Consider the following 57671-nt stretch of genomic DNA (forward strand, 5'->3'; position numbering starts at 1 on the left):
TCGTGCACGGCCTGCCGGTGGACTGGGCCGCCGTGCTGCCGGTGGGCGAGCCGGTGGAGCTGCCCACTTACGCATTCCAGCACCAGCGCTACTGGATGGAGGCCGCTTCGGGCGGCGACGGCGCGGGAACGGTCGCGGAGACGCGGTTCTGGGCGGCGGTCGAGGGCGGCGATCTCGCGCACCTGACCGAGGTGCTGGAGCTGGAGGACGAGCGTCCGGTCGGCGAGGTGCTGGAGGCGCTGACCACGTGGCGGCACCGGGAACTGGGCCGGGCAGCGACCGAGAACTGGCGCTACCGCACCGTCTGGACCCCGGTGGTCGATCCGGCCCCGGTTTCCCTCGACGGCATGTGGACGGTGCTCACCGCAGACGCGGCCGACGATCTCACCGCGAGCTGTGTGCGGGCGCTCGAGGCCCGCGGCGCGGAGGTGCTGGTCGCCGAGCTGCCCGATGGGGTCGTCACGCGCGAAGAAGTCACCGAGTTCCTCGACGAGGCGCTGCCGGGGACGCAGCCCGCCGGGGTGCTGTCGCTGCTCGCGATCGATGAGACGCCGATGCCCGAACACCCCGTCCTGACACGAGGACTGGCGCGGACGCTCTCCGTGGCGCAGGTGTTGGTGGACCTGGAGGTCGAGGCGCAGCTGTGGGTGGCCACGCAGGGCGCGCTCGCCGCCGCGGCCGACGACACCGTGCCGAATCCGGTGCAGGTGCAGGCGTGGGGGCTCGGCCGCGTGGTCGGCCTGGAGCATCCCGAAGCCTGGGGCGGTCTGCTCGACCTGCCCGCAGAACTCGACGATGCGGCCGGCGACCGGCTCGCCGCGGTGCTCGCCGGCTGCGGCGAGGACCAGGTCGCGATCCGCGCCGGCGGCCTCCTCGGGCGGCGGCTGGCCAGGGCGGACCGGCCGAAGACGACGGACCGGACGTGGACCCCGCGCGGGACGGCGCTGGTCACCGGCGGCACCGGCGCGATCGGCGGGCACGTAGCCCGCTGGCTGACCCGCCGCGACGCCGAACGCGTTGTGCTGACCAGCCGTTCCGGACCGGCCGCCGGGCACATGCCCGCCCTCGCCGCGGAGTTGGCCGCGGCGGGCACCCGGGTGGACGTCGTCGCCTGCGACGCGGGCAGCCGGGCGGAGCTGGCCGGGCTGCTGGACTGGACCGCGCGGACCGGGCCCGCGGTGTCCTCGGTGCTGCACACCGCGGGCATCGGGCAGGCCACCACGGTCGCGGAGACCGATCTCGCCGAGACGGCCGCCGTGCTCGCGGCGAAGGTCGCGGGCGCGGTGCATCTCGACACGCTGACCCGGGATTCCGACCTCGACGCGTTCGTGCTGTTCTCCTCGATCTCCGCGACCTGGGGCAGCGGCCTGCAACCCGCATACGGCGCCGCGAACACCTTCCTGGACTCCCTCGCCGAACAGCGCCGGGCCGCGGGCCTGCCCGCCACCTCCGTGGCGTGGGGTTCGTGGGGCGGCGGCGGCATGACCGACTCCGACGGTGCCGCGCAAGGCATCCGACGCGGTCTGCTGGTGATGGACCAGCACCGCGCCATCGAAGCGCTCGGCCAGATCCTCGACGGCGACGAGGGCCGGCTGACCGTCGCCGACATCGACTGGGCGCGGTTCGCTCCGCCCTTCACACTGCGCCGCCCGAGCCCGCTGATCGAGGCCCTCCCGGAGGTCCGCGAGGCGCTTGACGGGCCGGAGGGCGCCGCCGCCGCGGACGACGCGACGCTGCGGCAGGAACTCGCCGTGCTGTCGAAGTCCGAGCGGAACCGGCTGCTGGTCGGGCTCGTCCAGGCGAAGGCCGCCGACGTGCTCGGCTACGCCTCGCCCGACGAGGTGGAGGCCGCCCGTGCGTTCAGCGACCTCGGTTTCGACTCGCTGACCTCGGTGGAACTGCGCAACCGGCTCAGCGCCGCCACCGGTCTCGCTCTCCCGGCGACGCTGCTGTTCGACGCGCCCACCCCGAACGCCGCCTCCGCGTTCCTGCTGGCGAAGGTGTCCGGCGCGGACGAGACCGCCGCGCCGGCGCCGGTCGCGGCGGCGGTCGCCGACGAACCGCTGGCGATCGTCGGGATGAGCTGCCGGTACCCGGGCGGCGTCACCGGCCCCGAGGACCTGTGGAACCTGGTTGCCGCCGGGACCGACGCCATTTCGGTACTGCCCGGCGACCGCAACTGGGTGGTCGAGGACATGCCGACCAGCGGCGACGGCTACTCCGGGAAACCGGTCCGGTCCGGCGGATTCGTGTACGACGCCACCGGTTTCGACGCCGGGTTCTTCGGGATCAGCCCGCGCGAGGCGGTCTCGATGGACCCGCAGCAGCGGTTGCTGCTGGAGGTGGCGTGGGAATCGCTGGAACGCGCCGGGATCGACCCGGCGTCGCTGCGGGGTTCCGCGACCGGCGTGTTCGCCGGTGCGTCCGCCTCCGGCTACGGCTGGAGCTCCGGGCTGCAGGGCGAACTGGACGGGCACCTGGTCACCGGCATCTCCACCAGCGTGGTGTCCGGCCGGGTCGCCTACGTGATGGGGCTGGAAGGCCCCGCGGTCACCGTGGACACCGCGTGCTCGTCGTCGTTGGTGGCGCTGCACCTGGCCTGCCAGGCGGTGCGCTCCGGGGAATGCTCCCTGGCGCTGGCCGGCGGTGTGATGGTGGCGGCGAGCCCGCTGCTGTTCAACCAGTTCAGCCGGCAGATGGGGCTCGCGCCGGACGGACGGTGCAAGCCGTTCGGCTCCGGCGCGGACGGCATGGGCCTCAGCGAGGGCGCGGGCATGCTGGTGGTGGAACGGCTGTCGGACGCGCGGCGGAACGGGCACCGGATTCTGGCGGTGGTGCGGGGTTCGGCGGTGAATCAGGATGGTGCGTCGAATGGTTTGACGGCGCCGAATGGTCCTTCGCAGCAGCGGGTGATCCGGGCGGCGTTGGCGAGTGCGCGTTTGTCCACTGAGGACGTTGACGTGGTGGAGGCGCACGGGACCGGTACGCCGCTGGGCGATCCTATCGAGGCGCAGGCGTTGCTGGCGACTTATGGTCAGGGTCGGCCGGAGGGGCGGCCGTTGTGGCTGGGTTCGGTGAAGTCGAACATCGGGCACTCGCAGGCCGCGGCCGGCGTGGCGGGCGTGATCAAGATGGTGCAGGCGTTGCAGAACCGGGAGCTGCCGCGCACCCTTCACGCCGACGAGCGTTCGCCGCATGTGGACTGGGCGTCCGGCGAGGTGCGGCTGCTGACCGAGAACAAGCCGTGGGCCGCGGAGGACCGGCCGCGCCGGGCGGGGGTGTCCTCGTTCGGGATGAGCGGGACCAACGCGCACCTTATTCTCGAGGAGGCGCCGGAGCCGGTCGCGGCGGAGATCGTCGACGAGCGGGTTCCCGTCGTCACGGGCGGGCTGACCGCGTGGCCGGTGTCGGGCCGTTCGGCGAGTGGCCTGGCAGCACAGGGGAATCGGCTCGCGGCGTGGGTCGATGCCCGCGCGGAGCTGGATCCGGTCGACGTGGGTTGGTCGCTGGCGGCGACGCGGTCGGCGTTCGAGCACCGGTCCGTGACGGTCGGCGGCGACCTGGCGTCGCTGCGGTCGGGTGTACCGGTGCACGGTGTCGCGCGGCCTGGCGTGCGTCCGGTGTTCGTGTTCGGCGGGCAGGGTGCGCAGTGGACCGGCATGGGTCGCGCGTTGCTGGACGAGAGCCCGGTGTTCGCGGCGCGGTTCGCCGAGTGCGAGCGTGCGTTGGCGTCCTGTGTGGACTGGTCCGCACGGGAAGTGCTGCTGGACCCGGCGAAACTCGCGTCGGCGGAAGTCGTGCAGCCGGTTCTGTGGGCGGTGATGGTTTCCCTGGCCGCGGTGTGGGAGGCAGCGGGCGTCGAGCCCGAGGCTGTGGTGGGGCATTCGCAGGGTGAGGTCGCGGCGGCGACGGTGGCGGGCATGTTGTCGCTGGACGACGCGGCGCGAGTGGTGACTGCGCGGTCCCGTGGCTTGTCCGGGCTGTCGGCGGAAGGGTCGATGGTGTCGGTGGTCGCGCCGGTCGGTTCGGTGGCCGAACTGATGGAGCGTTGGGAGGACCGGCTGTCGGTGGCGGCGGTGAACGGTCCCGCGGCGACGGTGGTGTCCGGTAACCCGGAGGCGTTGGCGGAGTTCGAGCGGGAGTTGGCGTCGCGGAAGATGTTGCGTTGGCGTGTTCCGGAGACGGATTTCGTGGCGCATTCGTCGGCGGTCGAGCCGTTGGAAGGTGTGCTGGCGGACGAACTCGGCGGGATCTCTCCGCGGGCCGGTCGGGTGCCGATGATGTCGACGGTGACCGGTGAGTGGGTGTCCGGCGAGGAGCTGGATGCCGGTTACTGGTACCGGAATCTGCGGCAGACGGTGCAGTTCGAGAACGCGACTCGGGCGCTGCTGGCGGACGGCTTCGATTCCTTTGTCGAGGTTTCCCCGCATCCGGTGCTGGTCGCGTCGGTCACCGAGACTGCTGAGGACGCCGTGGTTTCCGGGGCGGTCGCGCTCGGGACGGTGGAGCGGGACAACGCCGGTGCGGAGCGGTTGCTGACGGCGTTCGCGGAGGCGTTCGTGCACGGCCTTTCAGTGGACTGGGCCAAGATCCTGCCGGTCGGGAAGCCGGTGGAGCTGCCCACCTACGCATTCCAGCACCAGCACTACTGGCTGGAGCCCGCACCGGGCGGCGACGGCGCGGGCACGGTGGCCGAGGCCCGGTTCTGGGCCGCGGTCGAAGGCGGCGACCTCGCGCAGCTGACCGAGGTGCTGGAACTGGACGACCAGCGCCCGGTCGGCGAGGTGCTGGAAGCGCTGACATCGTGGCGGCACCGCGAACTGGGCCGGGCAGCGACCGAGAACTGGCGCTACCGCACCGTCTGGGCGCCGATCACCGACCCCGACCCCGTCACTCTCGACGGGACCTGGGCGATCGTCGCGCCGAGCGGCCGGCAGCTCGCCGGCGACTGCGAAGCCGCGCTGCGGGCTCGCGGCGCCGAGGTGCTGCTGCTCTCACCCGAAGACCCGATCCCCGGCAGCGAACTCAGCGGAATCCTCTCGCTGCTGGCACTCGACGAGACCCCGACCCCGGGCAATCCCGCGCTGAACAAGGGATTGGCCGCGACCATCGACCTGGTGCGGGCACTGGGCGACGCGCAGCCGGACACGCCACTGTGGACGGTCACCTCGGGTGCGGTCGCCACCGCGCCGGGCACGCCGCTGACGAACCCGGTGCAGGCGCAGGTCTGGGGCTTCGGCCGGGTCGCCGCGCTGGAACACCCCCACCGGTGGGGAGGTCTGCTCGACCTGCCCACCACCCTCGACGACCGCACGGCGGGCCTGCTGGCCGCGGTGCTGGCCGGCACTGGGGAAGACCAGGTCGCGATCCGCACCGCGGGGATCCACGGCCGTCGGCTCGAACGCGCCCCGCGCAGGGGGGACGCGGCGGCGCCGTGGATGTCGCTGGGCACCGCGTTGATCACCGGCGGCACCGGCGCGATCGGCGGCCGGGTGGCCGGCCTGCTGGCCGCCCGCGGCGCCGAACGGCTGGTGCTGGCCAGCCGCACCGGGCCCAGTGAGGGCGTCGTCGCGCTGGTCGCCGGGCTCGCCGCGCAGGGAGCCGACGTGGAGGTGGTGGCCTGCGACGCGGGCAACCGGCCCGACCTGGCCGGGCTGCTGGACCGGATCGCCGCGACCGGGCCCGCGCTCTCCAGCGTGGTGCACGCCGCGGGTATCGGGCAGTTCGGCGCCATCGCCGACACCGACCCCGCCGAGGCGGCCTCGGTGCTGGCAGCGAAGGTCGAGGGCGCGCGGCATCTGGACGAGCTGACCCGCGACGCCGACCTCGACGCGTTCGTGCTCTTCTCCTCGATCTCGGCGACCTGGGGCAGCGCCATGCAGTCGGTGTACGCGGCGGCCAACGCCTACCTGGACGCGCTCGCGGAGAACCGCGCGGCCCGCGGCGAACCCGCGACCTCGGTGGCGTGGGGCCCGTGGGGCGGTGGCGGTCTGACCAGTGAGGAAGGCATCGCGCAGCTGGCGCGCGGCGGGTTCTCCATCCTGGAACCCGGACAGGCGATCCAGGTGCTCGCGCAGCTCGTCGACGAGGGCGCGGCCCAGACGACAGTGGTCGACGTGGACTGGGCGACCTTCGCTCCGACGTTCACGCTGCGCAGGCGCAGCCCGCTGGTCGAAAACCTGCCGGAAGTGCGGCAGGCGCTGGACGACTCCGCGGACGGCCCGGCCGGGGACGGCGCGACGGACCTCGCCGAACGGCTGGCCGGACTGTCCCGCGCCGAACAGGTGCGGGTGCTGGTCTCGCTGGTCCAGGCGGAGGCGGCGGCCGTGCTCTCCTACGCCTCGGCCGACGACGTGGAAGCCATCCGCGCGTTCAGCGACCTCGGTTTCGACTCGCTGACCTCGGTGGAGCTGCGCAACCGGCTCGGCGAGGCGACCGGGCTGCGGCTGCCCGCGACCCTGCTGTTCGACTGCCCGACCCCGGCCGCGGTGGCCGACCACCTGTGGTCCGAGCAGTTCCAGGACGAGGCCCAGCCTGCCTCGCTGGTGGAGGAGGTCGACCGGCTCGGCTCGTTGCTGACCGAGGCGGCGCCGGACGAGAAGACCCACGAACTGATCGCCGAGCGTCTCCAAAGCCTGCTTTCCCGCTGGACCGACGCGGGAGCCCGCGACGGACGGGCGAACGCCGCGGAGAAGCTCGACTCCGCCTCCGACGAGGAAATCTTCGACTTCATCCACACCGAACTCGGCCGGTGATCCCGCGCTTTCGCGCATCCGCGCTGGTGTATTTACGACTGGAATGGTGAGAACCGATGGCAGACGAGGCGAAGCTCCGGGATTACCTGAAATGGGTGACGACGAATCTGCACGAGACGCGTCAGCGCCTTCGTGACGTCGAGGACCGCTACGGCGAGCCGATCGCGATCGTCGGCATCGGGTGCCGCTATCCCGGCGGGGTGACGTCGCCGAAGGAGTTCTGGCAGCTGCTCTCCACCGGGGCCGATGGCGTCGCCGGGTTCCCGGAGGACCGCGGCTGGGACGCCGAGGCGCTGTTCGGCCGCGAGCCGGACGGCACGGTGCCCAAACCCGAGGCCGGGTTCATCGACGACGCCAGCGGATTCGACGCCGGATTCTTCGGGGTCAGCCCGCGCGAGGCGGTCGCGATGGACCCGCAGCAGCGGGTGCTGCTGGAGGTCTGCTGGGAAGCGCTGGAGCGGGCGGGGCTCGACCCGACTTCGCTGCGCGGCTCGCAGACCGGCGTGTTCGCGGGCGCCGCGCTGTCCGGCTACGGCTTCGCCGCCGAAGAGGACTTGGACGTCCACCTGATGACCGGGACCTCGACCTCGGTCATCTCCGGCCGGGTGTCCTACTCGCTGGGACTGGAAGGCCCCGCGGTCACCGTCGACACCGCGTGCTCGTCCTCGCTGGTGGCACTGCACCTTGCCTGCCAGTCGATCCGCACCGGCGAATGCGACCTCGCCCTCGCCGGCGGGGTCACCGTCACCGCGATCCCGATCATGTTCACCCAGTTCGCGCGTCAGCTCGGCCTGGCCTCGGACGGACGCTGCAAGGCGTTCTCCGCCGACGCCGACGGCATGGGCGTCGCCGAGGGCGCGGGCATGCTCGTGCTGGAACGGCTGTCGGTCGCCCGACGCAACGGGCATCCGGTGCTGGCGGTGGTGCGGGGGTCCGCGGTCAACCAGGACGGCGCCTCCAACGGCCTCGCCGCGCCGAACGGCCCCTCGCAGCAGCGGGTGATCCGCGCGGCGCTCTCCAACGCTCGGCTGTCCCCACAGGACGTCGACATGGTGGAGGCGCATGGCACGGGGACGACGCTGGGTGACCCGATCGAGGCGCAGGCGGTGATCGCCACCTACGGCCAGGACCGGGCGGAAGGCCGTCCGATGTGGCTGGGCTCGGTGAAGTCGAACTTCGGGCACACCCAGGCCGCGGCCGGGGTCGCGGGCGTGATCAAGACAGTGCTCGCGCTGCAGCACGAGCGCATGCCGCAGACCTTGCACGCCGACGAGCCGTCGCCGCATATCGACTGGTCGGCCGGGGACGTCCGGCTGCTGTCGGAAGCGCGGCCGTGGCCGTCCGGTGAACGGACCCGCCGGGGCAGTGTGTCCTCGTTCGGGGTGAGCGGCACGAACGCGCACTTCATCATCGAAGAAGCTCCGGCCCTGGAAGAAACCGAGGCGGAGGACAGCACCGAAGACCAGCCGCGGGACACCGCCGAAGTCGCCGAAGTCCGGACCCCGGTGGTGTCGGGTGCGGTCGCCTGGTCGGTCTCCGGCCGGTCGGCGGACGGTCTGCACGCGCAGGCCGCACGGCTGCTCGACTGGACGAGCAGCCGCCCCGAACTGTCCACAGCGGACATTGCCTGGTCGCTCGCTGACACCCGCTCCGTCTTCGAGCACCGCGCCGTGGTGATCGGCGCCGAACGCGCGGAGCTGGTCGGCGGTCTGCGCGAGCTGACCGCCGGGGAGACGGTCTCCTCGGTCGTGACCGGCGTCGCGCACGGACAGGCCCGCACGGTGTTCGTGTTCCCCGGCCAGGGTTCGCAGTGGCTGGGCATGGGTCGTGAGCTGGCGCGGGTCAGTCCCGTTTTCGCGGCACGCCTCGCCGAATGCGAACGCGCGCTGGAGCCCTTTGCGGACTGGAAACTGTCCGAAGTGCTCCAGGACGAACTGGAGTCGGCGGACCTGGTGCAGCCCGCGCTCTGGGCGGTGATGGTGTCGCTGGCCGCGGTGTGGGAAGCGGCCGGGGTCAACCCCGAAGCCGTCGTCGGCCACTCGCAGGGCGAGATCGCGGCTGCCACGGTGGCGGGCATTCTGTCCCTTGAGGACGGTGCGAAGGTGGTGGCGCTGCGTTCGCGGGCGCTGCGGGCGATCACCGGCATCGGCGGCATGCTGTCGGTCACCGAACCGGTCGAACGCGTCGAAGAGCGGCTGCGGGCGTGGGACGGGCGGCTGTCGATCGCCGTGATCAACGGTCCTTCGACGGTGGTGGTCTCCGGCGAGATCGAAGCGCTGGGCGAACTGCGTGCGCGGCTTCAGGCGGACGGGATCCGCGAGCGCCTGGTGAAGGTGGACTACGCCTCGCACTGTGCGCAGGTCGAACAGCTCGAAGACGAGATCAAGTCCCTGCTCGCCGAGGTGCGCCCGCAGACCGGACGGGTGCCGCTCGTCTCGGCCGTCACCGGCGAACCGCTCGACGGCACCGCGCTCGACGCCGGGTACTGGTACGACAGCTTGCGCGCCACGGTCCGCTTCGAAAAGGCGGTCCGCACTCTCGCGGGCATGGGCCACCAACTGTTCGTCGAGGTCGCGCCGCACCCGGTGCTGCTGGCCTCCATGACCGACACCCTCGACGCGGCCGCCGCCGAAGCGGGTCCGGGCACCCAGCCCGCCGCCGTGTGCGGCACGTTGCGCCGTGACGATGGCGGTGCGACCCGGCTGCTGACCTCGCTGGCCGAGGCTTTCGTCGCCGGGGCCACTGTGGACTGGACGGCCGTGCTCCCCGCCGGAGAGCGGGTGGAACTGCCCACTTACGCGTTCCGCCATGAGCGTTACTGGCCGAAGGGCACCCTCGGGTTGCCCGGCACCAAGACCGCCGGTGGCGGTGACCCGGCGTCGCTGGGCCTCGGCACCGCCGGGCACCCGCTGCTGGGCGCTGTGGTGGAACTGGCCGACGGCGGCATGCTCGCCTGCACGGGCCGGCTTTCGCTGCGTTCGCACCCGTGGCTGGCCGACCACGCCGTGGGCGGCGTCGTTCTGCTGCCTGGCACCGGATTCGCCGAACTGGTCGCGCAGGCCGGCCGGCAGGTCGGCTGCGCGCTGGTCGAAGAACTGACCTTGCAGGCGCCGCTGGTGCTGCCCGCGGACAACACCGGTGTGCAGGTGCAGGTGGTGGTGTCCGCGGCCGACAGCACCGGCCGCCGAGACGTGAACGTCTTCTCCCGGCTCGACCGCCCGGACGAGGACCACGAGTGGGAGAAGAACGCGGCCGCGGTGATCGCCGCCGCCTCCGATAGCCCCGTCCAGATCGCGGATCTCGCGGTGTGGCCGCCGCGGGACGCCACCGCGGTCGACATCTCCGATCTGTACACGGTGCATCTCGCCGACGTGTACGGCCCGGCCTTCCAAGGGCTGCAGGCGGTTTGGCTGCGCGGTGAGGACATCTTCGCCGAGGTCGCGCTGCCTGAGCAGGTGGGCGCGGACGCGGAAGCGTACGGGCTGCACCCGGTGCTGCTGGACTCGGCGTTGCTGGCCGGAGTCGTCGCGGACGCGGCGAAGCCGGAGGCGGACGGCGACAGCGATCAGGGCCAGATCCGGATGCCGTTCGCCTGGACGGGAGTGCAGCTGCACTCCCGGGGCGCCGCGAGGCTGCGGGTCCGGTTGCGCCGGGACGCGCAGGGCAACCTGAGCATGTCCGGTGTGGACGCCGACGGCCGCGCGGTGGTCTCCGTGGGTTCGCTGGTGACCCGGCCGGTCTCGCCGGAGCAGTTGCAGGCCGGGGACGAATGGCTGAAGGAAGCGTTCTTCACCGTCGAGTGGACGCCGTTGGCGGAGAAGAACATCCCCGGCGGCGACTGGGCGCTCGTCGGCGCTGACCTGTTCGGGCTTGCCGAGGAACTCGGCGTGGCCGGGATTCCGGTGCGGACCTACGAAGACGTCGCGCAGCTCGTCGCCGCCGAGACCGTTCCGGCGCTCGTGCTGTCCTGCGTGCAGGGCGACACCGACGACGTGACGGCCGCGACCCGGCAGGTCACCGCCCACGCCCTCGAAGTGACGCAGGCCGTGCTCGCCGAGCGGAGGCTCGAACCGGCGCGCCTGGTCGTGCTCACCCGGGGCGCGGTCGCCGTGCGGGCCGGGGAAGACCTGTCGGACGTGGCCTCCGGCGCGGTCTGGGGTCTGCTGCGGTCCGCGCAGCTGGAGAACCCGGAGCGGATCGTGCTGGCCGACCTCGACGGCGCCGGGGAGGTCGCCGCGCTGGCCGCCGCGCTGGGCAGCGGGGAACCGGAACTGGCCGTCCGCGACGGGCAGGCCCACGGTCGGCGGCTGACCCGCCCGGCCGGTCAGCTGGCGGTGCTCGACCCGACCGACATCGCACCCGCGCCGGATTCGCGCACCGCGCTGATCACCGGCGGCACCGGAACGCTGGGCGGGGTCGTGGCCCGGCACCTGGTGACCACCCGCCGGGCAGACGGCGTGCTCCTGCTCAGCCGTTCCGGCGCGGGCGCGGGCGGAGCGGCCGCCACCGCGGCCGACCTGGCCGAGCGCGGCGCTTCCGTGCGGATCGTCGCGTGCGACGTGGCGGACCGCGACGCGCTGGCCGCGGTGGTGGACGCCGTCCCGGCGGACTGTCCGCTCGGCTCGGTGTTCCACGCCGCGGGCGTCATCGACGACAGCATGGTCGAATCGCTGACCCCGGAGCGCCTCGCCTCGGTCATGCGCCCCAAGGTCGACGCCGGGTGGCATCTGCACGAGCTGACCCGCGACCTCGACCTGACCGACTTCGTGCTCTTCTCCTCGGTCGCCGCCGCCTTCGGTGGCGCCGGGCAGGCGAACTACGCCGCGGGCAACGCTTTCCTCGACGCGCTGGCCGCGCACCGCCGCGCGGCCGGACTCGCGGGCACCTCGCTCGCCTGGGGGCCGTGGATGCCCGAGGTGGGCATCGGCCGCGACCTCGACGAGGTCATGCTGCGCCGGATGACCGGTTCCGGTCTGATGGCGCTGGACGAGCAGGAAGGCCTCGTCCTGCTCGACCTCGCGCTCGGCCGCGCCGACGCGAACCTTGTCACCGCGCGGCTGGACAAGACGGCGCTGCGCGCGCAGGCCGCCGCGACCGGCATCCCGGCGCTGTGGAAGGTACTGGCCGACGATTTCCTCCCGCGCCGTGCGGTCGCCGCCGCGGACACCGGGGGTGCCGGCGCTTCCGACGGGCTGCGCCGCGAACTCGCCGGGCTGGCCGGGGCGGAACGCGACCGGGTGCTGGTGGACCTGGTCCGCACGCACGCGGCCGCGGTGCTCGGGCACTCCTCCGGCGACGCGATCGAGCCGGGCAAGCCGTTCACCGACCTCGGGTTCGACTCGTTGATCGCGGTCGAGTTCCGGAACCGGCTGAACCCGGCGACCGGGCTGCGGCTGCCCGCCACGCTGGTCTTCGACTACCCGAACCCGGTGGCACTGGCCGGTTTCCTGTGGGAGCAGCTCGCCGACGACCTGGAGGACCTCGACGGCGTCGAAGCGCCCGCCGCCGCACCGGCGCCGCAGGCGGTGGTGGACGGTGAGCCGATCGCGATCGTCGGAATGGCCTGCCGGTTCCCCGGCGGCGCGACCAGCCCCGAGTCGCTGTGGGAGATGCTCTCCACCGGCGGCGAAGGGCTCTCCACCTTCCCGACCGACCGAGGGTGGGACCTGGAGGCGCTCTACGACCCGGATTCCGAACGCACGGGGACTTCCTACACACAGGTCGGCGGTTTCCTCCGGGAGGCCAGTGCGTTCGACCCCGGGTTCTTCGGGATCAGCCCGCGCGAGGCGCTGGCGATGGACCCGCAGCAGCGGTTGCTGCTGGAGACCTCGTGGGAGGCGTTCGAACGCGCCGGGATCGACCCAGCGACGCTGCGCGGCTCCCAGACCGGCGCGTTCGTCGGCGGCTACGGCTCTTCCTACCTGGCACTCACCATGGAGGACGAGGAGGAGCTGGAGAACCTCGGCTCGCACCTGATGACCGGCAACGCGGCCAGCGTGCTGTCCGGCCGGGTTTCCTATGCGCTCGGCTTGGAAGGCCCGGCCGTCACCGTCGACACCGCGTGCTCGTCTTCGCTGGTCGCGCTGCATCTGGCGACTCAGGCGCTGCGCGGCGGCGAATGCTCGCTGGCGCTGGCCGGCGGGGCCACGGTCATGGCCAGCCCGGACGGATTCCTGGCCTTCTCCCACGCTCGCGGTCTCGCGGCCGACGGCCGGTCGAAGGCGTTCGCGGACGCCGCGGACGGCATGGGCATGGCCGAGGGTGCGGGCATGCTCGTGCTGGAGCGGCTGTCGGATGCCCGGCGCAACGGGCATCCGGTGCTGGCGGTGGTGCGGGGTTCGGCGGTGAACCAGGACGGTGCGTCGAACGGGTTGACGGCGCCGAATGGTCCTTCGCAGCAGCGGGTCATCCGGGCGGCGCTGGCGAATGCAGGGTTGTCGGCGTCCGATGTGGACGTGGTGGAAGCACATGGCACGGGGACGACGCTGGGCGACCCGATCGAGGCGCAGGCGTTGCTCTCGACCTACGGCCGTAACCGGGAAACGCCGCTGTGGCTGGGCTCGGTCAAGTCCAACATCGGGCACACCCAGGCCGCGGCCGGGGTGGCGGGGATGATCAAGATGGTGCTCGCGTTGCGGCACGAAGAGCTCCCGCGGACGCTCCACGTGGACGCGCCTTCGTCGCATGTGGACTGGGAGGCCGGAGATGTCCGGCTGCTGACCGAAAAGCGGCCGTGGACGCCCGGTGACCGGGTCCGCCGCGCCGGGGTTTCGGCGTTCGGCGTCAGCGGCACCAACGTGCACGTGATCATGGAAGAAGCCCCCGCTTTCGAGGACACCGAGGACATCGAGGCTCCGGAGCCGGTGCTGTCCGGCGCGGGCGCGTGGGTGCTGTCCGGCCGGTCCGGCGCCGCGCTGGCGGCGCAGGCGGGCCGGTTGCGGGAATGGGCGCTGGCGAACCCGGACGCGGACCCGGTCGACGTGGGCTGGTCGCTGGTCACCACCCGGTCGGTGTTCGAACACCGCGCGGTGGTCGTCGGCGAGCCGTCCGGCGGTCTTGAAAGCCTGGCCGCCGGGGTGACCTCTTCCGAGCTGGTCTCGGGGGTGTCGGAGTCCGGCACCCGAGTGGCGTTCGTGTTCGCGGGCCAGGGTTCGCAGTGGGTCGGCATGGGGCGGGAACTCGCGCGGTCGAGTGCGGTGTTCGCGGCGCGGCTGGCGGAGTGCGAGGCGGCTTTGGAGTCCTTTGTGGACTGGAAGCTGTCCGATGTGCTCGAAGGCGAGCTGGAGTCGGCGGATGTCGTCCAGCCTGCGTTGTGGGCGGTGATGGTGTCTCTCGCCGCGATGTGGGAGGCGGCCGGCGTCCGTCCGGATGCCGTGATCGGGCACTCGCAGGGCGAGATCGCGGCGGCGACTGTCGCGGGCATGTTGTCCCTTGAGGACGGTGCGAAGGTCGTCGCGCTGCGGTCGAAGTCTTTGAAGGCCCTGGCAGGTCTCGGCGGCATGTTGTCGGTGAGCGCGGCTGCCGCCGAAGTGGAAGAGCGGCTGGGCCGGTGGGGCGAGCGGCTGTCGCTCGCCGCGGTGAACGGTCCGTCCGCGGTGGTGGTTTCCGGCGCGCCGGAGGCGTTGGCGGAGCTGAAGTCCGAACTGGACGCCGAAGGCGTGCGGGCGCGGATGGTCGCGGTGGATTACGCGTCGCACTGTGCGCAGGTGGAGAGCCTGGAAGACGAGATCCGCGCGGTGCTGGCGGGGATCGAGCCGCGGCGTGGCCGGGTGCCGATGGTGTCGGCGATGACCGGGGAGAACCTCACCGGTGAAGAACTCGACGCCGGCTACTGGTACGAAAGCCTGCGCGCGCCGGTGTACTACGAGCGGGCCGTGCGTATCCTCGCCGACCGCGGCTACCAGCTGTTCATCGAGGTGACGCCGCATCCGGTGCTTCTCGGCGCGACGAACGACATCGTCGAGGACGCTGCGGCCGCCGCGGGTCCCGGCGCGGTGGTGGCCGCGGTGTGCGGCACCCTGCGGCGCGACGACGACAGCGCCGCCCGAGTGGTCCGGTCGATGGCCGAGGCCTTCGTGCGCGGTGCCTCGGTGGACTGGACCTTGCTGCTGCCTGCCGGGCGGCGCATCGAACTGCCCACTTACGCGTTCCAGCACCAGCGGTACTGGCCCTCCGGTGCGCTTCCCTTGCCGACAGCCAAATCCTCTGGCGACGGCCGGCTCGTCAGCTCCGCGGCGGATGCCGAATTCTGGTCGGCCGTGGAGAAGGGCGACCTGGCTTCGCTCGGCGAAACGCTGTCGCGGGAAGGGGCGCGTCCGTTCAACGAGGTGCTGCCCGCGCTGGCGTCGTGGCACCGCGGGGAACAGGACCGTTCGACCGCCGCGAACTGGCGGTACCGGGTCGGCTGGGCCGCGGTCGCGGAACCCGGGACCGGGTCGCTGACCGGTGCCTGGCTGCTGGTGGTCCCCGAGGGCGTCGAGCCGGTGTGCGCGGCCGCGTTGTCCGCGCGTGGTGCCGAGGTCGTCGTGGCCGAGGTCCCGGCCGGTGTCGTGGACCGGGCCGAAATCCTGGCGGGAGTCGACTTCGGCGAGCTGTCCGGGGTGGTGTCGCTGCTGGCGCTGGACGAGTCGCCGGTGGCTGGGCATTCCTCGGTGCCGGTGGGCTTGGCGGCGACGCTCGGCCTGGTGCAAGCGCTCGGCGACGCCGGGCAGAACGTGCCGCTGTGGGTGCTCACCCGCGGCGCCGTGGCGGCCGGGCTGGGCGAGACTCTCACGAGTCCGGTGCAGGCGCAGGTCTGGGGCCTGGGCCGAGTGGTCGGCCTGGAGCACCCGGAGCGCTGGGGCGGGCTGATCGACCTGCCGGAGACCTTCGACGAGCGTGCGGGTGCGCGGCTGGTTTCGGTGCTCGCCGGGGCGGAGGAGCCCGAGGTGGCCCTGCGCCCGGCCGGGATTCTCGGCCGCCGTCTGTCGCGGGTGCCTCGCCCGCGTGCGGGCCGGACCTGGTCGCCGCGAGGCACGGCACTGGTCACCGGCGGCACCGGCGCGATCGCCGGGCATGTGTCGCGTTGGCTGGCTGAGCAGGGTGCGCCGCGCGTGGTGCTGACCGGACGTTCCGGGCCCGCTGCGGCCGGCATCGCCGAGACGGTGGCGTGGCTGGCGGAGCAGGGCACCGCGGTGGACGTGGTTTCCTGCGATGTCACCGATCGGTCGGCGCTGGCCGGGCTGATCGCCTGGTGCGGTCCGGAGTTGTCTTCGGTGCTGCACACCGCCGCGGTGCTGGATGACGGCGTGGTGGACCGGCTGACGGTGCCGCGCCTGGAGACGGTGCTGGCGGCGAAGGCGGCGTCGGCGGGTTACCTGGACGAGCTGACCGCGGATCTCGACCTGGACGCGTTTGTGCTGTTCTCGTCGGCGGCTTCGACGTTGGGCGGCCCGGGTCAGGGCAACTACGCGGCGGCGAACGCGTACCTGGACGCGCTGGCGGAGCATCGCCGGGCGCGCGGGCTGGCCGGTCTGTCGGTCGCCTGGGGGCTGTGGGCCGGGATCGGGCTGGCCGACTCGAACGAGGCCATCCGGTCGCGGATGCGCCGCATCCCGATGCCCGCGATGGAGCCGAAGCTCGCCGTGCGCGCGCTGGCCGATTCGCTGGCGGGCACCGACCCTGTGGTCACCGTGATGGACGTGGACTGGGAGCAGCTCGGGTCCGCCGCGGGCACCGCCGAAGTGCACCAGATGCCGCTGGTGCGGGACATGCCGGAGATCCGCAGGCTGGCCGCCGCCACCGCGGCGAACCGGACCGCGGCCCCGGCGGCGGGCGAGCTGTCGCAGCGGCTCGCCGGGCTCAGCCACGCCGAACAGGAACGCGTGCTGACCGATGTGGTCCGCGCGCAGGCCGCGGTGGTCCTCGGGCACGCGTCGGCCGAGATGGTGCAGGCCCGGCAGGCGTTCCGGGACCTCGGCTTCGACTCGCTGACCTCGGTGGAATTGCGCAACCAGCTCAACGCGGCCACCAAGCTGCGGCTGCCCGCCACGCTGGTGTTCGACTACCCGACGCCGCTCGCGCTGGCCGGTTTCCTGCGCGGCGAGCTGATGGGCGACCAGGAACAGGTCGCGGCGCCGGCGGCCCCCAAGGCGGCGGTGCCGGTGGACGAGCCGCTGGCGATCGTGGGGATGGCGTGCCGGTTCCCGGGTGGCGCGGCGAGCCCGGACGAGTTCTGGGAGATGCTGCGTTCGGGCACGGACGCGGTGGGTGCGTTCCCGACCGATCGCGGTTGGGATCTGGAAGGGTTCTACGACCCGGACCGGGAGAGCGAAGGCACCACCTACACCCGTTCCGGTGCTTTCCTGCGGGACGCCACCGGTTTCGACGCCGGGTTCTTCGGGATCAGCCCGCGCGAGGCGTTGGCGATGGACCCGCAGCAGCGGCTGCTGCTGGAAACCACCTGGCAGGCGCTGGAAGGCGCCGGGATCGACCCGACCACGCTCAAGGGCAGCGCCACCGGCGTGTTCGCGGGCGGTTTCGGCTCCGGCTATGCCATCGGCATGGCGCTGACCGGCCAGGACGGCGCCGGGGTCGAAGGGCACCTGATGACGGGCAACTCGACGAGTGTGCTGTCGGGTCGACTGTCCTATGTGCTGGGTCTGGAGGGTCCGGCGGTCACCATTGACACGGCGTGTTCGTCGTCCTTGGTGGCGCTGCACCTCGCGGTTCAAGCGGTGCGCTCGGGCGAGTGTTCGCTGGCGCTGGCCGGTGGTGTCACGGTGATGGCGACTCCGTTCTCCTTCGTCGAGTTCTCCCGCCAGCAGGGCTTGTCCGTGGACGGGCGGTGCCGGGCTTTCGCGGACGACGCCGATGGCACCGGCTGGGCCGAGGGCGTGGGCATGCTGGTCGTCGAACGGCTCTCCGATGCTCGGCGCAAGGGCCACGAAGTCCTCGCCGTGGTGCGGGGAAGCGCGATCAACCAGGACGGTGCGTCCAACGGTCTGTCCGCGCCGAACGGTCCTTCGCAGCAGCGGGTCATTCGGGCGGCGTTGGCGAATGCAGGGTTGTCGGCGTCCGATGTGGACGTGGTGGAAGCACATGGCACGGGGACGACGCTGGGCGACCCGATCGAGGCGCAGGCGTTGCTCGCGACCTACGGCCAGGAACGGGCTGGGGACCGTCCGCTGTGGCTGGGTTCGGTGAAGTCGAACATCGGGCACACGCAGGCGGCGGCGGGTGTCGCTGGTGTGATCAAGATGGTGCTGGCGTTGCGGAACAAGGAACTTCCGCGGACGCTGCACGCCGAGGTGCCGTCGTCGCATGTGGACTGGACGGCCGGTCGGGTCGAATTGCTGACGGAGAACGTGGCCTGGGAATCCGCGGGACGGGTTCGCCGGGCGGGCGTGTCGGCGTTCGGGATCAGCGGTACGAACGCGCATGTGATCGTGGAGGAAGCGCCTGCCGTCGAAGAGGTTCCGGTGGTGGAGCCGGCTCCGGTGGTGTCGGGTGCGCGGCCTTGGGTGTTGTCGGGTCGCAGCGCGAACGGGTTGCTCGCGCAGGCGGGTCGGCTTCGCGAGTGGGTCGTCGGGCGTGGGCTGGATCCGGTGGATGTCGGGTGGTCGTTGGTGACTACGCGGTCGGTGTTCGAGCACCGGGCCGTGGTGGTCGGGAGTGACGTGCTGAGCGGTTTGTCGGATTTGGCGGCCGGGGTGTCGTCGGGTTCGGTGGTGTCCGGGGTTGCGGATCCGGGTGTTCGGGTGGGTTTGGTGTTCGCGGGTCAGGGTTCGCAGTGGGCGGGCATGGGCCGGGGACTCTATGAGTCGAGTCCGGTGTTCGCCCAGGCCTTCGACCGGGTTTCGGGTTTGTTGGAGCTGGAGCTGGGTGTTTCGGTTCGGGACGTGGTGCTGGTTCCGGAGACACCGGGCAGTGACCAGACTTTGTATGCGCAGGCTGGGTTGTTCGCCTTTGAGGTGGCGCTGTTCGAGGTGCTGCGCGCCGCGGGTGTTCGGGCGGATGCGGTGGTCGGGCATTCGGTCGGCGAGATTGCGGCGGCGTATGCGGCGGGGGTTCTCTCTCTGTCTGATGCGTGTCGGTTGGTGGCGGCGCGTGCTCGGTTGATGCAGGCGTTGCCGGTGGGTGGTGCGATGGCGGCGATCAACGCATCGGAGGCCGAGGTGCTGGAGTCGCTGGAGCCGGGGGTGTCGATCGCGGCGGTGAACGAAGCGGAGTCCGTGGTGGTCTCTGGCGAGGCCGATGCGGTCGAGCGCATCGTGGCGCTCTGGAAGGAGCAGGGCCGTCGTGCTCGGCGGCTGCGGGTGAGCCATGCGTTCCATTCCGCCGCCATGGATCCGGTGCTGGAAGAGCTGCGCGAAGTGGCCGCGGGGTTGGCGTACGAGCATCCGGAACTGTTGTGGGCGGGTGCGTTGACCGGCGAACTGGTCGCTGACTGCGAGGCCGAGTATTGGCCCGCGCAGACGCGGGGTGCGGTGCGGTATGGGGATGCGGTGGCTGCGCTGGTGGAACAGGGGATTTCGGTGTTCCTGGAGGTCGGCCCGGACGGTTCGCTGTCCGCGCTCAGCCCGGCCGACGCGGCGTTCGTGCCGTTGCAGCGCAAGGATGGCACCGGCCTGGTCGCCGGGCTGGCGCAGGCGTTCGTGCACGGCGTGGGCGTGGACTGGAGCGCGGTGGTTCCGGCGGGGAACCGAGTGCCGCTGCCCACGTATGCCTTCCAGCATCAGCGTTACTGGCCGGACGGCATCCTGGCGATGCCGAAGGCCGGTGCGGACGACAGCCCCACCTCCGCCGCCGACGCCGAATTCTGGGCGGCGGTGGAGAACGGCGACCTCACCGAACTCGCCGAACGACTGTCCATCGAGGACCACACGAAGCTCGGCGAGGTGCTGCCCGCGCTGGCTTCCTGGCGGCGGCGCGAGCAGAACCGTTCGGCCACCGCGGACTGGCGCTACCGGATCAACTGGACGCCGGTCGAGGGACTCGACCCGCGGCCGCTGACCGGCACCTGGCTGCTCGTCACCCCGGCGGACCACGACGTCACCGGCTACGCCGAGGCGTTGTGCTCGCGCGGCGCGGAGACCCGGGTGGTCCGGCTCCCGGCCGGCACGACGGACCGCCTCGAGATCGCGGCCGAGCTCGACGACGTCGATCCCGCCGAAGTGCGCGGCGTGCTGTCGCTGCTGGCCTTGGACGAGACCTCCACGCCGGGACATCCCGTGGTGGCCGGGGGATTGGCGGCCACGCTCGGCCTGGTGCAGGCACTCGGCGACGTGATCATCGACGCCCCGCTGTGGCTGGCTACGCGCGGTGCGGTGGCGGCCGGCGCCGGGGAGACGCTGGCGAGCCCGGTGCAGGCGCAGGTCTGGGGCCTCGGCCGCGTCGCCGGTCTCGAACACCCCGACCGCTGGGGCGGGCTGATCGACCTGCCGGAGACCTTCGACGAGCGTGCGGGTGCGCGGCTGGTTTCGGTGCTCGCCGGGGCCGGGGAGCCCGAGGTCGCCATCCGGCCGGAGGGCGTGCTCGGCCGTCGGCTGGGCCGCGCCGCGCGGGGCCGGGACGCCGAGGGCTGGTCGCCCCGGGGCGCGGTGCTGATCACCGGCGGGACCGGCGCGATCGCGGGCCACGTGTCGCACTGGCTGGCCGAGCGCGGTGCGCCGCGCGTGGTGCTGACCAGCCGTTCCGGCGCCGGTGCGCGTGACGTCGCGGGGACGGCGGCACTGCTCGCCGAGCGGGGAACCTCCGTCGACGTGGTGGCGTGCGATGTTGCCGATCGGTCGGCGTTGGCCGGTTTGGTCGAGTGGTGTGGTCCGGAGTTGTCCTCCGTGTTGCACACCGCGGGTGTGCTGGACGACGGCGTGGTGGACCGGCTTTCGGTGCGGCGTTTGGAGTCGGTGCTGGCGGCGAAGGCGGCGTCTGCCGCGCACTTGGACGAGCTGACCGCGGATCTCGATCTGGACGCGTTTGTGCTGTTCTCGTCGGCGGCTTCGACGTTGGGTGGTCCGGGGCAGGGCAACTACGCGGCGGCGAATGCGTATTTGGACGCGTTGGCGGAGCATCGCCGGGCGCGCGGACTGGCCGGGTTGACGGTGGCCTGGGGTGTCTGGGCGGGCGGCGGTTTCGCCGAATCGAGCGAGGTCGTGCGGGAACGGGTCAAGCGCGGCCTGATGCCCGCGATGGACCCACAGCTCGCCGCGCGGGCGCTCGGCGAAGCCCTCGACGGGCCGGACGCCGCGGTCACCGTGATGGACGTCGACTGGGCACAGCTGGAGTCCTCCGCCGAGCTGCGGAACGCGCCGTTGGTGCAGGAGCTGCCGGAGGTGCGGCGGCTCGGCTCCGCCAAGGCCGCCGCGGACACTGCGCGCGGCGAGGGCGACCTCGCCCGCACGCTGGCCGGGCTGAACCCGACGGAACAGGAGCGGGTGCTCACCGAACTGGTGCGCACCGAGGTGGCGATCGTGCTCGGCCACGCCTCGGCGGACGCGATCGAGGACCGGAAGGCGTTCAAGGACCTCGGGTTCGACTCGCTGACCTCGGTCGAGCTGCGCAACCGGCTGGGTGCGGTGACCGGCGAGCGGCTGCCCGCGACGGTGGTGTTCGACTACCCGACGCCGGTAGCGCTGGCCGCGTTCCTCCGCGAGGAACTGACCGGCGACCTGACCGCCCCCGTGGCCGCGGCTCCCGTGGCGGCGCTGCCGGTGGACGAGCCGTTGGCGATCGTGGGGATGGCGTGCCGGTTCCCGGGGGGTGCGGCGAGTCCTGATGAGTTCTGGGAGATGTTGCGTTCGGGTACGGATGCGGTGGGTGCGTTCCCGACTGACCGCGGTTGGGATCTGGAAGGGTTCTACGACCCCGACCGGGGCAGCGCCGGCACCTCCTACACGCAGTCGGGCGCGTTCCTGCGCGACGCCACGGAGTTCGACGCGGCCTTCTTCGGGATCAGCCCTCGCGAGGCGCTGGCGATGGACCCGCAGCAGCGACTGCTCCTGCAGACCTCGTGGGAAGCGTTGGAGCGCTCCGGAATCAACCCCGCCGCGCTCAAGGGCACCGCTACCGGCGTGTTCGCCGGTGGCTTCGCTTCCGGCTACGGGTTCGGCGTCACCCTGTCCGGCCAAGCCGGTTCCGGTGCCGAAGGGCACCTGATGACGGGCAACTCGACGAGTGTGCTGTCGGGTCGACTGTCCTATGTGCTGGGTCTGGAGGGTCCGGCGGTCACCATTGACACGGCGTGTTCGTCGTCGTTGGTGGCGCTGCATCTCGCGGTTCAGGCGGTGCGGTCGGGCGAGTGTTCGCTGGCGCTGGCCGGCGGGGTCACCGTGATGGCCAACCCCGGCACGTTCGTCGACTTCTCGCGCCAGCAGGGGCTTTCCACCGACGGGCGATGCCGGGCATTCTCTGACGACGCGGACGGCACCGGCTGGGGCGAAGGCGTGGGCATGCTGGTCGTCGAACGGCTCTCCGACGCCGAGCGCAACGGGCACCGGATTCTGGCGGTGGTGCGGGGTTCGGCGGTGAATCAGGATGGTGCGTCGAATGGTTTGACGGCGCCGAATGGTCCTTCGCAGCAGCGGGTGATTCGGGCGGCTTTGGCGAATGCCGGGTTGTCGGCGTCCGATGTGGACGTGGTGGAAGCGCACGGTACGGGGACGAAGCTCGGGGACCCGATCGAGGCTCAGGCGTTGCTGGCGACCTACGGGCGTGATCGGGACCGTCCATTGTGGCTGGGTTCGGTGAAGTCGAACATCGGGCACACGCAGGCCGCGGCCGGGGTGGCCGGCGTGATCAAGATGGTGCTGGCGTTGCAGCACCAGGAGATTCCACGCACGCTGCACGCCGAGCATCCGTCGTCGCATGTGGACTGGTCGGCCGGTCGGGTCGAGCTGCTGACCGAGAACACGCCGTGGCCGGCCGTCGGAAGTCCGCGCCGCGCCGGCGTCTCCGCGTTCGGGATGAGCGGCACCAACGCGCACATCATCGTCGAGGAGGCTCCTGCGCCGGAGCCCGCGGCCGCGGTGTCGGCCGACGATCCCACGGCCTGGGTGTTGTCGGGTCGCAGCGCGGACGGGTTGCTCGCGCAGGCGGGTCGGCTTCGCGAGTGGGTGGTCGGCCGTGGGCTGGATCCGGTGGATGTCGGGTGGTCGTTGGCGACTACGCGGTCGGTGTTCGAGCACCGGGCCGTGGTGCTGGGCGAGGATTTGGCGGGCGGGCTGGACAGCCTGATCGGGGGAGTGTCGTCGGGTTCGGTGGTGTCCGGGGTCGCGGATCCGGGTGCTCGGGTGGGTTTGGTGTTCGCGGGCCAGGGTTCGCAGTGGGCCGGCATGGGTTGGGACCTCTACGAGGCGAACCCGGTGTTCGCCCAGGCCTTCGACCGGGTTTCGGGTCTGTTGGAGCTGGAGCTGGGTGTCGCGGTGCGGGATGTGGTGCTGGATCCGGGAACCCGGGACGGCGATCAGACCTTGTTCGCGCAGGCGGGATTGTTCGCCTTCGAGGTGGCGTTGTTCGAGGTGCTGCGGGCGGCCGGGGTTCGCGTGGATGCGGTGGTCGGGCATTCGGTCGGTGAGGTCGCCGCGGCACACGCGGCCGGCGTGCTTTCTCTGCCCGACGCGTGCCGTCTGGTCGCTACTCGCGCTCGGTTGATGCAGGCGTTGCCGGTGGGTGGTGCGATGGCGGCGATCAACGCGCCGGAGGAAGCGGTGGCCGAAACGCTGATCGATGGGGTGTCGATCGCGGCGGTGAACGGTCCGGAGTCGGTGGTGGTTTCCGGTGAGACCGAGGCGGTCGACCAGCTTGTCGCGCTCTGGAAGGAGCGCGGGAACCGGGTTCGGCGGCTGCGGGTCAGCCACGCCTTCCATTCCGCGGCGATGGATCCGGTGCTGGACGAGCTGCGCGAAGTGGCCGACGGGCTCACGTATGCGCGTCCGGAGCTGCTGTGGGCGGGTGCGTTGACCGGCGAGCTGGTCGCTGACTGCGAGGCCGAGTACTGGCCCGCGCAGACGCGTCGCCCGGTCCGGTTCGGGGACGCGGTGGAGTCTCTTGTCGCGCAGGGGATTTCGGTGTTCCTGGAGGTCGGGCCGGACGGTTCGCTGTCCGCGCTCAGCCCGGCCGACGCGGCGTTCGTCCCCTTGCAGCGCAAGGACGGCACCGGCCTGATGGCCGGGCTGGCGCAGGCTTTCGTGCGCGGCGTGCACGTGGACTGGCGCGCCGTGCTGCCCGCCGGCCGGCGGCTGGACCTGCCGACCTACGCCTTCCGCACGGAACGGTTCTGGCCGGAAGGCATCCTGAAGCTGCCGAAGGCCGGCGCGACGGAGGTCCAGGACAGCGCGGCCGACGCCGAGTTCTGGGCGGCGGTCGAAGGGGGCGACCTGAGCGGTCTCGCCGACTCGCTGTCGGTGGACAGCACGCGGCCGTTCCACGAAGTGCTGCCCGCGCTGGCCTCCTGGCGGCGACGCGAACAGGACCGGTCGACCACCGCGAACTGGCGTTACCGCATCACCTGGGCTCCGGTCTCGGAGCCGGACGCCCGCGTGCTGTCCGGGACCTGGCTCGTCGTCGCGCCGAACGCCGACACTGCCCGGGATTGCTGGGCAGCGCTGGAAACCCGGGGCGCGGACGTGGCCGTGGTCGAATGCCCGGCCGGGACGGTGGACCGTGCCGAGTTCACTGCGCTGTTGTCTGACATCGACCGCGATGCGGTGTCCGGGGTGGTTTCGCTGCTGGCCCTGGACGAGACGCCGGTCGCCGAGCACGCTTCGGTGCCGGCGGGCTTGGCGGCGACGCTCGGCCTGGTGCAGGCGCTCGGCGACGCCGGGGTGACCGCCCCGCTGTGGCTGGCGACTCGGGGCGCGGTGGCGGCCGGGCCGGGGGAGACCCTGACCAGCCCGGTGCAGGCGCAGGTGTGGGGTCTGGGCCGTGTGGTCGGCTTGGAACACCCGGAGCGTTGGGGCGGGCTGATCGACCTGCCGGAGACCTTCGACGAGCGTGCGGGTGCGCGGCTGGTTTCGGTGCTCGCCGGGTGCGGCGAGTCCGAGGTCGCGCTCCGTTCGGCCGGGCTGCTCGGCCGTCGGCTCGTGCACGCCGGACGACCGGCGTCGCAGCCGTGGACGCCGCGAGGCACGGCGCTGCTCACCGGTGGCACCGGCGCGATCGCCGGGCATGTCGCGAGGTGGCTCGCCGAACAGGGCGCGCCTCGGATCGTGCTGACCAGCCGTTCCGGTCCCTCGGCACGCGGGGTCGCCGCGACCGTCGCGGAACTGGCCGCGCTGGGCACCTCGGTCGAGGTGGTGGCGTGCGACGTCACGGAGCGGTCGGCGTTGGCGGGCTTGGTCGAGTGGTGTGGTCCGGAGTTGTCCTCCGTGTTGCACACCGCGGGTGTGCTGGACGACGGCGTGGTGGACCGGCTTTCGGTGCCGCGTTTGGAGTCGGTGCTGGCGGCGAAGGCCGCGTCGGCGAAGGACTTGGACGAGCTGACCGCGGATCTCGATTTGGATGCGTTCGTGTTGTTCTCGTCGGCGGCTTCGACGCTGGGCGGTCCGGGCCAGGGCAACTACGCGGCGGCGAATGCGTATTTGGACGCGTTGGCGGAGCATCGCCGGGCGCGCGGACTGGCCGGGTTGACGGTGGCCTGGGGTGTCTGGGCCGGTGGCGGGCTCGCCGAGTCCACCGAGGCGGTGCGCAAACGGCTCGAACGCGGCGCGATGCCCGCGATGGACCCGAGGCTGGCCGCGCGGGCGCTGGGCGAGGCCCTGCGTGGACCGGACCCGGTGCTCACCGTGATGGACGTCGACTGGGCCGAACTCGCCTCGGGGCCGGGCACGGCGGGGCTGCGCGCCGCGCCGCTGATGCGGGACCTGCCGGAGATCCGCCGGATGGCGAGCACCGCGGCCGAGCCGTCGGCCCGCCCCGAAGGGGACCTGGCCGCCCGGCTGGCCGGACTGGGCCGCGCGGAGCAGGAGCGGGTGCTCACCGAACTGGTGCGCACCGAGGTGGCGATCGTGCTCGGGCACGCCTCGGCGGAGGCGATCGAGGACCGGAAGGCGTTCAAGGACCTCGGTTTCGACTCGCTGACCTCGGTGGAACTGCGCAACCGGCTCGGTGCCGCGACCGGGCGGCAACTGCCCGCGACGCTCGTGTTCGACTACCCGACCCCGAGCGAACTCGCCGCGTGGCTGCGGACCGAACTGCTGCCGGACGGCCCGGATGACGCCGCGGAGCCGGTGCTGGCCGAGATCGGCCGGCTCGAAGCCGCGCTGCGGGACGGGGCGGGCGACGAACCGGTGTGGGCCGAAGCAGGCGAACGGCTGCGCAGGCTGCTGGAGGTCATCGGCGACCAAACCGCCGGAAAGACCAAGAAACGGCGCGAGGAAGACCTCGAGACCGCCTCCGACGACGAGTTGTTCGCACTCGTCGACGGACTCGAGTGAATCCACGCCGCCGATCGTGAACCATCGAACATCCTGGCTAGGGGCTGACCGTGTCTGACGACAAACTGCGGAGTTACCTGAAGCGGGCCATCGCGGACGCGCAAGACGCACGGGCGCGGCTGCGCGAGGTCCGGGAACGAGCCGACGAACCGCTCGCCGTCGTCGGCATGGCCTGCCGCTTCCCCGGCGGGGTGACCACGCCGGAGGAGTTCTGGGAGCTGCTGTCGGCCGGGACCGACGCGGTCGGCGGCTTCCCGACCGACCGCGGCTGGGACCTCGACAGCGTCTACGACCCGGACCCGGCGCACGAAGGCACCTCCTACGTCGCGCAGGGTGCGTTCCTGAGCGACGCCACGGAGTTCGACCCGGCGTTCTTCGGGATCAGCCCGCGCGAGGCGCTGGCGATGGACCCGCAGCAGCGGCTGCTACTGGAGACCTCGTGGGAGGCCCTGGAGCGGGCCGGGATCGACCCGGCGAAGCTCAAGGGCACCGCAACGGGTGTCTTCGCGGGCGCCTTCGCCTCCGGGTATGGCATCGGTGTTTCCATGTCGGGCCAGGCGGATTCGGGTGTCGAAAGCCACCTGATGACCGGAAACTCGACCAGCGTGCTGTCCGGGCGGGTGTCCTATGTGCTCGGTCTGGAAGGGCCCGCGGTCACCATCGACACGGCGTGTTCGTCGTCGCTGGTCGCGCTGCACTTGGCCGCGTATGCGGTCCGGTCGGGAGAGTGCTCGCTGGCGTTGGCCGGTGGTGTCACGGTGATGCCGTCGCCGGGGACGTTCGTCGAGTTCTCCCGGCAGCAAGGACTGTCCGCGGACGGGCGGTGCCGGGCGTTCTCCGAGGACGCGGACGGCACGGGCTGGGCCGAGGGCGCCGGGGTGCTGGTGGTGGAGCGGCTGTCGGAGGCGCAGCGGCTCGGCCATCGCGTGCTGGCGGTGGTGCGGGGTTCGGCGGTGAATCAGGATGGTGCGTCGAATGGGTTGACGGCGCCGAATGGTCCTTCGCAGCAGCGGGTGATTCGGGCGGCTTTGGCGAATGCCGGGTTGTCGGCGTCCGATGTGGACGTGGTGGAAGCGCACGGTACGGGGACGAAGCTCGGGGACCCGATCGAGGCGCAGGCGTTGCTGGCGACCTACGGACGTGATCGGGACCGTCCGCTGTGGCTGGGCTCGGTCAAGTCCAACATCGGGCACACCCAGGCCGCGGCCGGGGTGGCGGGGCTGATCAAGGCGGTGCTCGCCCTTCAGCACGGCGAGCTTCCGCGGACGTTGCACGCTGAGACGCCTTCGTCCCATGTGGACTGGGCGTCGGGCGAGGTCCGGTTGTTGACGGAGAACGTGGCGTGGGAGCGGGGTGAGCGGGTCCGGCGGGCGGGGGTGTCGGCGTTCGGTATCAGCGGGACCAATGCGCACGTCATCGTCGAGGAGGCTCCGGCCGAGGAGCCCGTCGAAGTGGTCGTGACAGATGAGCCGACCGTGTGGGTGCTGTCGGGTCGCAGCGCGGACGGGCTGGCCGCGCAGGCTCGGCGGTTGCGCGGGTGGGTGGCCGGGCGCGAGCTGGACCCGGTGGATGTCGGCTGGTCGTTGGTGACTACGCGGTCGGTGTTCGAGCACCGGGCCGTGGTGCTGGGCGAGGATTTGGCGGGCGGTTTAGCGGATTTGGCGGCCGGGGTGTCGTCGGGTTCGGTGGTGTCCGGCGTCGCGGATCCGGGTGTTCGGGTGGGTTTGGTGTTCGCGGGTCAGGGTTCGCAGTGGGCGGGCATGGGCCGGGGATTGTATGAGTCGAGTCCGGTGTTCGCTGAGGTGTTTGACCGGGTTTCGGGTTTGTTGGAGCTGGAGCTGGGTGTTTCGGTTCGGGACGTCGTGCTGGATCCGGAGACACCGGGCAGTGACCAGACTTTGTATGCACAGGCTGGGTTGTTCGCCTTTGAGGTGGCGCTGTTCGAGGTGCTGCGCGCCGCGGGTGTTCGGGCGGATGCGGTGGTCGGGCATTCGGTCGGCGAGATTGCGGCGGCGTATGCGGCGGGGGTTCTCTCTCTGTCTGATGCGTGTCGGTTGGTGGCGGCGCGTGCTCGGTTGATGCAGGCGTTGCCGGTGGGTGGTGCGATGGCGGCGATCAACGCGCCGGAGGACGAGGTTGTTGAGACGCTGGTCGGTGGGGTGTCGATCGCGGCGGTGAACGGTCCGGAGTCGGTGGTGGTTTCCGGTGAAGTTGATGCGGTGGAACAGATCGTGGCGCTCTGGAAGGAGCGCGGGAACCGGGTTCGGCGGCTGCGGGTCAGCCACGCCTTCCATTCGGCGGCGATGGATCCGGTGCTGGATGAGTTGCGTCAGGTGGCTGACGGGCTCACGTATGCGCGTCCGGAGCTGTTGTGGGCGGGTGCGTTGACCGGTGAAGTGCTGACGGAGTGCGAAGCGGGCTATTGGCCCGCGCAGACGCGGGATGCGGTGCGGTATGGGGATGCGGTGGAGTCCCTTGTCGCGCAGGGGATTTCGGTGTTCTTGGAGGTCGGGCCGGACGGTTCGCTGTCCGCGCTCGGCACCGCGGACGCCGCGTTCGTCCCCTTGCAGCGCAAGGACGGCACCGGCCTGATCGCCGGGCTGGCGCAGGCTTTCGCGCACGGCGCACGCGTGGACTGGAGCACGCTGATTCCGGCGGGGAACCGAGTGCCGCTGCCCACCTACGCCTTCCAGCACCAGCGCTACTGGCCCGACGGCATTATCTCGCTGACGCCGTCGGCCGCCGCTGACACCGAGTTCTGGACCGCGGTGGACGAGGGCGATCTGGACTGGCTCGCCGGGGAACTCGACCTTGACGATCGGCTTGACGACCAGCAGCACCTCGACGTGCTCCTGCCCGCGCTGGCGTCCTGGCGGCGCCGGAAACAGGACCGCTCGACCATCGCCGACTGGCGTTACCGCACCGAGTGGACCGCGCTGCCCGAGCCCGCTCCGGCGGCTCTTTCCGGGCGCTGGCTGCTTGTCGCGCCGGAGAGCGTCGGCACGGGGCCGTATGCCGACGCGCTGTCGGCCGCGGGAGCTGAGGTCAAGGTGATCGAGGTCCCCGCCGGTGTCGTGGCGCGGGACGCGCTCGGCGCGCTGCTGGACTCCGCGCCGGCGGGCGTGCTGTCGTTGCTCGCGCTGGACGAGAACCCGCTGCCCGGACTGCCCTCCGTCCCCGGCGGACTGGCCGCGACCCTCGGGCTCGTCCAGGCGTTGGCTGAGGTCAGCGCGCCGCTGTGGGTGGCCACGTGCGGCGCGGTGGCGAACGGTGCTGCGAATCCGGTGCAGGCCCAGGCTTGGGGCCTGGGCCGGGTTGTCGGCCTGGAGCACCCGGAACGCTGGGGCGGGCTGCTCGACCTGCCGGAGACGCTGGACGAGCGTGCGGCCACGCGACTGGTCTCGGTGCTCGCCGGGGGCGTTGAGCGCGAAGTCGCGCTCCGCGACGGCGGGGTGCTGGGCCGCCGTCTCGTGCACGCCGGACGGGTTTCGCGCGAGCCGTGGACGCCGCGTGGCGACGTGTGGCTCACCGGCGGCACCGGCGCGCTCGCCGGGCACGTGTCCCGCTGGCTGGCCGAAAACGGCGCGCGTCGGCTGGTGCTCACCAGCCGTTCCGGCCCGGCCGCCGGAGTCGCGGCGCTGGTCGCCGAGCTGGCCGAGCAGGGCACGCGGGTGGACGTGCTGGCCTGCGACGTGACCGACCGCGCGGCGCTGACCGCGCAGGCCGCCTGGATCGGTCCTGAGCTGAGCACCGTGCTGCACACCGCCGGGGCGCTCGACGACGGCGTCCTCGAACACCTCTCGCCCGCGCGACTGGCCGCCGTGCTGGACGTGAAAGCCCGCGGCGCGGCGTTGCTGGACGAGGTCACCGCCGGACTGGAACTGGACGAGTTCGTGCTGTTCTCCTCGGCCGCCTCGACCCTCGGCGCGGCGGGACAGGGCAACTACGCGGCCGCGAACGCGTACCTGGACGCGCTGGCGGAGCACCGTCGGGCGCGAGGACTGCCCGCGCTGGCCGTGGCGTGGGGCGCGTGGGCGGGCGGCGGCTTCGCCGACTCCAGCGCGGCCGCGCGCACCCGGACCAGCCGCGGCGGCATGCGGCCGATGGAGCCGCAGCTCGCGGTCCGCGCCCTCGGCGAGGCGCTGCGCGGGGTCGAACCGGTGCAGACCGTGCTGGACATCGACGTGGCCGAGCTCCCGGCGGAGCTGCGGACCGCGCCGTTGCTGCGGGACCTGCCGGCGATCCGACGTCTTCCCGCCGTCGCCGCGCAGCCGCCCGCCACCGGCGAACTCGTGCGGCGGCTGACCGGGCTGAGCCCCGCTGACCAGGACGAACTGCTCACCGACCTGGTCCGCACCGAAGCGGCGATCGTGCTCGGGCACGCCTCGGCGGACGCGATCGAGCAGCGGCGGGCGTTCAAGGACCTCGGGTTCGACTCGCTGACTTCCGTCGAGCTGCGCAACCGGCTGGGGGCGGCGACCGGCGAGCGGCTGCCCGCGACGGTGGTGTTCGACTACCCGACCCCGGAAGCGCTGGCCGCGTTCCTGCGGACCGAACTGCTCGGCGAGCACCCGGAAATCGGTGCCGCCGCGCCCGCCGCCGTGTCGTCTGCCGACGAGCCGATGGCGATCGTCGGCATGGCGTGCCGGTTCCCCGGCGGTTCCAGCACTCCGGAGCAGTTCTGGGAGATGCTGGTCTCCGGCACGGACACGGTGGGGGACTTCCCCACCGACCGCGGCTGGGACCTCGACAGCGTATACGACGCCGACCGGGACAATGCGGGCACTTCCTATGTGGCGCAAGGCGCGTTCGTCGCCGACGCCGCCGGGTTCGACGCCGACTTCTTCGGGATCAGCCCGCGTGAGGCGCTGGCGATGGACCCGCAGCAGCGGCTGCTGCTGGAGACCTCGTGGGAGGCGCTGGAGCGCGCGGGGATCGACCCGGCGAAGCTCAAGGGCAGCGCCACCGGCGTCTTCGCGGGCGGCTACATCTCCGGCTACGGCCTCAACCTGGCCACCGAAAGCGGGGTCGAAGCGCACAGCCTGACCGGCAACGCCACCAGCGTGCTGTCCGGCCGGATCTCCTACGCCCTCGGCTTGGAAGGCCCCGCGGTCACCATCGACACCGCGTGCTCGTCGTCGCTGGTCGCCCTGCACCTGGCCGCGCAAGCGGTGCGCTCCGGCGAATGCTCGCTGGCGCTGGCCGGTGGCGTCACGGTGATGGCGACCCCGGGCATGTTCATCGACTTCTCGCGCCAGCAGGGCCTTTCCGCCGACGGGCGGTGCCGGGCCTTCTCCGACGACGCGGACGGCACCGGCTGGGCCGAAGGCGCGGGCGTGCTGGTGGTGGAGCGGCTTTCCGACGCACAGCGCAACGGGCATCCGATTCTGGCTGTAGTGGCCGGTTCCGCGGTGAACCAGGACGGTGCGTCGAACGGGTTGACGGCGCCGAACGGTCCTTCGCAGCAGCGAGTGATTCGGGCGGCGTTGGCCGATGCCGGGCTGACGGTGTCCGATGTGGACGTCGTGGAGGCGCACGGCACGGGCACGACGCTGGGCGACCCGATCGAGGCGCAGGCCGTGCTCGCGACTTACGGCCAGGACCGGGATCGTCCACTGTGGCTGGGTTCGGTCAAGTCCAACATCGGCCACACCCAAGCGGCGGCTGGTGTGGCCGGGGTGATCAAGATGGTGTTGGCTTTGCGGAACAACGAGATTCCGCGCACGCTGCACGCTGAGACGCCTTCGTCGCATGTGGACTGGACGGCGGGCGACGTTCGCCTGCTGACCGAGAACGCGCCGTGGCCGGTCAACGGTCATCCGCGCCGCGCGGGCGTGTCGTCGTTCGGGATGAGCGGCACCAACGCGCACATCATCCTGGAGGACGCGCCGGCCACGGTGCCGGCCGAACCGGAGGACGCGACGGCTCCGGTGGTGTCCGGCGCGGGTGCGCTGGTGCTGTCCGGCCGGACCGAGCCGGGACTCGCCGCACAGGCGCGTCGCCTGGACGACTGGCTGGCCGGGCGGGAGACGCGTCCGGAGGACCTGGCCTGGTCGTTGGCGACGACGCGGTCGGTGTTCGAACACCGCGCCGTGGTGATCGGCGACGGCACCGGTTTGACGGATCTGGCGGCGGGTTCGCCCTCGGGTGCGGTGGTGACCGGGTCGGCGCGGACCGGGGTCCGGCCGGTGTTCGTGTTCGCCGGGCAGGGTTCGCAGTGGCTCGGCATGGGCCGGGAACTCGCGCAGGTGAGCCCGGTGTTCGCGGCGCGGCTGGCGGAGTGCGAGGCCGCGTTAGAGTCCTTTGTGGACTGGAAGCTGTCCGAGGTGCTGGCCGAAGAGCTGACGACGGCGGATGTGGTGCAGCCCGCGTTGTGGGCGGTGATGGTGTCGTTGGCCGCGGTGTGGGAAGTGGCCGGGGTGCGCCCGGAGGCGGTCGTCGGCCATTCGCAGGGCGAGATCGCGGCGGCCACTGTGGCGGGGATGCTGTCGGTCGAGGACGGTGCGCGGGTGGTGGCGCTGCGCTCGAAGACGTTGAAGGCGTTGGCGGGTCTGGGCGGCATGCTGTCGGTGAGCGCCGCTGCCTCTGAAATGGAGGAACGGCTCGGCCGGTGGGGTGATCGACTGTCGCTCGCAGCTGTGAACGGTCCGGCCGCGGTGGTCGTCTCCGGCGAACCGCAGGCGTTGGCCGAGTTGAAGTCCGAGTTGGATGCCGAGGGTGTCCGGGCGCGGATGGTGGCGGTGGATTACGCATCGCATTGTGCGCAGGTGGAGGGCCTGGAAGCGGAGATCCGTGCGGTGTTGGCGGGGATCGAGCCGCGGCGGGGCCGGGTGCCGATGGTGTCGGCGATGTCCGGGGAGACTTTGACGGGCGAGGAGCTGGATGCCGGGTATTGGTACGAGAGTCTGCGTGCGCCGGTGATGTTCGACCGCGCGATCCGGGCTGTGGCGGGCAGCGGGAACCGGATGTTCATCGAGGTGACCCCGCATCCGGTGCTGCTCGGCGCGATGAACGACACCTTGGACGAACTGGCCGCCGACGCCGAGTCGGGAACCGCCCCGGTCTGCGGCACGTTGCAGCGCGACGACGGCGGCGCGGTCCGGCTGCTCACCTCGTTCGCCGAGGCTTTCGTGCACGGCGTGACCGTCGACTGGACGAAGGTGCTGCCCGTCGGGAACCGGGTCGAGTTGCCTACCTACGCCTTCCAGCACGAGCGGTTTTGGCCGCAGGGCATGCTTTCGCTCTCGCCTCACGGCGGCACGGACCCGGCCGCGCTGGGGTTGTCCGCGGTCGGGCACCCGCTGCTCGGCGCGGCGATGGAACTCGCCGACGGCGCGACGGTGTGCTCCGGCCGGCTCTCCACACGTACTCAGCCATGGCTGGCCGACCACGCCGTCGGCGGCGTGATCCTGTTTCCCGGCACCGGATTCGTGGAGCTGGCGGTGCGCGCGGGCGACCAGGTGGGCCGCGGCAAGGTGGAAGAACTGACCTTGCAGGCCCCGCTGGTGCTGCCCGCCGACGGCGGTGCGGTGCGGATCCAGGTCGTCGTCGCCGCGGACCGCGAGAACCTGGAGATCTTCTCCCGCCCGGACGGTTCCGCGGCGGAGTGGACCCGCCACGCCACCGGCGTGCTGGCCGCCGCGTCCGCCCCGCCCGCGGTGTCGGAGGACTTCGGCGTCTGGCCGCCTTCGGACGCGACCGCGTTGGCCGTCGACGGTTTTTACGCCGCGAAACTGTCCGATGTGTACGGTCCGGCGTTCCACGGCCTGCGCGCGGCATGGCGGCGCGGCGAGGACGTGTTCGCCGAGATCGAGCTGCCGGAGTCGGTGGCGGGCCAAGCGGATCAGTTCGGCCTGCACCCGGCGTTGCTCGACGCCGCCCTGCACGCCGCGCTGCTGGAGGACTCCGGCGACGAGATCCGGATGCCGTTCGCGTGGACCGGCGTCGAACTCCACGCCGAGGGCGCTTCGGTGCTGCGAGCCAAAGTCGGGCGCGGGCGGCGCGGCGATCTTTCGCTGGTCGCCGTCGACCCCGCCGGTGCTCTGGTGGTCACGGTGGATTCGTTGACCAGTCGTCCGGTGTCCGCGCCCGCGGTCGCCGAACCGGCTTCGTCCGGCCTGCTGTTCGCCGAACAGTGGACCCCGGCCGCCGAAGCCGCGATCCCGGCCGGTGCCTGGGCGGTGCTCGGCGACGACCCCTTCGGCCTGGCCGAAGAGCCGGCCGTAGCGGGCCTCCCGATGCAGACCTACCCGGACCTCGCCGGACTGGCGGCCGCGGACCCCGTTCCCTCGATCGTGCTCACCAGCGTCGCCGGGGCCGGCTCGATGCCCGAAGCCGCGCACACCGCCGCCGCGGCGGCGCTCGAACTGGTCAAGGACTGGCTGGAGGAACCGCGCCTGGACGCGGCGCGGCTGGTGGTGGTCACCCGGTCCGGCGCCGCGGTCGCCCCGGGCGAGGCCGTGGCCGACCTCGCCGCGGCTGCCGTCCGTGGGCTGCTGCGTTCGGCACAGGCGGAGAACCCCGGCCGGTTCGTCCTCGTGGATCTGCCCATCGAAAACGCCGGAATCGCCGCGCTCCCCGCCGTGCTCGGCGGGGAGGAACCGGAGCTGGCGTTGCGGGAGAACGGCGTCTTCGGACGCCGCGTGGTCCGTTCGTCTGGCAACACGATGGCGGTTGAACGACCCGACGCGGGCCCCGACGGTCCCCGTTCGCTGCTGGTCACCGGCGGCACCGGCACCCTCGGCGGCCTGGTCGCCCAGCATCTGGTGCGCACCGGCCGCGCCCAGGAAGTGCTGCTGACCAGCCGGTCCGGCCCGGCCGCCGCCGGAGCGGCCGCGCGCGCCGCGCAGCTGGCGGAACTGGGCGCCGCGGTCCGGATCGTCGCGTGCGACGCGGCCGACCGCGACGCGCTGGCCGCGCTGCTGGACACCGTCGGAGAGGACTGCCCGCTCGGCGAGGTCTTCCACGCGGCCGGGATCATCGACGACGGCCTGGTCGCCGGGCTCACCGCCGACCGCCTGTCCGCGGTCCTGCGCCCGAAGGCCGACGCCGCCTGGCACCTGCACGAACTCACCCGGCACCTGGACCTGCGGCAGTTCGTGCTGTTCTCCTCGGCCGCGGCGACCTTCGGCGCGCCGGGACAGGGCAACTACGTCGCCGCCAACACCTTCCTCGACGCGCTCGCCGGACACCGCCGGGCAGCGGGCCTGACCGGCACTTCGCTGGCCTGGGGCCCGTGGGTGCACGAGGCGGGCATCGGCCGCGACCTCGGCGAACAGTCGTTGTCGCGGATCAGCCGCTCCGGCGTCACCGCGCTCGGCGCCGACGAGGGTCTCGCGGTGATGGACGCGGCGCTGGCCACCGAAGACGCCGTGCTCATCCCGGTCCGCCTGGACGTGGCGGCCCTGCGCGGCGCCGACGTCCCGCCGCTGTGGCGGGCGCTGGCCGGTGCTCCCGCGCGGCGCACCGCTGCTTCGGCCCCGGCTGCTGACAGCGACTCCCTTCGCAAGCGGCTGGCCGCGGCCAGCCGCCAGGAACGCGACCGGATGCTGCGGCAGCTGGTGCTGGCGCACGTGGCCGCGGTGCTCGGGCACGCCTCGGCGGCTTCGATCGGCGCCGACCGCGCGTTCACCGATCTGGGCTTCGACTCGCTGACCGCGGTGGAACTGCGGAACCGGCTGCGGGCCGAAACCGGGCTGCGGCTGCCCGCCACGCTGATCTTCGACCACCCCACGCCTGCCGCGCTGGCCGTTTCGCTGCGCGGCGAGCTGATCGGCGACCTGTCCGCACCGCACCCGGCCCCGGCCGCGCGGCGGGCCGGAACGGACGAGCCGATCGCGATCGTCGGCATGGCCTGCCGGTTCCCCGGCGGCGCGGCCAGCCCGGAGGAGCTGTGGGAGCTGCTGTCCTCCGGCGGCGACGCGATCGAATCCTTCCCGGCCGACCGAGGCTGGCCGGTGGACGAGCTCTACGACCCGGAGTCCGAGCAGGCCGGGACCACCTACACCAAGGAAGGCGGTTTCGTCCGCGACGTCATCGGTTTCGATGCCGGGTTCTTCGGGATCAGCCCGCGCGAGGCGCTGGCGATGGACCCGCAGCAGCGGCTGCTGCTGGAGGTGTCCTGGGAGGCGTTCGAACGCTCCGGCATCGACCCGGCGAGCCTGTCGGGCAGCCAGACCGGCGCCTTCATCGGCGGCTACGGCTCGGGTTACGCGGCGGCGGGTCTGGACGGCAGTGCGGAGTTCGAGGGTGCCGAAGGCCACCTGATGACCGGCAACGCGACCAGCATCCTTTCGGGCCGCCTGTCGTACTTCTTCGGGCTGGAGGGCCCGGCGGTCACGATGGACACCGCGTGTTCCTCGTCGCTGGTCGCGCTGCATCTGGCGGCGAAGGCGCTGAGCGCGGGGGAGTGCTCCCTCGCGCTGGCCGGCGGAGCCACGATCATGGCCAGCCCGGACGGGTTCGTCGCCTTCTCGCAGGCACGCGGTCTGGCGGCGGACGGCCGGTCGAAGGCGTTCGCCGAGTCGGCCGACGGCATGGGCATGGCCGAGGGCGTCGGCATGCTGGTGGTGGAGCGGCTCTCCGACGCGCGGCGCAACGGGCATCCAGTGCTGGCGCTGGTCCGGGGTTCCGCGGTGAACCAAGACGGGGCCTCGAACGGTTTGACGGCGCCGAACGGTCCGTCGCAGCAGCGGGTCATCCGCGCGGCGCTGGCGAGCGCCGGCCTTTCGCCGTCCGAAGTGGACGCGGTGGAGGCACACGGCACCGGCACGAAACTCGGCGACCCGATCGAAGCGCAGGCGTTGCTGGCTACCTACGGCCAAGACCGCGACCGCCCGTTGTGGCTGGGTTCGGTGAAGTCGAACATCGGCCACACCCAGGCCGCGGCCGGCGTGGCGGGCGTGATGAAGATGCTGCTGGCGCTGGGACACGAGCAGCTGCCGAAAACCCTGCACGCGGCCGAGCCGTCCTCGCAGATCGACTGGACGGCCGGGAAGGTCGAGCTGCTCGCCGAACCGGTGGCCTGGCCTTCCGGCGGACAGCCGCGCCGGGCCGGGATTTCCTCGTTCGGCATCAGCGGCACCAACGCGCACATCATCCTCGAGGAGGCCCCGCCGGAGGACGCCGAACCACGTCCGGACGCCGAGCCCCTGCTGCGCGGACCCGGTGCCTGGCTGGTGTCCGGCCGCTCCGCGGAGGGCCTCGTCGGACAGGCGGGCCGGCTGCGCGAATGGGCGGTCGCGCATCCGGAGACCGACCCCGCCGACGTGGCGTGGTCGCTGGCGACGACCCGCTCGGCGTTCGCGCACCGAGCCGTCGTCCTCGGCGAGGACCGGACGAAACTGCTGGCCGGACTGCACGAGCTGGCGACCGGAGGCACCACCGGCACGGTGGTGGCCGGAACGGCCCGCCCCGGCGGCGCGGTGACGTTCGTCTTCCCTGGCCAGGGCTCCCAGTGGGCGGGCATGGGCCGGGAACTGGCGGAGGCCAGCCCGGTCTTCGCGGCCCGGCTCGCCGAATGCGAGCGGGCACTGGCGCCGTTCGTCGACTGGAACTTGACGGAGGTGCTCTCCGGCGAACTGCGCACCGCGGACCTGGTGCAGCCCGCGCTGTGGGCGGTGATGGTCTCGCTGGCCGCGGTGTGGGAAGCGGCCGGAGTAGCGCCGGATGCGGTGGTGGGGCACTCGCAGGGCGAGATCGCCGCCGCCACCGTCGCCGGGATGCTGTCCCTGCGGGACGGCGCGCGGGTTGTCGCGCTGCGCTCGAAGTCGTTGAAAGTGCTTGCGGGCGCGGGCGGGATGCTGTCGGTGACGCTGCCCGCCTCTGCGGTTGAACAGCGGATCTCCCGCTGGGGAGACCAGCTCGCGCTGGCCGCGGTCAACGGCCCGGCCGCCGTGGTCGTCTCCGGCACTCCCGAAGCGCTCGCGGAGCTCAAGGACGAACTCGACGCCGAGGGCGTGCGCGCCAAGATGGTCGACGTCGATTACGCGTCGCACTCCGCGCAGGTGGCGCGGCTGGAAGACGAGATCCGTGCGGTGCTGGCCGGGATCGAGCCGCGTCGTGGCCGGGTCCCGATGGTGTCGGCGATGACCGGCGAAACCCTGACCGGCGAAGAACTCGACGCCGGGTATTGGTACGCGAGCCTCCGTGCCACCGTGCGTTTCGACCGTGCGGTGCGGACGCTGGCCGACGAGGGACATCAGCTGTTCGTCGAGGTCAGCCCGCATCCGGTGCTGCTCGGCGCGACGACCGACACGCTGGAGGAAGCCGCCGCGGCCGCCGCCCCCGGCACGGAACCGGCCGCGGTGTGCGCGACGCTGCGCCGCGACGACGGCGGCGCGACCAGGATGCTCACCTCGTTGGCACAGGCGTATGTCACGGGAGCCGGGGTGGACTGGACCGCGGTGCTCCCGGTCGCCGAGCGGATCGCCTTGCCCACCTACGCCTTCCGGCACGACCGCTACTGGCCGACCGGGGCGTCCGCCGCCGGCGCGGTGCGCGGCGGCGACGGTTCGCGCGCCGAAGCCGAATTCTGGGCGGCGGTGGAGAGCGGCGACCTGGCCCAGATCGCCGACACCCTGGCATTGGAGGACCAGGAGCAGTTCAGCGCGGTGCTGCCCGCGCTGGCGTCCTGGCGGCGCCGGGACCAGGAGCAGTCGGTGACCGCGAGCTGGCGCTACCGCATGTCGTGGGCGCCCCTGCCGGAACCCGATCCCGTGCTGCTGAACGGAACTTGGCTGCTCGTCGTCCCCGAAGGCGGCTTCGCCGAGACGCTGCGGAGGGACTGCGCCACAGCGCTGACCGTACGGGGCGCCGAGGTCGTGGTCGCGGAGATCCCCGCCGGGCACGCCGCCCGGCACGAGCTTTCGCCGGTGCTCGACCGAGCCGTCGACGGCGCGCCGATCGCCGGGGTGCTCTCGCTGCTGGCGCTCGACGAAGCTCCGCTGCCGGACCATCCGATGGTGGCCGCCGGACTCGCCGCCACGCTGGGCCTGGTGCAGGCGTTGGGTGACGCCGGGGTGCTCGCGCCGCTGTGGCTGGCGACCAGCCAGGCGGTCGCGGCCGTGCCCGGCGAGGTGCCCTCGGGCGTCGTGCAGGCGCAGGTGTGGGGGCTGGGCCGGGTCGTCGGACTCGAACACCCGGACCGCTGGGGCGGGCTGCTCGACCTGCCCGCCGAGATCGACGAGCGGGCGGGCGCGCGGCTGGCCGCGGTGCTGGCCGACGGCGACGAGGACCAGGTCGCCCTCCGCCGGTCCGGGGTGCTGGGCCGCCGGATGGCGCGGGCAGGACGCCCGCGGCGAGGCGGGTCCTCGTGGCGGCCGCGCGGCAGCGTGCTGATCACCGGCGGCACCGGCGCGATCGCCGGGCACGTCTCGCAGTGGCTGGCCGAACGCGACACCGAGCGGCTCGTGCTCACCAGCCGGTCCGGCTCCTCGGCCGCGGGCATCGCGGCGCAGGCGGCGGGGCTGGCCGAACAGGGCAGCCGGGTGGACGTGCTGACCTGCGACGTCGGCGAGCGGGCCGAGGTCGCCGGGGTGCTCGACTGGATCGGGCGCACCGGACCGGAGCTGTCCTCGGTGATGCACACCGCCGGCGTGCTCGACGACGGCGTGATCGACCGGCTCTCCACCTCGCGCTTCGAGAAGGTCCTCTCGGCCAAGGCCACCAGCGCGGGCCACCTGGACGAGCTGACCGCCGAGCTGGACCTGGATGCGTTCGTGCTGTTCTCCTCAGCGGCTTCGACGCTGGGCTCGGCAGGGCAGGGCAACTACGCGGCGGCGAACGCCTACCTGGACGCGGTGGCGGAGAACCGGCGCGCGCGGGGCCTCAGCGGTCTGTCGGTGGCGTGGGGCCTGTGGGGCGGCGGCGGTCTCGCCGAGTCCAAGGACGCGATCAAGAGCCGGATGAAGCGGCTGCCGATGCCCGCGATGGATCCGCGCCTGGCGGTGCGGGCGCTGGGCGAATCGCTCGACGGGTCCGATGCCGTGGTGACGGTGATGGACGTGGACTGGAGCCAGCTGGCCAACCTGGCGCAGCGCCCGCTGGTGCGGGACCTGCCCGAGATGCGGCAGCTGGCCGCGGCTCCGGCCGCGGCCGCGCCGGAAGCGGGCGACCTCGCCCAGCGGCTGGCGGGGCTCGAACGGGCCGACCAGGAACGGCTGCTCACCGATCTGGTGCGCGCGGAGGCCGCGGTGGTGCTCGGCCACCCGTCGGCGGACGCGGTGCAGGCGAGCCAGGCGTTCAAGGAACTCGGCTTCGATTCGCTGACCGCGGTGGAGATCCGGAACAGGTTGAACACCGCCACGGGGCTGCGGGTCCCGACTACGTTGATTTTCGACTACCCCACCCCGGTGGCGGTGGCCGCCTGGCTGCGGTCCGGGCTCGTCGGCGACGACGCGGCCGGGGTCCCGGTGCTGGACGAGTTGGACCGGCTGGAGGCAGCGCTGACGAAGCCGGCGGCCGGGCGGGAGATGGAGGACCGGATCACGCGTCGGCTGCAGACGATCCTGTCGGCGTGGATCACGAAGCAGGGCGGAGCGGAAGCCGAGGGCAGCGAGGTCGAACTCGGCTCGGCGTCGCCCGACGAGGTGTTCGAGTTTCTCGACAAGGAACTGGGCCTGTCCGACTAGGTGCTGCGGGCTTGTTTGACGTCACGGTGTTGCTAAGGGGCCAGAGTGGTTAACCAAGAGAAGCTCTTCGACTACCTCAAGAAGACGGCGGCCGAACTCCAGGAGACCCGCAAGCGGCTGCACAGGCTGGAGGCGGGCGAGGACGAGCCGATCGCCATCGTCGGCATGGCGTGCCGGTATCCGGGCGGGGTGGAAACCCCGGAGGACTTCTGGGAGCTGCTCTCCGACGGACGCGACGCGGTCGGCCCGTTCCCCGAAGACCGCGGCTGGGACCTCGGCGACTTCTACGACCCGGACCCGGAAAAGGCGGGCAAGTCCTACACCCAGTCCGGTGCCTTCATCAAGGACGCGAGCGGCTTCGACGCGGGCTTCTTCGGGATCAGCCCGCGCGAGGCGCTGGCGATGGACCCGCAGCAGCGGTTGCTGCTGGAGGTGTCCTGGGAAGCGCTGGAGCGCGCCCGGATCGACGTCACCACGTTGAAGGGCAGCAAAACCGGCGTGTTCGTCGGCGGGTTCACCTCGAACTACGCGATGAGCCTGGAACTGCTGCAGGGCGGCTCGGGCGAGCTCGAAGGCCATATGATGACCGGCAACCTGACTGCCGTGCTCTCCGGCCGCATCGCCTACCTGATGGGGCTCGAAGGCCCCGCGGTGACCGTCGACACCGCGTGCTCCTCGTCGCTGGTGGCCCTGCACCTGGCCTGTCAGGCGATCCGCACCGGCGAATGCACCATGGCGCTGGCCGGCGGCGTGACCGTGCTCGTGACGCCCGGCATGTTCGTGGAATTCTCGAAGCAGCAAGGGCTTTCGGTGGACGGGCGGTGCCGCGCGTTCTCCTCCGACGCCAACGGCACCGGCTGGGCCGAGGGCACCGGCATGATCGTGCTGGAGAAGCTCTCCGACGCGCGCCGCCACGGACACCACGTGCTCGCGGTGATCCGCGGCTCCGCGATCAACCAGGACGGCGCGTCCAACGGGCTGACCGCGCCGAACGGGCCGTCGCAGCAACGGGTCGTGCGCGCCGCGCTGGACAGTGCCAGGCTGACTCCCGCCGACGTGGACGCGGTCGAGGCGCACGGCACCGCCACCACCCTCGGCGACCCGATCGAAGCGCAGGCGCTGCTGGCCACCTACGGCCAGGAACGCGGCGGCGGCAAACCGTTGTGGCTGGGTTCGGTGAAGTCGAACATCGGGCACACGCAGGCCGCTGCCGGCGTGGCCGGGGTCATCAAGATGGTCCTGGCGCTGCGCAACGAAAAGCTGCCGAAAACGCTGCACGTCACCGAACCAACGCCGCACGTGGACTGGTCCGCCGGCGAAGTGGAACTGCTGACCGAATCGGTCGCCTGGCCCGCAGGTGAGCGCATCCGCCGCGCCGGGGTTTCCTCTTTCGGCGGCAGTGGTACCAACGCGCACTTCATCCTCGAAGAAGCCCCGGCGGAGGAAACGCCGGACGAAGCTGCCGAGCCCGAAGCTCCGGTCGTCACCGGCGCCAACGCCTGGCTGATCACCGGCCGGTCCGCCGAAGGGCTCGCCGCGCAGGCGGCCCGGATCCGGGACTGGGCGGCCGCCCGTCCGGAACTGGACGCCGACCGGATCGCCTGGTCGCTGGCCACCACCCGGTCGGTGTTCGAGCATCGCGCCTTGGTGCTGGGCGAGGATCCGCTGGCCGGGCTGGACAGCCTGGTCGCGGAGGCCCCCAGCGGCGCGGTGGTCTCCGGGGTGCGGCGCGACGACGTGCGCCCGGTGTTCGTCTTCCCCGGTCAGGGTTCGCAGTGGCTCGGGATGGGGCGTGAGCTGGCGCGGTCGAGTGCGGTGTTCGCGGCGCGGCTCGCCGAATGCGAGCGGGCGTTGGAGTCCTTTGTGGACTGGAAGCTGTCCGAGGTGCTGGCCGAAGAGCTGACGACGGCGGATGTGGTGCAGCCCGTGTTGTGGGCGGTGATGGTGTCTCTTGCCGCGGTGTGGGAGGCGGCTGGGGTTTCGCCGCAGGCGGTGGTTGGTCATTCGCAGGGTGAGATCGCGGCGGCGACTGTGGCGGGGATGTTGTCCCTTGAGGACGGTGCGCGCGTGGTGGCGTTGCGCTCCAAGTCGTTGAAGGTGTTGGCGGGTCTGGGCGGCATGCTGTCGGTTAACGCGGCGGCCGGTGTGGTGGAGGAGCGGATCGCCAGGTGGGGCGAGAAGCTGGCTCTGGCTGCGGTTAATGGTCCGGCTGCGGTGGTGGTTTCGGGTGAGCCTGAGGCGTTGGCTGAGCTGAAGTCCGGGTTGGATGCCGAGGGTGTCCGGGCGCGGTTGGTGGCGGTGGATTACGCGTCGCATTGTGCGCAGGTGGAGGGCCTGGAGGACGAGATCCGCGCGGTGTTGGCGGGGATCGAGCCGCGGCGTGGCCGGGTGCCGATGGTGTCGGCGATGTCCGGGGAGACCCTGACGGGCGAGGAACTGGACGCCGGGTATTGGTATGAGAGCCTGCGCTCGACTGTCCACTTCGAACGCGCGATCGCCACGCTTTCCGGACAGGGCCACCAAATGTTCATCGAGGTGTCCCCGCACCCGGTTCTGCTCGGTGCGATGAACGACACCCTGGAGGAGGTCGCGCACGAGGCGGGCGCCGGTGCGGTGGCCGGGGTGGTCTGCGCGACTCTTCGCCGGGACGAGGGCGGCGCGGACCGGCTGGTCGCTTCGTTCGCCGAGGCCTTCGTGCACGGCGCGTCCGTGGACTGGACCAAACTGCTGCCCGTCGCGGCGCACGTCGAACTGCCGACGTATGCCTTCCAGCGCCGGCGTTACTGGCCGCAGGGCGTGCTGTCCGGCTTCCACGGGAAGTCCGGCAACGGCGACCTGTCGACGCTGGGGCTCGGCGTGCTCGGGCACCCGCTGCTCGGCGCGGCCGTGGACCTGGCGGGTGGCGCGGGCCTGGTGTGCACCGGGCACCTCTCGCCGAAGGCCCAGCCATGGCTGGCCGACCACGCGGTGGACGGCACGATGCTGTTGCCCGGCACCGGATTCGTCGAGCTGGCCGTCCGCGCCGGGGACCAGCTCGGCTGCGGCGCGCTGGAAGAGCTGACGCTGCAGGCGCCGCTGATCGTGCCCGCCGAGGGCGAGGGAGTGCAGCTCCAGGTCGTGGTGGCCGAGGCCGGCCGGGACGGCCGTCGGCCGGTGGAGATCTTCTCCCGCCCCGAACAGGCCGGTCCCGGCCAGGAATGGGTCCGGCACGCGGTCGGGACGGTCGCGCCCGCGGGTCCGGTCGGTTCCGCCGACGAGGACCTGCTGATGTGGCCGCCGCGCGACGCCACGCCGGTCGACGTCTCAGAGCTGTACCCGACTTACCTTGCCGACGTTTACGGCCCTTCGTTCCACGCGCTGCGCGCCGCCTGGCGCCGCGACGGGGACGTCTTCGCCGAGATCGTGCTTCCCGACGACGTCGCCGAGAAGGCCGGTTCCTACGGCCTGCACCCGGTCCTGCTGGACGCGGCGCTGCACGCCTCGGTCATCGCCGAGGCCGAGGCGGGCGTGCCGGAGGAGCCCGGCACGGTGCCGATGCCGTTCGCCTGGAACTCCGTCGAACTGCACGCCGCGGGCGCGTCCACGCTGCGGGTGCGGTTGCGGCTGGACGGGCAGGGCTCGGTTTCGCTGACCGCCGCCGACGCCACCGGAGCCCCGGTCGTTTCGGTGGGCTCGCTGGTGAAACGCCGCGTGCCGACCGGCCGGCTGCGGCCCGCCGACGGCGCGCTGGCCGACTCGCTGTTCGTCCAGGACTGGGCCGCGCTGCCGGACGCCGCCGCTCCGGCGGGGGAGTGGGCGCTGCTCGGCACCGACCGGTTCGGCCTGCTCGACGGGCTGGGGCTGCCGGTGCGGGCGTACGCGGACCTCGCCGAACTGGCCGCGGCCGTCGAAGCCGGCGAGATCGACCCGAGCGTGGTGCTGCGGTGCGCCGGTGCGGAAGACACTGGCGCTGACATCCCGGAGACAGTGCGCCGCGTCAGCGCCGCGCACCTGGAATTGCTGCACGAATGGCTGGCCGAGACCCGGTTGGCCGGTGCGCGGCTGGTCGTCGTCACCCAAGGCGCGGTCGGCGCCGAGGTGACCGACCTCGCCGGCGCCGCGGTATGGGGCCTGACCCGCTCGGCGCAGTCCGAAGAACCCGATCGCCTGGTGCTCGCGGACCTGGGCGCCGAGCAGCTCGCGCTGCTTCCGGCGGCGCTGGGCGGCGACGAACCCGAACTGCTGCTGCGCGACGGCCGCGCCCATGGCAGGCGGCTGGTCCGGCCGGAGGGCCGGTTGTCCGCGGTCGAACGGCCGGACGGCCCCCACGCCGATCCCGCCGCCCGCACGCTGCTGGTCACCGGCGGCACCGGCACTCTGGGCGGCCTGACCGCCCGGCATCTGGCGGCCACCGGCCGCGCCGGGGGAGTCGTGCTGCTCAGCCGTTCCGGCGCGGCCGCGGGCGTGGCCGCGCTGGTGGCCGAGCTGGCCGAAATGGGCGTGTGGGTGCGAGTTGTCGCCTGCGACGCCGCCGATCGCGCCGCGCTGGCGACCGTGCTGGCGCAGCTGCCCGAAGAGCATCCGCTCGGCTCTGTCGTGCATTCCGCCGGTGTCGTGGACGACGGCGTGATCAGCGCGCTGACGCCGGAGCGGCTGGCCGCCGTGCTGCGGCCGAAGACGGACGCCGCCTGGCATCTGCACGAGCTGACCGCCGGGATGGATCTCGACCTGTTCGTGCTGTACTCCTCGGCGGCGGCCATGTTCGGCGCGGCCGGGCAGGGCAGCTATGTCGCCGCGAACTCCTTCCTGGACGCGCTCGCCGCCTGGCGGCGCGGCACCGGGCTCGCCGGGATGTCCCTGCAACTCGGGCCGTGGGCGCACGAGGAGGGCATCGGCCGACACCTGGACCAGCAGTCGTTGTCCCGGATCGACCGCAGCTTCATCCCGTTGAGCGGCGAGGAAGGCCTCGTCGTCCTCGACGTGGCACTGGGCCGCGACGAGCCGGTCCTGATGCCCGCGCACCTGGACATGCCCGCGCTGCGGGCGCTGGCCGCGGGCAGCACCGAGGTCCCGCCGATCTGGCGTTCGCTCGTCGGTGCCACCAGGCGGCGGACCGCGGTCTCGCGCGTCGCGGACGGCGCGGGCGAAGGCGAGTCGCTGCGGCGGCAGCTGGCGTCGGTCTCCGGCGCGGAACGCGGCCGGGTCCTGCTGGACCTGGTGTGCGCGCACGTCGCCGCGGTGCTCGGGCACGCCTCCGTGGAAGCGATCGACGCGAACCGGGCGTTCACCGACGTCGGCTTCGACTCGCTGACCGCGGTGGAACTGCGGAACCGGATGAACGCGGCCACCGGCCTGCGCCTGCCCGCCACGCTGATCTTCGACTACCCCACGCCGATCGCGCTGGCCGGACTGCTGCGCACCGAGCTGTCCGGCGACCTGCCCGCCGTCGCGCCGCCCCCGGCCCCGACCGTGCGGCGGGCCGGAACGGACGAGCCGATCGCGATCGTCGGCATGGCCTGCCGGTTCCCCGGCGGCGCGGCCAGCCCCGAGGAGCTGTGGCAGCTGCTGGCCGCGGGCGCGGACGCCATCGGCCCGTTCCCGCAGGACCGCGGCTGGGACCTCGACCTGCTGAACGACCCGCTGCTGGGCTCCTTCGACCAGGCAGGCGGCTTCGTCCGCGACGCCAGCGCGTTCGACGCCGGATTCTTCGGCATCAGTCCGCGCGAGGCGCTGGCGATGGACCCGCAGCAGCGGCTGCTGCTGGAGGTGTCCTGGGAGGCTGTCGAGCGGGCCGGGATCGACCCCGCTTCGCTGCGCGGCACGCAGACCGGCGCGTTCGTCGGCGGCTACAGCTCCCGGTACGCGACGGATATCGACCTGGAAACTTCCGGCGTCGCCGAAGCGCAGTTGGTGACCGGCAACGCCACCAGCGTGCTTTCCGGCCGGTTGTCCTACACACTCGGGCTGGAAGGCCCGGCCGTCACGATGGACACCGCGTGTTCGTCCTCGCTGGTCGCGCTGCACCTGGCCAGCCAGGCGTTGCGCGGCGGCGAGTGCGGGCTCGCGCTCGCCGGTGGCGTCACCGTCACCGCGACGCCCGGCGTGTTCAGCGCCTTCGCGAAGGCAGGCGGCATCTCGGTGGACGGGCGATGCAAGTCTTTCGCCGCCGCCGCGGAGGGTTCCGGTTTCGCCGAGGGCGCGGGCATGCTCGTGCTGGAGCGGCTTTCCGACGCCCAGCGCAACGGGCATCCGGTGCTGGCGCTGATCCGGGGTTCCGCGGTGAACCAGGACGGCGCGTCGAACGGGTTGACGGCGCCGAACGGTCCTTCGCAGCAGCGCGTTATTCGCGCGGCACTGGCCAGTGCCCAGCTCTCCGAGTCCGATGTGGACGTCGTCGAGGCGCACGGATCGGCCACCACACTGGGCGACCCGATCGAGGCGCAGGCGTTGCTGGCGACCTACGGACAGGGCCGGGAACGACCGTTGTGGCTGGGCTCGGTGAAGTCGAACATCGGGCACACGCAAGCCGCGGCGGGCGTGGCCGGCGTGATGAAGATGGTGCTCGCGCTGGGACACGAGCAGCTGCCGAAGACCCTGCACGTGGACGACCCGACCCCGCACGTGGACTGGACGGCGGGCGAGGTGCGGCTGCTGACCGAGCCGGTGTCGTGGACGCCGGGGGAGCGGGTGCGCCGGGCCGGGGTGTCGGCGTTCGGCATGAGCGGCACCAACGTGCACGTCATCGTCGAAGAAGCGCCCCAGACCGACGGGGCCGAGCCGGAGCCGGACGAAACCGGGGTGCCGGTGCTGACCGGCGGTCCGTCGGCGCTGCTGGTGGCCGGGCGGAGCGCGGAAGGCCTGGTGGCGCAGGCGGATCGGCTGGCCGACTGGCTGGCCGAGCGCCCGGAGCTGCCGCCGTCGGACGTGGCGTGGTCGCTGGCCACCACCCGGTCGGCGTTCGAGCATCGGGCCGTGGTGCTCGGCGACACCCACGAAGAGCTGGTTTCCGGTCTGCGCGCGGCGCCCGGCCCGTTGTCCGGGGTGGCCCGGGCCGGTGGCCGGACTGCCTTCGTGTTCGCCGGACAGGGCACCCAATGGGCGGGCATGGGCCGGCAAATGCTGGCCGACAGCCCGGTCTTCGCGGCCCGGTTCGCCGAATGCGAGCGCGCCCTTTCGTCCTGTGTGGACTGGAACCTGACCGAGGCGCTCGCCGGTGAGCTGGAATCGGCGGAGATCGTGCAGCCGTTGCTGTGGGCGGTGATGGTGTCGCTGGCCGCGGTCTGGGAGGCGGCCGGTGTCGCTCCGGACGCGGTGGTCGGCCACTCGCAGGGCGAGATCGCGGCGGCGACGGTCGCGGGCATGCTGACCGTCGAGGACGCCGCGAAGGTCGTCGCCGTGCGGTCGCGGGAGCTGACCGGACTGTCCGCGCAAGGCTCGATGGTCTCGGTGGTCATGCCCACCGAACCGGTGCGCGAACTGGTGGCGCGCTGGGGCGACCGGCTTTCCATCGCCGCGGTCAACGGTCCCGCCGCCGTGGTGGTGTCCGGCGAACCCGAGGCGCTGACCGAATTCGAACGGGAACTGGCCTCGCGGCACGTGCTGCGCTGGCGGATCCCGGCGACCGACTTCGTCGCGCACTCCCCGGCGGTGGATTCGCTGGCCGAGGTGCTCGCGGCCGGCCTGGCGAGCATCGTGCCCCGCACCGGCCGGGTGCCGATGATGTCCACGGTCACCGGCGAATGGGTGTCCGGAGCCGAACTCGACGCGGACTACTGGTTCGCGAACCTGCGCCGGACCGTGCGGTTCGAGGACGCCACCCGTGCGCTGCTCGCCGCCGGTTATCTGTCCTTCGTGGAGGTTTCGCCGCATCCGGTGCTGACCGCGTCGGTGACCGAGACCGCGGAGGACGCCGGGACCGGCCCGGTGCTGACTGTCGGCACCCTGGAACGCGAAAACGCGGGCGCGCGCCGGATGCTCGCTTCGCTGGCCGAAGCGCACGCGGGCGGCCTCCCCGTGGACTGGACCGCGGTGCTGCCCGCGGGCAGTCGCGTCGATCTGCCCACCTATGCCTTCCAACACGAGCGTTACTGGCTGAGCGGCTCCGCCGCCGCAACGCCGCCCGCCGGGGCGGAAACCGCCGAGGAAGCCCGTTTCTGGGCCGCAGTCGAGGGCGGCGACCTGGCGGGGGTCGCGGACACGCTGGCGCTGCCCGACGAAGGCCACCTGGACGCGGTGCTGCCCGCGCTGGCCTCGTGGCGCAAGCGGGAACGGGACCGCTCGGCCACCGAGTCCTGGCGCTACCGCATCACCTGGGCGCCGGTGGCCGAACCGTCCGCCGCCCGGCTCGACGGGAGCTGGCTGGTCGTCGTGCCCGCCGCGCAGACCGAAGACGAGCGGGTGCGGGCGTGCGTGGCCGCGCTTTCCCGCCGCGGCGCCGAGCCGGTGCTGATCGCGCTGGACGCCGCGGTGACCGGCCGGGGCGCGATGTCGGCGGTGCTCGGACCGGTGCTGCGAGACACCGGCGAAGTGAGCGGCGTGCTGTCACTGCTCGCGCTGGACGAGACTCCGCTGGCCGGGCACCCGGTGGTTTCGACCGGCCTCGCCACCACCACCGCATTGGTGCAGGGGCTGGACGACGCGTGCGTGGACGCCCCGCTGTGGCTGGCCACCTGCGGCGCGATCGCCGCCGGGGCGGGCGAGTCCCCGGCCAGTCCGGCACAGGCCCAGATCTGGGGCTTCGGCCGGGTGGTCGGACTCGAGTACCCGGACCGCTGGGGCGGGCTGGTCGACCTGCCGGCCGCGGTGGACAAGCGGACCGGCGCGCAACTGGTCGCGGTTCTGTCCGGCTGCGACGAGAACCAGGTCGTGCTGCGACCCGCCGGGATACTGGGCCGCCGCCTGACCCACGCTCCCCGCCCGAAGAGCACGGGGACGTGGCAGACCCGCGGCGCCGCGCTGGTCACCGGCGGCACCGGCGCGCTCGGCGGCTACGTGGCCCGGTGGCTGGGCGAACACGGCGGCGACCGGCTCGTGCTCACCAGCCGGTCCGGTCCGGCCGTGGCGGGCATCGCCGCGCGGGCCGCCGAACTGGCCGAACAGGGCAGCCAGGTGGACGTGCTGGCCTGCGACGTGAGCGTGCGCGCCGAGGTCGCCGGGGTCCTCGACTGGATCGGCGACGACCTCTCCGCCGTGGTGCACACCGCGGCGGTGCTGGACGACGGCGTGATCGACGGCCTGAACCCGGCCCGCCTGGAAACCGCGCTGTCGGCCAAGGGCGGTGGCGCCGCGCATCTGGACGAACTCACCGCCGGCCGCGAGTTGGACGCGTTCGTGCTGTTCTCGTCGGTGGTGGCCACCACGGGCGGGCCCGGACAGGCCAACTACGCCGCGGCCAACGCCTACCTCGACGCGCTCGCGGAGCACCGGCGAGGACGTGGCCTGCCCGCGTTGTCAGTGGCCTGGGGTCCCTGGGAAGCCGGGGTGGCGCAGGGCTCCGAAGCGGCGCGGCAACGGCTGGCCCGCAACCAGTGGGAAGGCATGATGGCACCGAAGCTCGCGGTGCGAGCGCTCGGCGAGGCGCTCGAGGGCGGCGACACCGTCCTCACGGTGACCAACATCGACTGGTCCATCATCCTGGACACCCCGCACGCGGCGGCGAGCCTGCTCCAGGTCCCGCTGATGCGGGATCTGCCGGAGATCCACCGGCTGGCCGCGCTCGTCGCGGACGCGCCCGCGGAAACGGCCGAGGGCGATCTGGCCGCTTCGCTGACCGGGCTCTCCGGCGCCGAGCGGACCCGTGTGGTGGCCGACCTGGTCCGAGGCATGGCCGCGCAGGTGCTCGGCTTCGGCTCGGGCGAGTCCGTCGACCCCGACCGCGCGTTCAGCGAGATGGGCTTCGACTCGCTGACCTCGGTGGAACTGCGCAACGACCTCGGCTCTGCCACCGACCTGCGGCTGCCCGCGACGCTCCTGTTCGACTACCCGACCCCCGGCGCGGTCACCGACTACCTGCTGGCCGAACTGCTCGGCGCGCTGCCCGAGCAGACCCGCGCCCCGGTCGCTGCATCGGCGGCGGCCGACGAGCCGATCGCCATCGTGGGCATGAGCTGCCGTTATCCCGGCGGAGTGGTCGATCCGGACGGGCTGTGGGCGCTGCTGGCCTCCGGCGGCGACGCGATCTCCGGCTTCCCGCTCGACCGGGACTGGGACCTCAGCGCGCTGGACGAGTCCTCCTATGTCAGCTCCGGCGGTTTCGTCGAGGACATCTCCGGCTTCGACGCCGGGTTCTTCGGGATCAGCCCGCGCGAAGCGCTGGCGATGGACCCGCAGCAGCGGATGCTGCTCGAACTGTCCTGGGAAGCGCTGGAACGGGCCGGGATCGCCCCGGAATCCCTGCGCGGCACCAGCACTGGCGTGTTCGCGGGCGGCTACTCGTCCGGCTACGGCTACGACGCGGACTTCGACGGCGCGGCGCACCTGATCACCGGCAACGCGACCAGCGTGCTGTCCGGCCGGGTGTCGTACTCGCTGGGCTTGGAAGGCCCGGCCGTCACCGTGGACACGGCGTGCTCTTCGTCGCTGATGGCCATGCACTTGGCGGCGCAGGCGTTGCGGTCCGGCGAATGCTCGATGGCGCTTGCCGGCGGCGTGACCGTGCTGGTCAGCCCGGCCGGGTTCGTCGGGTTCAGCGAGCAGAGCGGACTGGCGAAAGACGGCCGCTGCAAGGCTTTCTCCGACGACGCGGACGGCATGGGCTTCGCCGAGGGCGCGGGCCTGGTCGTGCTGGAGAAGCTCTCCGACGCGCAACGGCAGGGCCACCAGGTGCTCGCCGTGCTGCGGGGTTCCGCGGTGAACCAGGACGGCGCGTCGAACGGGTTGACGGCGCCGAACGGTCCTTCGCAGCAGCGCGTTATTCGCGCGGCGTTGGCGAATGCCGGGTTGTCGGCGTCCGATGTGGACGTGGTGGAGGCGCACGGTACGGGCACCAAGCTCGGTGACCCGATCGAGGCACAGGCGTTGCTGGCGACGTATGGCCGGGACCGGGACCGTCCACTGTGGCTGGGTTCGGTGAAGTCGAACATCGGGCACACGCAGGCGGCGGCCGGCGTGGCTGGCGTGATCAAGATGGTGCTGGCGCTGCGGGAGCGGCAGTTGCCGCGCACCCTGCACGCCGAGGTGCCGTCTTCTCAGGTGGACTGGACGGCCGGTCAGGTCGAATTGCTGACCGAGAGCACGCCGTGGCCCGCCAACGGGCATCCGCGGCGCGCCGGGGTGTCGTCGTTCGGTCTGAGCGGCACCAACGCGCACGTCATCCTGGAGGAAGCGCCCGCCGAGGCACCCGCGGAGGTCGAGGAGCGCGAGCCGGTGCTCAGTGCTGGTGAGGCTGGGGCGTGGGTGCTGTCCGGCCGGACCGTCGAGGGCCTCGCGGGCCAGGCGGAGCGGCTGCACGACTGGGTGCTCGACCGGCCGGAGCTGTCACCGGCGGACGTGGCCTGGTCGTTGGCGACGACGCGGTCGGTGTTCGAGCACCGAGCCGTGGTCACCGGCGATTTTCCCGCTGGGTTGCGAGATCTGGTCGCCGGGACGCCGTCGGGCTCGGTGGTTGCCGGGTCGGCGCGGGCCGGGGTGCGTCCGGTGTTCGTGTTCGCGGGCCAGGGTTCGCAGTGGCTCGGGATGGGGCGTGAGCTGGCGCGGTCGAGTGCGGTGTTCGCGGCGCGGCTGGCGCAGTGCGAGCGTGCTCTTGAGTCTTTTGTGGACTGGAAGCTGTCCGAGGTGCTCGAAGGCGAGCTGGAGTCGGCGGACGTCGTGCAGCCTGCGTTGTGGGCGGTGATGGTGTCTCTGGCTGCGGTCTGGGAGGCGGCCGGCGTCGCTCCGGACGCGGTGGTCGGGCATTCGCAGGGCGAGATCGCGGCGGCGACTGTTGCGGGCATGTTGTCCCTTGCGGACGGTGCGAAGGTCGTTGCGCTGCGCTCGAAGTCTCTTAAGGCGCTGGCGGGCTTGGGCGGCATGCTGTCGGTGGGCACGGCGGCCGATGCGGCGGAGGAGCGGATCGCCAAGTGGGGCGAGAAGCTGGCTCTGGCTGCGGTGAATGGTCCGGCCGCGGTGGTGGTTTCGGGTGAGCCGGGGGCGTTGGCTGAGCTGAAGTCCGAGTTGGATGCCGAGGGTATTCGGGCGCGGATGGTGGCGGTGGATTACGCGTCGCATTGTGCGCAGGTGGAGCGGCTGGAAGCGGAGATCCGTGCGGTGTTGGCGGGTGTTTCGCCGCGGCGGGGTCGGGTGCCGATGGTGTCGGCGATGTCCGGGGAGACTTTGACGGGCGAGGAGCTGGACGCCGGGTACTGGTACGAGAGCTTGCGCTCGACTGTCCACTTCGAACGCGCGATCGCCACGCTTTCCGGACAGGGCCACCAGATGTTCATCGAGGTGACTCCGCATCCGGTCCTGTTCGGCGCGATCACCGACACCGTCGAGGACGCCGCTGCCGTGTGCGGCACGCTCCGCCGGGACGACGGCGGTGCGGCGCGGTTGCTGACCTCGTTAGCGGAAGCTTTCGTGCAGGGTGCGCCGGTGGACTGGGCGGCGGTGCTGCCGTCGGGGAACCGGGTCGAGCTTCCGACCTATGCGTTCGAACGTGAGCGTTACTGGCCGAAGCCCGCGACCGGCCGTGGCGGGGACGCGGTGTCCCTTGGCTTGGGCGCGGTGGACCACCCGTTGCTCGGCGCGGCGGTCGAATTGGCCGGCGGCGCGGGTGTCCTCTGCACCGGCCGGTTGTCGGTGCGTACGCATCCGTGGCTGGCCGACCATGTGGTGGGTGGCGTGATCCTGTTGCCCGGCACCGGGTTTGTCGAGCTGGCGGTGCTGGCGGGCGACCAGGTGGGCTGCGGTCTGCTGGAAGAACTGACCTTGCAGGCGCCGTTGGTGATCCCGGCCGAGGGCGGCGTACAGGTCCAGGTGGTTCTCACCGACGCCACCGACGACGGTCGCCGCACGGTGGAGGTGTTCTCCCGCCGGGACGTAACCGGTGAAGAATGGACCCAGCACGCCACCGGGGTGCTGGCCCCGGTCGCGGCCTCGCCGGTCGCGGACGAACTCTCGGTGTGGCCCCCGCAAGGCGCGGAAGCGATCGTCATCGACGGGATGTACACCGCCGAAGGCGCTTACGGCTACGGCCCGGCGTTCCAGACTCTCCGCGCGGCTTGGCGGCTCGACGACGAGATCTACGCCGAAGTCCGGCTTTCCGGGGACACCGCGGAGGAAGCGGACGCGTTCGGCCTGCACCCGGCGCTGCTCGACGGGGTGCTGCACGCCAGCGCACTGCTCGGCACGGCCGAGCCGGGCGAGGCGCGGCTGCCGTTCGCGTGGAACGGCGTCCGGCTGCGGGCCGGCGGTGCGTCCGTGCTGCGCGCCCGGCTGCGTCGGGACGACGCCGGTGCTCTCACCGTGCTGGCCGCCGACACCGCCGGGGCCACCGTGATCTCGGTGGACTCGCTGGTCACTCGTGCGGTTTCGCTGGATCAGGTCCGCGCGGCCGGTGCGACACAGCCTGACTCGCTGTTCACCGTGCAATGGCAGCCGATCGCGGAAACCGCCGCGAAGACCGGCGACTGGGCCCTCGTTGGCACTGATCGCTTCGGAGTCGCGGACGCGCTGCCGGTGACATCCTTCGCGGACCTCACGGCGCTGGCCGAGTCCGGCACGGTGCCGAGCGTGGTGGTGGTCTGCGCCGGTGGCGCCGACGAGACCGACACGGCCGAGGCCGCGCGGTGCGCCACCACCGAGACGCTGGAACTGATTCAGCACTGGCTGGCCGACGACCGCTTCGAGACGGCGCGGCTGGTGGTCCTGACCCGGCGCGGTCTGGCGACCGCCCCCGGCGAACCGGTGGCGGACCTGGCGTCCGCGGCGGTCTGGGGTCTGGTGCGCTCCGCGCAGTCGGAGAACCCGGACCAGGTCGTCCTGGCCGACTTCGCCGAGGGCAAGGACCTCGCCGCGTTGCCGTCCGCAGTGGACAGTGGTGAGCCGGAGGTGGCCGTTCGCGGTGGTGTCGCGTTGGGGCGGCGGCTGACCCGTCCGTCCGGCGATCTCGTGCTGCCGGAGGGCTTGTGGCGGCTGGAACCGGACACGGGCGGCTCGCTGGAGGGCCTCGCGCCGGTCTCGCTCGCCGACGCGGTGCTGGAGCCGGGCCAGGTCCGGGTGGGCGTGCGGGTCGCGGGCTTGAACTTCCGGGACGTGTTGATCGCGTTGGGGATGTATCCCGGCGGTGGGGTGGTGGGCGGTGAGGTCGCGGGCCGGGTCTTGGAGGTCGGGTCCGGGGTGACCGGTTTCGCGGTGGGTGACCGGGTGCTGGGCATCGTGTCCGGTGGGTTCGGTCCGGAGGTGATCGCCGACGCGCGGCAGCTCGTGCCCATCCCCGAAGGCTGGACGGACGTCGAGGCCGGTGCTGTCCCGTCGGCCTTCCTGACCGCCTGGTACGCGCTGGTGGAGTTGGCGGGCGCGCGGTCCGGGCAGCGGGTGCTGGTGCACGCGGCCGCGGGCGGCGTGGGGATGGCGGCGGTGCGTATCGCGCGGCATCTGGGGTTGGAGGTTTTCGCTACTGCCAGTCCGGCGAAGCACGGTGTGTTGGCCGGTCTGGGTCTGGATGCGGACCATATTTCGACCTCGCGTGGTGTTGAGTTCGAGCGTGATTTCCTTGTCGCGACGGATGGTCGTGGTGTGGACATCGTGGTGAACTCGTTGGCGGGTGAGTTGGTGGACGCGTCGCTGCGGCTGTTGCCTGAGGGTGGTTCGTTCGTGGAGATGGGCCGCACCGACCTGCGGGACCCGGAGACCATTCCCGCCGGAGTGGTTTACCGGCCGTTCACCCTGGCGGAGGCCGGGCCGGACGGACTGCACGACATGCTGGTCCAGATCGTCGAACTGATGGCGTCCGGGGTGCTGGCGAAGTCGCCGGTGCGGGTGTGGGACGTGCGGCGGGCGCGGGACGCGTTCCGGTTCATGTCGCAGGCCAAGCACACGGGCAAGATGGTCTTCACCATTCCGGCCGCGGCGGTGTCGGCTTCCCGCTCGGCGCTGATCACCGGCGGCACCGGGACGTTGGGTGGTCTGGTCGCCCGGCATCTGGCGTCGACCGGGCGTGCGGACGAGTTGGTGCTGACCGGCCGTTCCGGCCCGGGCGCGCCGGACGTCGCGACGCTGGCCGCGGAGCTGGCCACCTCGGGTGCGTCAGTGCGCGTTGTCGCCTGCGATGCGGCGGAGCGCGAGGATCTCGCCACCGTGGTGCGCCGGGTGCCGTTGCTGAAGACCGTGGTGCACACGGCCGGTGTGCTGGACGACGCGACAATCGCCTCGCTGACGTCCGAGCGCGTGTCGGCGGTGATGCGGCCCAAGGTCGACGGTGCGTGGAACCTGCACGAGCTGACCAAGGACCGCGAGCTGGACGAGTTCGTCCTGTTCTCCTCGGCGGCTTCCACCTTCGGTGCCGCCGGGCAGGGCAACTACGTCGCGGCGAACTCCTTTTTGGACGGTCTCGCGGCGGATCGGCGCGCGGCGGGACTGCCGGGCACGTCGCTCGCGTGGGGCTTGTGGGCCGAAGCGAGCGCGTTGACCGGACAGCTCAGCGACAGCGAGCGCTCCCGCATCAACCGCGGCGGGATCGGGGCGCTGAGCGCCCAGGACGGCCTTGAGCTGTTCGACCGTGCGCTGGCGCGGGACGAATCCGTGCTCGTGCCCGCCCGGCTCGACGTCGCGGGCATGCGCGCGAAGGTCCGGACCGCCGAGGACGTGCCGCCGCTGTGGCGCGCGCTGGTCACCGGCGGCCCGGCTCGGCGGGCGGCGGTGTCCATCGGCGCCGGTGGCGCCGATTCGTTGCGGCAGCGGCTGGCCGGACTGTCCGAACAGGACCGTGACCGCGCACTGGTCGACCTGGTGCGCACCCATGTGGCGGCCGTGCTCGGGCACGGGTCTTCGGAGGCGATCGACGCGAACCGGGCGTTCACCGACCTGGGCTTCGACTCGTTGACCGCGGTCGAACTGCGGAATCGGCTGAACACCGCGACCGGACTGCGGCTGCCCGCCACGCTGGTCTTCGACTACCCGAACGCGGTCGAGCTGGCCGGTCTGCTCCGGGACAAGCTGGTGCCGGACCTCGAAGCGCCCGACGGCGCGCAGGCGGCCGAGGACCAGCTCCGCGCCGCGCTCGCCGCCGTTCCGCTGGCGAGGTTCCGCGAAGCGGGGCTCATGGAGGGGCTGCTGCGGCTGGCCGGCGTCGAGGATTCGGTGGCTGAAGAGGACGCGGGCGACATCGACGAGCTGGACGCGGACAGCTTGATCCGCCTGGTGCTCGAGACCGACAGCGAATGACCGTGACGATGCGGGACGAGTGGGATGGGTGGAAGCAGCGATGAGCGAGAAGGCTGACAAGCTCCTGGAAGCGCTGCGGGCCTCGGTCAAGGAGACCGAGCGGCTGAAGTCGCGCAACCGGGAACTCGTCTTGGCGGCTTCCGAGCCGCTGGCCATCGTCGGCATGGGCTGCCGCTATCCCGGCGGGGTGCGCACCCCCGCGCAGTTCTGGGAGCTGCTGTCCGAGGGCGGCGACGCGATCTCGGGTTTCCCGACCGACCGCGGCTGGGACGCCGAGGGCGTCTACGACCCGGACCCGGACAACCCGGGAACGTCCTATGTGGTCGAAGGCGGGTTCCTGCGGGACGCGGCGAGCTTCGACGCCGAGTTCTTCGGGATCAGCCCGCGCGAGGCGCTGGCGATGGACCCGCAGCAGCGGCTGCTGCTGGAGATCTCGTGGGAAGCGCTGGAGGCCGCCGGGGTCGATCCGGCCACGCTGCGCGGTTCGCGGACCGGCGTGTTCATCGGGGTCGCGCCGGGGGACTACGTCACGCACC

Annotated in this window: 3 protein-coding genes and 2 pseudogenes (1 of these 5 running past the window's edge); all 5 read left to right on the top strand. The window is 72.4% G+C overall.

The features are described from left to right. The first annotated feature begins 17 nt into the window (after window positions 1-17). Window positions 18-6755, top strand: coding sequence for a type I polyketide synthase (locus ACIBTM_RS41120; RefSeq protein ID WP_395882548.1), 6738 nt, complete (start codon window positions 18-20; stop codon window positions 6753-6755). A gap of 56 nt (window positions 6756-6811) precedes the next feature. Continuing rightward, on the top strand, window positions 6812-26167 hold the full coding sequence (locus tag ACIBTM_RS41125; protein ID WP_395882549.1) for a type I polyketide synthase: 19356 nt from the start codon (window positions 6812-6814) through the stop codon (window positions 26165-26167). A gap of 50 nt (window positions 26168-26217) precedes the next feature. Then, a pseudogene (locus ACIBTM_RS41130) lies at window positions 26218-40797 on the top strand (type I polyketide synthase); the annotation flags it as partial. 45 nt (window positions 40798-40842) lie between these two features. Then, window positions 40843-57135, top strand: coding sequence for a type I polyketide synthase (locus ACIBTM_RS41135; RefSeq protein ID WP_395882550.1), 16293 nt, complete (start codon window positions 40843-40845; stop codon window positions 57133-57135). A gap of 70 nt (window positions 57136-57205) precedes the next feature. After that, window positions 57206-57671 (top strand): annotated as a pseudogene (locus ACIBTM_RS41140) (SDR family NAD(P)-dependent oxidoreductase) (its annotated part continues 13667 nt past the right edge of the window); the annotation flags it as partial.

The organism is Amycolatopsis sp. NPDC049868, from assembly GCF_044461365.1.
GTDB lineage: Bacteria > Actinomycetota > Actinomycetes > Mycobacteriales > Pseudonocardiaceae > Amycolatopsis.

Bases quoted from the DNA above. Each gene is read 5' to 3' on its own strand.
- ACIBTM_RS41125 (WP_395882549.1), top strand. From the start codon at position 6,812: ATGGCAGACGAGGCGAAGCTCCGGGATTACCTGAAATGGGTGACGACG.